Raw genomic sequence first — 45,873 nt, 5'->3', positions numbered from 1 at the left:
AAGCCGACCTTGATGTTCTCGCCCGAGTCGCCACCCTTGTCGTCGCCCTGGGCGGCCGGCGCCTTGGTCTCGTTGTCGCTGTCACCGCTGTCGCTGCTGCAGGCCGCGAGACCCAGCGCGAGGACAGCCACGGTCGCGGCCACGCCGCGGGCTCGGAACTTCTTGCTGACCATGCTTTCTCCTCCTCGAGAAACCAGTCGTGCCACGCACGCCTGTGGTGCTTCACCGACCGGCCGCTACGGTGCGACCTGTCCGATGTGAGCGTTCACTTGACGATGTTAACGCTCACAAGTCGCTGGGGCCAGCGTCTTCTCGTTCCGTTACGAACCTGTGACCCGGCTCACCCGCTCGGGCGACGTGGGGCACTGCTCCGATGGTGGTGGGCCGATCGGGGCAGATCAAGCACCGGGACGTCACCGTTCGGCAACGTCCTGAGCGGCGACCCGTGCGCGCCGCGCAGACCCCGGTCCGTGCGGTCCCGCAGCGTCGGGACCCCCTCACGACGCCGTCGCGACGACGCCGCCTGCGGCATGCACGACGAAGGGGTGCAGGCGCGGGTCGCGCACCTGCACCCCTTCGACCGGGGAGCGTCAGCCGGCTAGCTGATCCGCATCGCCCGCTTGGCGGTCGAGCTGCTCACCTTGGTGGTCGTCTGGAACGTCGCCCGGACCTCGTAGGAGCCCTTCGTGCGCACCGGCATGACGACCGAGTACTGACCCTTGCTCAGCTTGACGGTCTTCGTCGCGACCGTCTTGCCGTTCTTCAGGACCGCGACCTTGACCGAGCCGGTCACCGGGGACACGCCCGTGGCCTTGACCGTGCCGGTCACCTTGATGCCCGTGGCGACCTTCTTCGCCGACACGGTCGTCGTGGACAGCGCACGTCCGACCGTGAACTTCACGGTCGTCGACGAGGGCTCGACGGTCGTCGTGCCCAGGAAGTCCACCGTGAACCGGTACGACCCCGGCGTGAGCGTCGTCGGGAGCGAGACGACCGCCTTGCCGTTGGTCACCGTGCCGTACCGGACGTTGCCGCCCGCCACGTTCGCGATCCTGACCTTGCCCGCGACCGCCTTGGACCCGACCGGCGACGTCACCGTGACCGTCACCGTGCCGCCCGCGCCGTAGCGGACGGTCGAGACCGTGGTGCTCGGCTTCGACGTCGCACGCAGGACCTTGACCGTCAGCGTCGCCGAGGACGCCGCGACCTGCTCGGTACCCGCGTACTGCGCCGTGAACCGGTGCGAGCCCGGTGCGAGCAGCTTCGGCATCGTGAACGTCGCCTTGCCGCCACTCAGGGTGGCCTCGAGGACCTCGCCGCTGACCGAGTCGCTCAGCTCGACGGTGCCCGTGGCGCCCGGACCGGAGGCCACCTGCACCGTGACCTTGCCGCCCGACCCGTACCGCAGCTCGCCCGCGGTCAGGGTCGTCGTCGACGAGGCCTTGGCGACCGTGACGGTCCGTGCGGCCGTCGTCGCCGCCGCGGTGTCGACGTCACCCAGGTAGGCGACGACGAACGTGTGGCTGCCCGCGGCGAGCGTCGCCGGGAGCTCGACCTGCGCCGTGCCGGCCGCGTCGAGCGTCGCCGTCGCGACGACGGTGGCACCCTCGCGCACCTCGACGGTGCCGGTGGGCGTCGGGCCGCCGTCGGAGGCCACCGCGACCTGCACGGTGCCCGCCGTGCCGTACGTCAGCGTCGGCCACGTGGCCGTCACCGTCGACGGGTACGGCTCGTCGTCGAGCCGGTGAGCGCTGCGGTAGATCGTCAGGTTGTCCATCAGACCCGTGAAGTACTCACCGTTGACCCAGTTGGCCTTGCCGATCTGCAGCACGCCACCCGACTCGCCCAGGATGTCGCTGAGGAGCTTGCCCGAGGTGTTCTTCGCGACCAGCTCGCCGTTGACGTAGAGCTTGCCGGAGCTCCCCCGGATCACCAGGTCGACATGACGCCAGCCCGCGGACAGCCCGGGGGCCGAGAGGTTCCCGCTCGAGTCGCGCGCACCGACGTTGTCGTAGCGCTCGACCACGAGGCTCGTCGCCAGGTCGATGAAGCCGAGGTAGTGCTCGTTCGGGTACGTCTGGGTGGCCGTGCTGGGCGCCGCGTACAGCGACCAGCCCTTGTTGGCCGACCCCGTCGCCGGCTTCGAGTCGTACGAGATCGTCAGCTCGTCGAGACCGGCGAGCAGCGGCGTCCCGTCCTTCTTCGTCACGTCCAGCCAGTTGCCGGCCGACAGGCTCACGGCCTTGGTGCCGTCGTCGCCGTCGGCGAGCGTGAGCGTGCCCTTGACCGCCGCCCGCGCCTCGCCACCGACGAGACCCGTCTCCGCGTCGTCGAAGTCGAAGGACGCGAGCAGGTCACCGCCCGCACCCTCGATCACGAGCGCGGCACGAGCCGCCTCGAGAGCCGCGATCGCGTCGTCGACGGCCTCGTCCGACTCCGGGTCGGCGACGACGCCCTGCGCCGAGGCGAGGGCCGCCGCGAACGGCGCCCACGACGCGGCGGTGAAGTCCGCCTCGATGAGGCCGCTCGCCGAGGCGATCGCCTGCTCCAGGAGGTACGTCACCGGACGGTCCGGGTGCTCCGGGTCGAGCACCGGCAGCTCACCCGTCGTGCCGATCGTCGCCTTCTCGATCGCCGCGAGCTCGGCGGCCGTGATCGGCAGGATCGTGCCGTGCCGCTTCTTGAGCGAACCGAAGTCGATGTCGCTCCCGAGCGACCAGGCGTCGGTCGAGGTCGACGCGAGGTCGGTCGTGCGGAACGGCAGGTAGCCCTTGCCCTGCGCGTACTGGTCGGCCATCAGGCCGTACAGCGGCGTGAGGGGGTCGACCCGGTCGTCCTCGTTGTACTCGAAGAGCTCAGGGCCCTCGAGGTACGCGCCCGAGTACGCGCTGGTGCCGAGGATCCCGGCCAGCGTGCCCACGACCGACCAGTGGTCGTCGTCGACGTAGGCGGGCGCCGTGGCGGCCGTCGTCACCGCGTACAGGTCCTTCGAGCGCTCGATCGTGATCTGGCCGTCGGCGGAGGCACGGTAGTACCAGTCGCCGACCTTGATCATGGTCGTGTCGATGATCGAGTGCTGGCGGTCGATCCACTTCACCGGGTCGGTGAAGGTCACGAAGTCGCGCGTCGTCGAGTAGTACATGTTCGTGCGGTCGCCGAGGTCGTTCGAGACGTCCGAGCCCGTGGCCCAGAACACGACCCACTGCTGCTCGACGTCGTCCCAGATCGCCTCCGGGGCCCACGCCATGCCGGCGCCGGGGATGCCCGACGCGACGTCGACGAGCCGCGGCTCGGTCCACTGCACCAGGTCGTGGGACTCCCACACCACGAGCTTGAGCGACCCGGTGGTCGTGGCAGCGGCGCTGCCCCACCCCCCGCGGTAGTAGATGCTCAGGTCCGTGGCGATCAGGTAGAACGTGTCGCCCTGCGGCGAGCGCACCAGGTACGGGTCACGCACGCCCCTGTCGCCCGCGTTCCACTCCAGGACGGGGTTGCCGTTCGCGCGCGTGTCCGTCCACGTCTTGCCGTCGGGGCTCGTCGAGAAGTAGATCTGCTCGTCCGTGCGGCTGCCCTCGGAGCCCGTGAAGTACGCGAAGACGTAGTCGGTGGTCGCGGGCGCGGCGACGGCCTGGCGGACCTCCGCCGTGAAGTCGCGCGTGAGCGTGCCCGCGTGGGCCGTCAGCGTGACGGTCGTCGCCGCGGCGGGCCGCGTGACGACACCGGGGGCGACGGAACCGCCGCTCTCGGAGACGACCGCGGGGTGCGACGACGTCCACGTGATCGGGAGGTCGTACGCGCCCTCGGTCGGCAGCGTGAGGTTCGTGCGCACGTCCGAGAGCCCGACCAGGGAGATCTCCTCGAGCGTGCGCTGTGCGCGCTGCTCGATCGTGAGCGGTGCCGAGATGGTCGCCGTGACCGCCCGCGTCACGGTCATGCCCCGCAGCACGACGCCGGCCGTCAGCGCGGCCGTCGTCGCGGGAGCGCCCGGCTCGGGACGCGTCACGGTGGCCGTACGGCCGTCCGCGCCGACGACGACGTCGTCGGACGCCGAGGTCCACGTGACGAGCGGGCCACCGGGCAGGGTGTACGTGTCCTCGGTGACCGCCAGCGTCGCGGGGATCGCGGCGATCGCGGCCTGCGCGAGCTGCGCCTCGACCTGTGCGGCGCTCAGCGCCGCACCCCGGACCTGCAGGTTGTCCAGGAGCCCGGTGAAGTACTCGCCGTTGACCCAGTTGGCCTTGCCGACCTGCACCACGCCGCCGGACGCGCCGAGGATCGCGGACAGGAGCGGGCCCGCCTCGTTGCTCGCGACGAGCTGACCGTCGACGTACAGCGCGCCCTGCATGCCGTCGAGCACGAGGTCCACGTGCTTCCAGCCGGCCGTGACGGTGCCGGCCGGGGCGTTGAGGTTGCCGGTCGAGATGCGCGCGCCCGCGTTGTTGTAGCGCTCGACCCCGAGGCTCGTCGCCTTGTCCATGAAGCCGACGTAGTGCTCGTTCTGGTAGGTCTGCGTCGCGGTGCTGGGCGCCGCGAAGAACAGCCAGCCGACGTTGCCGGAGGCGTCCGGACGCGAGTCGTACGAGATCGTCACCGTGTCACGACCCGCCAGCAGCGGCGTCCCGTCGTCCTTCGTGAGGTTGAGCCAGCCGCCGCTGCTGAGGCGCACGGCCTGGGTCCCGTCGGCACCGTCCTCGAGCGTGAGCTCGCCGTTCACCGTGGCCTTCGCCCCGGCTCCGGTCAGGCCCGCGGTCGCGTCGTCGAACGACAGGTCCGCGACGAGCGAGGCGCCGGCGAGCGAGACGAGTGCGAGGTTCGCGTCGCGCAGCGCCTGCAGTGCCGCGTCGACCTGGGCCTGCGTCGCTGCCGCGTCGTCGGCGACGGTCTGCGCCGCCGTGACGGCGTCGGCGAACGGCGTCCAGGACTGCTCGGTGAAGTCGGCCGCGACCAGTGCGTCCGCGGCTGCGAGCGCCGCGTCCAGCGCCGTGGTGTCGGCCAGCGCCAGGACGGTCACGGGGAACGCGCGGGTCGCGGTGTGCGCGCCGACCGTGAGCGTGGCCGTGAGGGTGGCCGTGCCCGCGGTGGCGCCGCGGGTCACCGTGCCGTCGTCCCCGACGACGTCCGGGTCGGACGACGACCAGGTGACGGTCGCGCCGTGCGAGGCGGTGGACGGGAGCGTCAGGTCGGCCGCGACCGCGTCGGCGCCGGCGAGCGTGAGCGCCTTGGCGGCCGCCGTCACGGCGACCTCGTCGCTGCTCACGGCCCGGCTGCGGACCTGCAGGTTGTCGATCAGGCCCGCGAAGTACTCGCCGGCCTCCCAGTTGCCCTTGCCGATCTGGAAGACGCCGCCGGACGCACCGACCACCGCGCTCAGGAGCTTGCCCGTGGTGTTCGTCGCGACCGCGGTGCCGTCGACGAAGAGCGTGCCGGACGTGCCGTCGAGCACGAGGTCGACGTGGCGCCAGCCGGCGGCCACGGTCCCCGCGTTGAGGTTGCCGGTCGAGTCGCGTCCCGCCGTGTTGGCGTACCGCTCGACGACCAGGCTCGTGGCCTTGTCGATCACGCCGAGGTACTTCTCCGTGGCGTAGGTCTGCGTCGCGGCGTTCGGAGCCGCGAAGACGGTCCAGCCCTTGTTCGCCGAGCTGTTCGTCGGCAGCGAGTCGTACGAGATGGTGACGGTCTCGAGCCCGGCGAGCAGCGGCGAGCCGTCCTCCTTGGTCAGGCTCAGCCAGTTCCCGACGGACAGGCGCGCGGCCTTCCCGTCGACGCCGTCGTCGAGCGTCAGCGCGCCGTTGACGGTGGCGCGTGCGCCCGCGCCGGTCAGGCCCGTCGTCGCGTCGTCGAAGGTCAGGTTCGCGATGAGCGCGTCCGTCCCCTCGTCGGCCGACGCGACTGCGGGCAGCGCCGTCGGCACCGCCAGCGCGAGCGTGACGGCGGCGGCGACCGTCATTCCTCGGCGCGAGCGCGCCGTCCTGCCGTTCGTGCTCACCCTTGAGCTCATTCGTGGATCCCGTTCCTTCGTGAAGTCGGAACCTGCGTGAGGCGCGCGGGCACCGCGCTGCTGCGTCTGGTCGTCGAGCGTCCGACGGCGGTGTCGGAGGTCTCGGACGCGGTGCGTGTTAGCGCTCACATCTGGTGGCGCGACCATAGCCCAGGGCCCTCGGGGCTGGCAACGAAGTCACCCGACATGCGTACCGACGACACGATCGGGGCACGCCCGCGCAGGTCAGAGCCCTGCCTGCGGGCAAGACGAGGCCCCGACCGCTGACGGGAGCGGTCGGGGCCTCGCGACGACGGGGTCCGGGTGGGTCGGACTCAGAACCCCTGCGCCAGGCGGTGGTACGCCTGGTTCCAGCGCACCTGGTCGCGGAATCCGCGCCGGGTGGTGCTCTCGTCGATCACGAGCAGCTCGGTTCCCGAGAGCTCGGCGAAGATCTCGAACGCCTCGACCCCGGCGGCCGTCGACAGGACGGTGTGGTGCGCACCGCCCGCCGTGAGCCATGCCTCGGTGCTCGTCGTGAAGTCCGGACGCGGCTTCCACACGGCGCGTGCGACCGGCAGGTGCGGCAGCGACGCGCGCGGCGGGACGACGTCGACGACGTTCGCGGTCAGGCGGAACCGCTCGCGCATGTCCGCGAGCGAGACGACGACGCCGACGCCCGGGTCCGCGTCGAACACCATGCGGACCGGGTCCTCCTTGCCGCCGATGCCGAGCGGGTGGATCTCGACGCGCGGCGTCGTGGTCGTCAGCGACGGGCAGATCTCGAGCATGTGCGCGCCCAGGATCAGCTCGTCCCCCGGCGTCAGGTCGTAGGTGTAGTCCTCCATGAGCGACGCGCCACCGGGCAGGCCCTCGCCCATGACCTTCGCGGCACGCACGAGGACGGCGGTCTTCCAGTCGCCCTCCGCGCCGAACCCGTAGCCCTTGGACATCAGGCGCTGCACCGCGATGCCCGGGAGCTGACGCAGGTCGCCGAGGTCCTCGAAGTTCGTGGTGAACGCCTTGGCGCCCAGCGACGACAGCAGCGCCTCGAGCGCGACCTCCTGCTTGGCGGCGTAGCGCAGCGACTCGTGCCGCTCGCCGCCGGTGCGCAGCTCGGGCGCGACGTCGTAGAGCTCCTCGTACTCCTTGACGACGAGGTCGACGTCGGAGTCCGCGACCTGCGCGATGGCCGCGACGAGGTCGTTGACGCCCCACGTGTTGACCGAGACGCCGAACCGGACCTCGGCCTCGGTCTTGTCGCCCTCGGTCACCGCGACGTTGCGCATGTTGTCGCCGAACCGCGCGAGGCGCAGCGACTGCGTGGCGGCGCGGCCCGCGGCGGCTCGCACCCACGTACCGACACGGCGCGCGACGGCCGGGTTGCTGACGTGACCCGAGACCGTCGTCCGTGACACGCCCATGCGGGACGCGATGTACGCGTACTCACGGTCGCCGTGCGCGGCCTGGTTGAGGTTCATGAAGTCGAAGTCGATCGACTCCCACGGGAGCTCGACGTTCGCCTGCGTGTGCAGGTGCAGCAGCGGCTTGTCGAGCACCGACAGGCCGTGGATCCACATCTTGGCCGGGCTGAACGTGTGCATCCAGGTGATGACACCGAGCACACGGTCGTCGGAGTTGGCGTCGAGCATCGCGCGACGGATCGAGTCGGAGTCCTTGAGGACCGGCTTCCACACGATCGTCACGGGGACGTCGGCACTCGCGTCGAGCTCGCGCGCGACCTCCTGCGACTGCGCCGCCACCTGACGCAGGGTCTCCTCGCCGTACAGGTCCTGGCTCCCGGTGAAGAACCAGACCTCACGGTCGGCGTACGGCTTGCTCACGCGTGCTCCTCCTTGGTGGCCGCAGCGACGTTGCCTTGGCCGTAGACGTTCTGGTACCTCGCGTAGAGCGAGTCGACGTGGTGCTGCTCGATGGGCAGCGGCTCGCCGAGCTGGCGAGAGATGTGGACCGTGCGGGCGACCTCCTCGACCATGACGGCCGCCTTGACGGCCGCCTTGGCGTCCTTGCCGATCGTGAACGGTCCGTGGTTGCGCATGAGCACCGCCGGGCTGCGCGACTCCCGCAGCGTCTCGACGATCCCACGCCCGATCGAGTCGTCACCGATCAGGGCGAACGGACCGATCGGGATGTCGCCGCCGAACTCGTCGGCCATCATCGTCAGGCAGCAGGGCACGGGCTCGGCACGCGCGGCCCACGCGGTCGCGTACGTCGAGTGCGTGTGGACCACGCCGCCGATCTCGGGCATGTGCGTGTAGACGTACGCGTGCGCCGCGGTGTCCGACGAGGGCGAGCGGTCGCCGTCGACGAGCGCTCCGTCGAGGTCGCAGACGACCATCGCCTCGGGCGTGAGCTCGTCGTAGGTGACGCCCGACGGCTTGATGACCAGCAGGTCGCGCGTGCTCGGGCCGGCAGGGTCGACGACGACCCGCTGCGAGACGTTGCCTGCGGTCCACACCACGAGGCCCCAGCGCGGGAGCTCGGCATGCAGGCGCGCCACGACCTCGCGCGTGCGGGCGACCTGCTCCTGCACGCTCGCGGGGTAGTCGGCCAGGGTCGTCGTCATCGGTGGGGCTCCTGCTGTCGTGGGGTGGGTCTTCGTGGGTCTTCGTGGGTCGTCGTCGGTCGTCGTGCGGTGGGCGGCGGGCCCGTGCGGGACGCGGCTAGATCGCCTCGGCCGCGGCACGCTCGACGGCGAGGCCGGCCTCGTACCGGTCGAGCCACACGGCGAAGCCGCGCAGGTCCTGCGGGTCGGGCGCGACGACGCCGATCTCAGCGTCGCCGAAGACCTGCTTCGCGAGGAAGGTGCCCAGGTCCTGACCGTCGGCGTGCTGGAGGTAGGCCGCGAGCACCGCGATCCCCCACGCCCCGCCCTCGCCGGCCGCGCTGCCGACGGCCACCGGCGCGCCGACCGCGGCCGCGAGCAGGCGCTGCGCGACCCCTGCGGTCCGGAACAGGCCGCCGTGCGCGAACATCGCGTCGAGCTCGACGCCCTCGGCCGCGAGCACGCGCATGCCGAGGCTCAGCGTGCCGAACGCGCCGTACACCTGCGTGCGCATGAAGTTGGCGAGCGTCAGGCGGCTGTCCGGCGTGCGCACGAACAGCGGGCGCCCCTCGGACAGCCCGGTGATCGGCTCACCGGAGAGGTAGTTGTAGGCGAGCAGGCCGCCACCGTCGGCATCGCCCTCGAGCGCCTCGCGCAGCAGCGCGCCGAACACGTCGTCCGGGCTCGACGGGTGCCCGAGCGCGGTGGCGAACCGGCCGAACACGTCCGCCCACTCGGCGAGCTCGCTCGCGCCGTTGTTGCAGTGCACCATCGCGACGAGGTCGCCCGACGGCGTCGTGACGAGGTCGAGCTCGTCGTGCACCTGCGTCAGCGGCTTCTCGAGCACGACCATCGCGAAGATCGAGGTGCCCACGGAGATGTTGGCCGTGCGGGGCGCGACCGAGTTCGTCGCGACCATGCCCGTGCCGGCGTCACCCTCGGGCGGGCACAGCGGGACGCCCGCGGTCAGGGTCCCGGTCGGGTCGAGCAGCGCCGCGCCCTGCTCGGTGAGGCGCCCGGCCTCCTGGCCCGCGAGCCGGACGGCGGGCAGCAGGTCGAGCAGGTGCGTGCCGGGACGACGGTCGGCCACGAGCGTGTCGAACTGCTCGAGCATGCGCGCGTCGTAGTCGCGCGTCTGCGTGTCGATCGGGAACAGGCCCGAGGCGTCGCCGACGCCGAGCACCTTCTCGCCCGTGAGGCGCCAGTGCACGTAGCCGGCGAGCGTGGTGACGAAGTCGATCTGCGGGACGTGCGGCTCGTCGTCGAGCACGGCCTGGTAGAGGTGCGCGATCGTCCAGCGCAGCGGGATGTTGTGCCCGAACAGCGCCGAGAGCTCGGCCGCGGCCGGGCCCGTGCTGGTGTTGCGCCACGTGCGGAACGGGACGAGCAGCTCGTCGGACGCGTCGAACGCGAGGTAGCCGTGCATCATCGCCGAGACGCCGAGCGCGCCGTACGTCGTGGGGGTGACGCCGTAGCGCCCCTCGACGTCGGCGACGAGCGCGGCGTACGCGTCCTGCAGGCCGCTCCACACGGCGTCGAGCGAGTACGTCCACCGGCGGTCGACGAACTGGTTCTCCCACTCGTGCGCGCCGCTCGCGACGGGTGCGGCGTCAGGTCCGATGAGGCAGGCCTTGATGCGCGTCGAGCCGAGCTCGATGCCGAGCGCGGTGCGCCCCGCGAGGATGTCGTCCCGGACGCGTGCGACGGTGTCGCTCTCCGCCTGCTGGTCGACGCCGTCCGGCGTCCCGTTCCTGCTCATCGCGCCCCTTCGCACGTTGTGGTGTCTCGAGTCCCCCCATCGGGTCGACCCACTCAGATGTTAACGCTCACACAGGTCCAGGTACACCTCCTGCCCCGCGAAGATTCTCGAGCCTTTCGCCCATACTGGCGATACCTCGCGGTCGAGCGCAGCCCTGTCTCGGGCCGCAGTCGGCACCGTGCGGCACGACCGCGGGCCCGCTCGGCAGCGTCCGCGGGCCTCTCACCTGCGACGGAATATCTGGACGTCTGTCCAGGTCAGGGCGTCGACGCGCGCGCGACGGCGCCGTCGGATGCCCGGGTGAACCCGGCGCGCACGTCCTCGACCAGGCCGCGACTCGCCCAGGAGGGCGACGGGACCAGGTCCGTCATCGGCGTGTCGCAGCACGGCGCGCCGTTGCGGCCCGCCCGGCACGCGGCGGGTCGGCGCTAGACGCCCGAGCTGCGCCGGACGACGATCTCGGGCGGGACCAGTCGCGGCGCCTCACGCCCGGTGAGCCCACCCAGGGCCTGCCGCAGCACGTCGATCGCGAGCGAGCCCAGACGGACGAAGTCCTGCCGCACGGTCGTCAGCGGCGGCAGGTAGTGCGCCGCGCCGACCTCGTCGTCGAAGCCGACGATCGCGACGTCCTGGCCCACGCGCACACCCGCGTCCCAGAACGCGTGCTCGAGCCCGAGCGCGAGCTGGTCGTTCGCCGCGAAGATCGCCTCCGGCAGCTTGCCCGCGGCGAGCTTGCGGCCCACCTCGTAGCCGCTGTCCGCCGACCACCCGGCGACGACGGGCTTGGGGGCCGTGACACCTGCGGCCTCGCACTCCTCGCGCCAGCCGGCGAGCCGGTCCTGCGCGTCGAACCAGTCCTGCGGGCCTGCGACGTGCAGCACCCGGGTGTGGCCGCGCGCGAGCAGGTGGCGCGTCGCGAGTCGCGCGCCGAGCCGCTGGTCGACGCCGACCGACAGCACGCCCTCGCGCTCGCGCAGCTCGATCGCCGACGAGATGAGCACGACCGGCACGGGCACGTCGAGCCCCTGCACGGCCGAGGCGACCTCGCTCGTGGGGGCGATCACGACCAGCGCGTCGACGCCGTGGTCGAGGAAGTGCTCGACGGCGGCGCGCATCGAGTCCGCCGTGAACCGGCGCATGGTGGCGACCGAGACGTACCAGCCGGCCTCGCGGGCCGCCTCCTCGAACGCGACGAGCGTGCTCGTCGGCCCGTAGAGCGCGGACGCGGGCGTGACGACACCGAGCGTGTCGGAGCGGCGGGTGACGAGCGCACGAGCGGCGCTGTTGCGGCGGTAGCCCAGACGGGCGATCGCGTCCTGGACGCGCAGGCGCGTCTCGGGCCGCACGCTCGGGTGGCCGTTGAGCACACGCGAGACGGTCTGGTGCGACACCCCTGCGGCCAACGCCACGTCGCTCATCGCGGGCGGCCGCGCCCCCGTGTCAGTCGACACCCTTGCTCCCTCGGTGCGACGCGAGCGCCGCGATCAGCGGCGCCTGACGGTGCCGCGTGTCTCTCGTGGCCTACGGTACGGCCCCGGCGCCGTCCGCGGGGTGCGGACCGCGGCTGAACCCGCACGCGCGTCGGACCCGAACGCACCGAGCGCGGCCGTGGGACGACCGCGCTCGGTGCATTCTGGGCTGGTCAGGTCAGCGCGGGGACATCGTCCGCCACGCGGACGTCGCCGACGCCACGTTCGTCGAGTCCGTGGGCTTGAACGTCGCCCGGACCTTGACCTTCGTCGAGGACGTCGACGGCAGCGTCGCCTTGGCGACGCCCTTGGCGGACGCCTTCAGCGTGACCGAGGTGGTCTTGCTGCCGTACGTGACGACGACCTTGCCGGTCGGGTAGGCGCCGTTGTCGAGCTTGCCCACCTTCACGACCACCTGCGGGCGGGTGCCCTTGGGGAACGTCGTGCTGGTGACCGCGATCGACGTGACCTTCGCCTTGCGCACCGTGACCGTCACGGCCGACGACGAGCTCGTCGCGACCTTGGACGAACCGTTGTAGACGGCGGTGATGCGCTTGGTGCCGACGCCCTTGAGCGTGACCTTCACGCTCGTGGACCCGCTCGACAGGCTCGCGGTGGCCAGGCGCTTGCCGCCCGACCAGAACGAGACCGTGCCGGTCGGCGTGATCGCGCTCGTGACCTTCGCCCTGAGCGTGACCTTGCCGCCGTGCGGCACGGACGTCGTCGAGACCGTCAGGGTCGTGCGCGACGACGCCTTCTTGACGGTCACCGAGTACGTCGCCTTCACGGTGGTGCCCTGCGCCTGGTACGAGACCGTGACGGTGCGCGTGCCGGACGTCGTCGAGCTGAAGCCCGACGCCTTGACGTCGGACGCCCCGACGGTGCGGGTCGTGCCGTCGCTGAACGTCACCGTGCCGGTCAGGCCGGTCAGGCTCAGCGAGTCGCCGACCGTGTAGGACGTCTTCGGCAGCGTGGTCAGCTTCAGGGCCGTCGGGACGACCGTCGGGACCGCGACCGTCGCCGGCGTGCCCGCCTCGATCTCCGCCGTGCCCGCGAACGTGGCCGTGAGCGTGCCGGAGATGCCCGCCGGGACGACGACCGACGCGGTCGCGTCCGACGTGCGCGGCGTGAGCTGCACGGTCCTCGACCACGTGCCGGCCGTGAACGTGACCTTGCCGCCGACCTCGAAGCCGTCCGCCGCGGTCACCGTGGCCGTCGCGCGACGCGAGGTCGTGTCGAACGACACCGTCGTGGTCGAGTCGGTCGTCGTGACCTCCGCGCCCGTGAGCGACTGCCACTGCGCGAGCGTGATCGGCGCGACCGTGCCGTGCCGCGGCGAGCCGGGCAGGTTGCCCTGCGCGATCGTCCACGAGCCCGACGCGAGGTCGTTGGTACCGAGCGGGAAGTAGCCCGAGCCGCCGTAGTTGTCGAGGTACAGGTAGTAGTCGTAGGGCGAGGTGTCGCCCGGGTTGGCCCGGAAGATCGTCGGCCCCTCGACCGCCGCGTTGAAGCCGGCAGAGCGCGCGACGCACGCGGCGACCCGCTCCCAGCCGGTGTTCGCCTCGGCGCTCGCCTTCGTCGTGACCTGCGTCAGCGAGGTCGAGCGCTCCGCGATGATGTCGACGCAGCCGGTCTGGCCGCCCTCGTCCTTGGTGTACCGGTAGTAGTGGTCGCCGTCCTTGAGCACCGTGGTGTCGATGCGGGCGGCGCCCGTGTCCTGCCAGAGCTGCGCGGGCGAGAACGTCACGAAGTCCTTCGTCGTGGCGTACATCATGCGCGCGTAGCAGCCCGAGCCGCTCTCGGTCGTGATGCAGGTGGAGCGCGTGGCGTCGGTGTGCAGGCGCGAGGCCCAGAACACGACGTACTCACCCCGCTCGTCGTCCCAGTACGCCTCGGGCGCCCACGTCATGCCGGCCGTGTCGGGCGCGACCTTGACGTGCCGCTGCTGCGACCAGGTGACCAGGTCGGTGGACTCCCAGATCTCGATGTACTGGCTGCCCGAGGACTGCGCGCGGCCCCAGTCGCCGTTGCGGCCGATCGACAGGTCGGTCGCGATCAGGAAGAACTTGTCGCCCTCGTGCGAGCGGATGATGAACGGGTCACGCAGACCCTTCTCGCCGTACTCGGACGTGAGCACCCAGTTGCCGTTGTTGAGCGTGTTCCAGGACAGCGCGTTGTTGCCGTCCGAGGCCGCGAAGTAGATGTTCTCCCCCGCGACCGTGTTCGCCGTGAAGTACGCGAACGCGTAGCGCTCGTCGTCGACCGTCCGCGGCAGCGCCGGGACCGTGATCTCGAACGGGACGTCCAGGGACGCGCCGTCGATCGCGACCGTCGCCGTCAGGGTCGCCGTGCGGGCGTCGTGGCCGTAGGCCGCGCGCTGCGGGTCGGCGTAGACCGTCCCGTCGTCGGTGACGACCTCGACCGCGCTCGCGTCCGAGGTGCTCCACGTGACCGTCGAGCCGTGCACCGCGCCCACGCTCGCGAGCGTGGTGATGCTGCGCAGGTCGTCGCCGTGCAGGACCGAGAGCGCGTCGGCGTCCTCGGCGACCCGCGCGGTGGCGGACAGCGCGGCCGGGACGGTGACCTGGAACTCGTGCGTGAGCTCCGCACCCGCGCGGTCCGACGACACCGTGAGCGTGACGGTCGCGTCGTCCTCGCCCGGGGCGGGGCGCGTGACCTGACCGGATGCGGAGACGACCGCCGGCGCGGACGACGTCCACGTGATCGACGGACCCGTCGGCAGCGTGAGGTCCTTCGTCGTCACCTCGGGGAGGTCGACGCCGGCCACGAGCTGGTCGAACGCGAAGGCCGCGTTCTGGCGCGCGAGCGCACGCACGTTCTGCTCCGAGGGGGCCGCGGCGTACAGGCGCAGGTCGCGGAACTTGCTCGGCAGGTTGGTGTAGCTCCACGCCTCGCGGTTGAACCGCAGCACGGTCGAGCCGATCGTCGTGCCCGTGGCCCCCGCGGCCGACTCCTGCGCGGCCTGCTCACCGTCGATGAAGACGGTCAGCGTGTCCTGCGCGGTGTCGAGCGCGATCGTGACGTGCGTCCACACGTCGCGCGGGAACGCCTCGTCGAGCGTCGCGGTGACGACGACCGCGCTGCCGACGCGGATCACCGCGGCGGGCTTGCCGTCGGCGTAGAACGGGTGGAACGACAGGTTGTTCGTCGTCGCGTTGCTGCCGAGCGTGAACAGGGTGCTGCTCGCGCTGCCCGTCGCCGACTTCGGGAGGAAGGCGTCGAACGAGGCCGTGACCGAGCCCGTCAGGTTCAGCCCGGTGGCGTTGCTGTTGGCGATGTACCCGCCGCCCGTGAGGTCGACGTGCGTGGGGGTCCACACCGCCGAGACCTGCGCGCCGCCGCCGAGCGACGTCGTGCCGTGCGCGGGCGTGCCGGGGTAGGCGGAGCTCAGCGGGAAGTACGCCCGCAGGTCGGACGTCGCCGGCATCGGGTCCTCACCCGCGGCGAGCGCCTTGACCGTCAGCGCGAACGTGCGGGTGCTCTCGGCGCCGGCGACGCGCGCGGTCGCGGTGAGCGTCACCGTCGCGTCGTCCTCGCCTGCGGCCGGTCGCGTCACGACACCGCCGGCCGTCACGACCGACGCGTCGCTCGTGGCCCACGTGATGCCGCCGGTCGGCAGGCTCACGTCGGACGTCACCGCGGACGTGTCACCCAGGTCGACCGCGTCGAGCAGCTTGCCCGCGGCGTCGGCGCCGTCGTCGGCGACGACGTCGGCCACCTGGGCCGCCGTCAGCGCCGTGCCGTAGATGCGCGTCTCGCCGTACGAGCCCGGGAACGAGCGGTCACCGTCGTAGGCCGAGCCGCCGAGGCGGTTGCGCGTGTGGTCCGAGAGGGTCGCGGGCGACGTCGTGACGTTCGCGTTGGTGGCGACGAGCGCGCCGTCCACGTACAGCTTGAGCGTGGAGGTCGCGGCGCCCGCGTTCGGCTCGATCGTCGCGGTGACGTTCTGCCACGCGCCGACCGTGAGGTTGCGACCCGTCCACGTGGCGCTCTGCTCACCCGTCCAGTGGCTCGGGGTGAGGGTGGTGCGCAGCGCGTTGCGCGGACCGACGAACCAGGAGCCCGTGCCCGATCCGCCGCTCGAGGAGTAGCCGCCGAAGTTCCACATGAAGTTGTCGACGGTCGTCGCCAGGGCGTCGGCCTTGACCATCGTCGAGACGGTCGCGGCGGAACGGCCCTCGAGCAGGCCGTCGGGGAGGGCGACGTAGTTCGCGTTGGAGGTGCCGCCGGACAGCTGCAGGCCGGCACCGGTCCAGTGGGGCGTGCCGACGACGGTGCCGTCGTGGCCGTTGCCCGAGGAGTCCTCGACCGTGGTACCCGCGGTCTCGTCGAACTCGTAGTGAGCGATCAGGTCCTGCGTCGGAGCAGCGGCCGACGCGGCGGGGACGAACCCCACCACCGTCACCGCGCTCAGCGCGAGGGTTGTCAGTGCGGCTGTCGCCGCGCGAGGAATCGTCATCGACATCCTTCGGTTCCAGCCGGCGACACTGCCGGCGACGGGCCGAACCCGGGGGAATGGGTACGTCACCACGGAGCGTATGTGAGCGCTCACAATTTCTCCAGCGGTGTGACCGCTCTGTGACCTGGGCGCGACGACGGAACCACCCGAGCGGGGGACGACCCGGTCCGGGACGCCACCGACACACCCGCCTGCGGGCACCGCGCACCCGCGCAGAGCACCGCACCGCGCTCAGGCGTGGTCCGCCCGAGGCCCGGGTCGCGGTGCGACCGGGAGCGGGTCAGGAGCGGCCGAGCTCCTTCGAGCGCTCGTACGCGGCACGCGCCGCCGCGACGACGCCCGCACGCACGCCGTGCGCGTCGAGCGCGGCGACCCCCGCGACCGTCGTGCCGCCCGGCGACGAGACGCGCTCGCGCAGCACCACCGGGTGCTCGCCCTGGGCCGCGAGCGCACCCGCGCCCTCGACCGTCGCGACCGCGAGCCGCGTCGCCAGGTCACGCGTCAGCCCGAGCAGCACACCCGCCTCGGCCATCGCGTCGATCAGGTAGAACGCGTAGGCCGGGCCCGAGCCCGAGATGGCCGTCACCGCGTCGAGGTCCTTCTCCGCGACGCGCACGACGAGGCCCGTCGCGGCCAGGATGCGCTCGGTCAGGACGAGGTGCCCCTCTCCCGCATGCGCGCCGGGCGCGATCGCGCTCGCACCCTTGCCGACGACCGCCGGCGTGTTGGGCATGACGCGCACGACCGGGGTGCCCGTGGGCAGGTGCTGCTCGTACGTCGCGAGCGGGACACCGGCCGCGACGCTCACGACGAGCGTGCCGCCGCGCAGCTGCGGCGCGATCTGGGCGAGGACCGCCGGCACGACGTTCGGCTTGACCGCGAGGAGCACCACGTCGGCGCGCTGCGCCGCCTGCGCGTTCGAGTCACCCGTGCGCACGCCGTAGCGCTCGGCGAGCGCCGCGAGACGATCCGGCGACTGGTCCGTGACCTCGACCTGGTGCGCGGGCCAGCCGCCCGTCAGGAGCGCCGAGAGCAGCGCCTCGCCCATGACCCCGCCGCCGAGGACGGCGACGGCCGCGTTGGTGCCAGGCTGCTGCTCGGTCATCGTCGTGCCACCCCTCGTCGCCGGCGCACCGGCACTCGTCGCGCGCGTCGCTCGTCCGCTGCGCCCCTTCGTCGCCGTGGCGATGAGCGCCGCCGACCCGCGCGAGCCTACCGACCCGCGCGCGGCCCCCGCGCTCCGCCGCCTCAGCACTCGCCAGGTCGTCAGGTACAGGTGAGGTCGTCAGCCGTACCTGACGACCTCACCTGGTGCTGACGACCTCACACCGGTGGCTGGGCCGGCTCGTCCGACGCCGGCCGGTCAGCCGCCGGGAGGTGCCGGGAAGCCTCCGCCGGTGAAGCCGGCCGGGGGGCCGCCGGCCGGGCCTCGCTCCTGCGTCGAACCGCCCAGGCCGGACAGGCCCGCCGACGACTCGTCGTCCGTGACCAGCGTGCGCGACAGGTCGGCGAGGACCACCTCGTCGCCCACGGACAGGCCGTCGGTGATCTCCGTGCGCTCGGCGCCCACGGCTCCCGTGGTCACCTCGACGCTCGTCGGCGCGCCGTCCCGCAGCACGTCCACGGTGACCGTCCCGCCCTCGACGTGCACCGCGGACGTCGGGACCGTGAGCACCTCGTCGCCGCCCGCGACCGCGACCGTCACCTGGGCCGACGAGCCGTCGTACAGCCTGGCGCCGTCGGCCGGGGCGTCGATCGCGAGCTCGACCGCGTAGGACGGCGTGGTGCTCGACGACTCCGTGTTGAGCACGCCGATCCACGAGACCTGCGCGGTCAGCGGCTCGTCCGTGGTGCGGACCGTGACGCGCGCGCTCTGGCCGACGGCGAGCAGGTCGACCTGGCTCAGCGTCGCGGAGGTGCTGACCAGGTAGCCGTCACCGCCGATGATCGTGACGACCGCCGTCGTCGACGACGCGGTGACGCTGTCGCCCTCGGCGAGCGAGACGGCCGCGACCGTGCCGCCGATCGGCGCGGTCAGCGTCGCGAGGCGCAACGCGCTCTCCGCGACATCGAGCCGGGCCTGCGCGAGGTCGATCGCCGCACGGTCGGCCAGGATGTCGGCCGCGGTCGCGACCCTGTCGTCGGACTGCCCGCCCGGGGTCCCGCTCACGTCGCCCGGCGTCGACGGGTCGGTGGGCTGGGTCGGTGTCGTCGGCGCACCCGGCTGGGGCTGGGTCGGGTCGGTCGGCTGGGTCGGCTGGGTCGGCTGGGTCGGCTCCGTCGGCTGGGTCGGCTCGGTCGGATGCGTCGGATCGGTGGGATCGGTGGGGTCCGTGGGGTCCGTCGCGTCGCGGACCGCCTGCGTGAGCGCGTCGAGCGCGTCGTCGAGGGCGGTCGTCGCGTCGAGCAGCACGTGCTGCGCGTCGGCGACGTCCTGCTGGCCGCCCAGCACGCCCGTGATCGCGCCTTGGCATGCGACGAGCGCGTCCGGCAGCGGCGTGGCGTCGGCGGCGGTCACCGTCAGCGGCGTCGACGAGACGGTCCCCGACGGGCCGACGAGCGCGATCGCGTCCGCGCCCTCGGCACCCGCCGGGACCAGCACGGCGGCCGCGAACGACGAGTCCGTCGCCGTCAGCGTCGCGAGCACGGTGCCCGACGACGCGAGCACCAGCTGGTACTCGGTGCCCGCCGTCACACCGGTCACGTCGACCCGCAGCGCGGCGCCGGCCGCGACCGCGCCCGGCGTGAGCGTCAGGACGTCCCCCGTCGACGGCGCGCCCGTCGGCGCGTCGAGCAGCTCCTGGCACACGAGCTCGGCCGCGCTGATGCCGTCCTCGCTCGCCGCGAGCAGGCCGGACGCCTCGTCGTAGCGCGCCAGCAGGTCCTGCTGCGCCGCCGCGACGTCGTCGAGCGCGTCCTGGACCTCGGCGGGCAGGTCGTCCTCGGGGTCGGTGGGGGCGCCCGTGCCGGGAGGCGTCGGCGACGGCACCGGGCCCCCGGTCTTCCCGGTCGTGGCGGTCCCGGTGCTGGACGCGGTCGTGGTGGTCGCGATGCTGGACGCGGTCGTGGTGGTCGCGGTGCTGCCGCTCGAAGACGTGCTGGTCGAGGACGTGCTGGTCGAGGACGTGCTGGTCGAGGACGTGCTGCTGGTCTGGGACTCGAGGTCGTCCTCGAGTCCCTGCTGGGCGTCTGCGAGCCCGGCGGCCGCGTCGTCGACGTCCTGCTGCAGGTCCGCGTCGTCGATCGTCGCGAGCACGTCGCCGGGCTCCACCTCGTCGCCCACCCCGGCCTCGACCGAGCGCACGGTGCCCGCGACCGCGAACGCCACGTCGCGGCGCGTCGCCGACGCGACCGTGCCCGTCAGGGCGACCTCCTGCGCGACCGAGCCGAGCTCCGCGGTCGCCGTGCGGTACGGGGTCCCGTCGGAGCCCGTGAGCGCCAACGCGACACCGCCACCCGCGACGCAGAGCGCGGTCGCCCCGGCCACGACGCCGAGCACGCGCCGGCGACTCCTGCCGCGCCGGTCAGTCATCGCTGCCCTGCTCACCGGACTGCCCACCGGACTGCTGACCGGACTGCTGGCCGCCCTGTCCCGGCCACATCCCGCCCGGGCCGCGCCCGGCGAAGCCGGTCGCGCAGCCGTCGTCGCCCGGGCTCGAGACGACGACGCTGGTCGCCGCGACCTTGCCGCTGTCGTCGGCCGTGCCGCGCACGTCCGCGCACTGCCCGACGACGAACGCGCTCGCGGCGCCCGCGGTCGTCGTCGTGAACGTGGTCCCGTCGTCGACCGTGACGGTCGCGCTGCTCGTCGTGCCGTCCTGCGCGGTCGTCTCGACGGTGATCGTCGTGCCGCCGACCGCGGTCACCACGCCCGCCGTGACGCCGCCGAACCCGCCGCGGGGCATCCCGTCCGGAGCGCCCGTCGGCAGGTCGCCGGGCTCGCGCCCGCCGGGCCTGGGCATGTCGGTGGGCATGCCGTCGGGCAGGGGCAGGTCCGTCGGCAGGTCCGAGGGCAGGTCCCCGGGTACGCCGCCGCCGGGGCCGAACGCGCCTCCCGGTCCGGCAGGGCACGTGCCGTCCACGGGCTGGGAGATCGTCACGGTCGTGGCGGCCGGGTCCTCGTCGGTCGGCTGCGTCGCGACGTCGTCACCCGCGATCTCGTCGTCGTCGCTCGGCAGGCGCATGCCGCCCGTCATCGCGGTCACGCACGAGCCGACCGTGACGGCCGACTGGTCCACCGTGGTGGTGACCTGCACGGTCGTCTCGTCGGTCCAGGTCACGGAGGTCTGACCGTCGTCGTCGCGGACCTGCATGAGCTGGTCGCCGACCTGCACGATCTGACCGCTCACGCCGCCGCCCGACTCGCGGCCCTGCGGGCTGGGTGACTGCTGCGCCGCGTCCTGCGTCGCCGTGCTCGTCGGCGTCGTCGTCGCGCCGTCCGAGCTGCCGCCGCCTCCGCACGCCGCGAGGGTGAACGCGGTCGTCGTCGCCGTCAGCAGCGCGAGGAGCGGGCGGGTCGCGCGTCGGGGGTTCATCGGGGTCTCTCCTGTCGGGGTGGCGCTCGCGCGGGTCACGGTCACTGGGCGCGGAGCGCGTCGATGGGGGCGAGGCGTGCGGCACGGGTCGCCGGGTACACGCCGAAGACGAGGCCGATGCCGACGGCGATCGCGACCGAGCCGGCCACGGCCGCGCCGGACACGACGACCGACGTGTCGAGCACGTCGGGCAGCCAGGTGGCCCCCGCGATGCCGAGTGCCGCGCCGAGCACGCCGCCGCCGAGGCCGAGCACGGAGGCCTCGACCAGGAACTGGCGGCGGATCGCCCACGGCGGCGCACCGAGCGCCTTGCGCAGGCCGATCTCGCGCGTCCGCTCGGTGACGGAGACGAGCATGATGTTCATGACGCCGATCCCGCCGACCAGCAGCGACAGCGCCGCGATACCGGTCAGCAGCACGGTCAGCGTCCGGTAGACGGCGGTGGCCGTCGAGACCAGCGAGTCCTGCGACGCGACCGTGAAGTCTGCCGCGTCGCTCGACGTCGCGCCGTGCAGGTTGAGCAGGATCGTCGTGACCTCCTGCGACGCGGCCGACAGCTGGTCGGCGGACGCCGCCTGCACGTAGATCGTCGAGAGCGAGCTGCGCTGCCAGCCGCCCACGAGCGACTCGGCCATCGTCGACAGCGGCACGACCGCGAGGTCGTCGAGGTTCGCGTCGCCGCTCGCGCCCTGCTCCGCGAGCACGCCGACGACCGTGAAGTCCGTCCCGGACATCGTCACGGTCTGGCCGACGATGTTCGTGCGGCCGAACAGCTCGGTCGCGGTCTGCGACCCCAGCACGACGACCGCCGCGCGCTCGGCGTCGTCGTCCGCGGTCAGGAACTCCCCCGACGCCAGGCTCCGCGAGCGCACGTCGAGCCAGCTCTCGGTCGTGCCCGTGACGGTCGTCGTCCAGTTGGTGTCGTTCGCCTCGAGCGAGAGCGAGGTCTGCTTCTCCGGGGCGACGCCCGCGACGTCCGGCGCCGCCACCTCGGACGCGAGCGCGTCCGCGTCGGAGCGCGTCAGGGTCGCGGCCGAGCCGAACCCCCCGCGCAGGCCGTCGGTCGACGTGCTCGAACCGGGCGTGACGATGAGCAGGTTCGAGCCCAGCGCGCTGATCTGCGCGGACACGTCCTTCTGCGTGCCCAGGCCGAGGCCCACCGTGAGGATGACCGCCGCGATCCCGATGAGGATGCCCAGCACCGTCAGCGACGAGCGCAGGCCGTGGCTGCGGATCGCGGCCCAGCCGGTCCGCAGCGTCTCGGTCCAGGTCATGCCCGACCCTCCGCCGGTGAGGTGACCGCCGGCGAGTGCTCATCCTGCGCGAGCCCGTCGAGCACGTGCACCACGCGTTGCGCGCGCCGCGCGACGTCCGGCTCGTGCGTGATGAGCACGATCGTGCGGCCCTGCGCGTGCAGCTCGTCGAGGAGCGCGAGCACCTCGTGGGTCGACGTGGAGTCGAGGTTGCCCGTGGGCTCGTCGGCGAGCAGCAGGTCCGGGTCTCCGACGAGCGCGCGAGCCACGGCCACGCGCTGCTGCTGACCGCCGGACAGCTCGCCCGGGCGGTGGTGCAGGCGGTCACCGAGCCCGACGCGCTCGAGCGCCTCGGTCGCGCGCGCCCGCCGCTCGGCGGCCGCCACCCGCCGGTACTGGAGCGGTAGCTCGACGTTGCGCAGCGCCGACAGCGCCGGCAGCAGGTGGAACTGCTGGAACACGAAGCCGATCCGCCGGTTGCGGACCTGCGCGAGCTCGACCTCGTCGAGCTGTGCGACGTCCTCACCCGCGAGCCGGTACTCGCCCTGCGTGAGCGTGTCGAGGCACCCCAGGACGTTCATGAGCGTCGACTTCCCGGAACCCGACGGGCCGACGATCGCGACGTACTCGCCGCGCCCGATCCGCAGGTCCACGCCGCGCAGCGCCTCGAACTCGATCGAGCCCGTGCGGTACGTCTTGCGACCGGCGACGAGGTCGATGACGGGCGCGGGGTCGTCGTCGCGGTCCTCACGGCGGTCGTCACGGCGGTCGTCACCGCGGTCGTCGTGCAGGTCGTCGTCGAGCACGACGGACCCGAACAGGTCAGCCATTGCTCGGCCCCCCGCCACCGAACATGCCGCCGAGGTCACCGCTCGGTGGCATCGGCATCTGCCCACCACCGAAGTCGGGGAGCTCACCCGGCTGGCCGCCCAGGCCCGGGAACGTGCTGTCGCCACCATCGCGGTTGCCGCCGACCGAGAACGTCTGCAGGACGACCGAGTCACCCTCGCTCAGCCCCGACGTGATCTCGACCGTCGACCCCGACGTCTCGCCGGTCTCGACCGTCACGGTCTGCGTCGTGCCGTCGTCGGCGACCTTCGTGACCTGCGACGTGCCGTCGTCGGCGCGCGTCACCGCGAGCGCCGGGACCGTCAGCACGTCCGTGCGGCGCTCGTAGATGATCTCGACGTCGACGCTCACGCCGTCGTGCAGGGTCTGCGTAGGCAGCGTGACGTCGACCGTCACCGGGAACGACGCGACGCCCGTGCTGGTGCTCGAGACCAGACCGATCTCTCCGACGACGCCGAACAGCGTCTCGGTGAGGTCGTCGGAGGTCATCTCGACCTGGTCGCCGACCTCGATCAGCGCGACGTCCGACTCGTCGACGCTCGTGGTCACCTGCCACTCCTGCGTCCCGACGATGACGAGCTGCGCCGACGAGGCCGTCGAGCTGTCCGACGGTCCGCCGGAGGAACCGCCCGGGTCACCCGACGAGCCGCTGCCCGACACCACGTCGCCCACCTCGAGGTCGACGCTCGTGACCAGACCTGCGGCGGGCGCGACGAGCGTCGCGTCGCCCATCGCCTCGGACGCGTCGTCGTCACGCGCCTGCGCGACGTCGACCTGGGCCGCCGCGGCGTCGATCTGCGCCTGCGCGACCTCCGAGCCGTCGTCGTCGTCCTGGGCGTTCGCGAGCGTCGCCTGCGCCGAGACGAGCGAGGCCTTGGCGTCCAGCAGGTCCGCCTCGAGCTCGAGCGTGTCCACCGTCGCGAGCCGCTGCCCCTCGGTGACGGTGTCGCCGACGGCGACGTCGACCGAGGTCACCGTGCCCGAGACCGCGAACGACACGGACTCCTTCACGGTCGGCGTGAGCGTGCCCGTGCCGGAGACGGACTTCTCCATCGTGGTCAGGCTCGCCTGCACGGTCCGGGTCGTGGCCTCGTCGGCCTCCGCGGGTCCGGTGTCACGCCACCAGACCCACCACGCACCGCCCGCGAGCAGCGCCACTGCCGCGACGGCGGCGATCGACCTGCCTACCCACCGACGTCTCACCCGAGCCGTTCTGCGCACCGTTCCTCCTGACGTCCTGGCGCGAACGTAGGGGGAGGACCTGGGGCGGCGATGTGACGAACCTGTGAGCGACCTGGGAGCGCAACGCTCTGGCCTGCGCGAATGGGGCAGACGGTGCCCTTCAGACAGGCAGGAGGAGCCCGTCCTCGACGAGTCCCCGCACGGTCGGCAGCACGTCGGCCGCGACCGCGTCGGCGCCGGTCCCCAGCAGGGCGCCGAGCGCGCCGACGATCTGCCCGACCGCGAGCTCGCCGTCGCACGCGCCGACGAGGCCCGCCGTGGCGGTACCGACCTGCACGGCTCGCCCGAACCCGCCGCCCTGCCGCAGCAGGACGACCTGCGGGTCGACCGCGCCCGGCGTGAGGTAGCGCTCCTCGGTCACGTCGGGCGCGACGCGCAGGCGTTCGTGGGCCAGGGCGTCGTCGTCGCGCGCCGCCAGCCAGTCGTGCGCCGCGAGGGCCGCCGCGAGCACCGGCCCGAGCGGCTGCTGGACCGTGCCCGTCACCTCCTCGAGCCGGCGCAGCCGCGCGCGGGACTCGTCGTGCGGGCGGCGGAGCGTCACCACGCCGAACCCGACCGCCTCGACGTCACGGCTCGCGAAGTCGTCGAGCCATGCGCCGTACCGCTGCGCCCAGCCGTCGGGGTCGCGTTCGGGCGACGTCCCGCCGTCGCGGATCCACGTCTCGGCGTACTGCGCCGGGTCGAGCAGCTCGCGCTGCACCACCCAGCCGTCGAGCCCCGACGCGTCCAGCCACTCGCCGACGCGCGCGTCCCACGGCTCGCCGCGGCGCACCTCCCAGTTGCCGAGGAGCTGCGCGAGGCCCCCGGGCGCCAGCACGTCGCCGACGCCCGCGACGAGGTCGCGCACCAGGTCGTCGCCCGAGCGGCCGCCGTCGCGGTACTCGTACGCCGGGACGTCCGCGCGCCGCGGCGTGATGACGAACGGCGGGTTGCTCACGACGAGGTCGAACCGCTCACCCGCGACGGGCTCGAGCATCGAGCCCTCCCGCAGCGCGAGCCTGTCCTCGCCGATCCCCGCGAGCGCCGCGTTGAACCGCGCGAACGCGAGCGCCCGACGCGAGATGTCGGTGCCCGTGACGTGCGTGACGTGGCGCGACGCGTGCAGCGCCTGCACGCCGCAGCCCGTGCCGAGGTCGAGCGCGCGGGCACGCTCGTCGCGCACCGTGACCTGCGCGAGCGTCGTGGACGCGCCGCCGACGCCGAGCACGTGGTCGGTCCGCAGCGCACGTCCCGTGGCGAGCTCGCCCAGGTCGGACGCGAGCCACCACGTCGCCTCGCCGTGGCCGTCGACCGCCGCGTACGGGCGCAGGTCGACGAGCGCGCGCACCTCGTCGTCGGTGCCGTTCCCCGCGGCCGCGACGAGGCCGAGCCGCTGCGCACCGTCCGTGCCGACCCACGTGAGCGCCCGGTCGAGCCCGGTCCGCGGCACCGCGCAGCCGAGGACGAACAGCCGCGTGAGCGTCGCGAGCGCCTCGTCGTCGCCGCCCCGGGCCACCGCGGACGTCGTCGCACGCAGCGCCGGGACGACCTCCTCGCGGTGCAGCGCGCCCGCCGCGACCGGCCCGAGCAGCGCCTCGACGTGCTCGACGTCGAACGCGACACCTTCCAGGTCCGCGCGCAGCGCGTCGATCAGGTCCGGGACGTGTCGGGGAGCATCCACGCGACCATCTTCCCCGAGCGCGTGCGTGCGCACGTCCCCTCGCCGCGCGAGCGACGCTCGCTCAGACGTCCCCGTCGACGGCGTCGTCGGCGTCGTCGTCCGGGCTGTCCCTGCCGTCGAGGCCGAAGAACCGGGCCATCTCCGCCAGGTGGACCCCCAGGTCGTGCACGCCGCCCTCCAGGCTGTATGCCTCGACCGGCGCCTGGTCGTCGTCCGCGCCGTACCGCGTGCGCGTCCAGCCGCCGTCGAGCTCGTCGGTCGCGACCGGCTCGGTCGGGACGCCGAGCACGTCGGTCCACTGCTCGATCGCCTCGCCGAAGTTCGGGTAGAAGAGGATCGCGTCGTCCGTCCCGTGCCACAGCTGCACGCGCGGGCGCGGACCCATGTAGCCGGGATACGCGGCGCGCGCCAGGTCGCCCCACTCCTGCGGCGTGCGGTCGACCTGGCCGCGCCAGCACTCCGGGCTGCGCGCGGCCGGACGGGTCGGCCCGGGCGGCGGGTCGTCCGTCGCGGCGCAGCCTGCGGGCACGCCCGCGAACGCCGCGCCGGCCGCGAACACGTCGGGGTAGGTGGCCAGGAGGACCTCGGTCATCATCGCGCCCGAGGAGTACCCGAACGCGAACACCCGGTCCGTGGCGTACGCGTCCTGCACGTGCGCGACCATCTGCGCGATGCTCTGCGAGTCGCCCCCGCCGTCGCGCGTGAGGCTCTCGTGCGACGCGACGTCGAAGCAGTGGCCCGCGCGGTCCGCCTGCGGGTACACCACGAGGAACCCCTGCTCGTCGGCCAGGGCCTCGATCCCGGTCTCCCGGAAGGCGTCGGCCGAGCCCGAGCAGTAGTGGATCGCGACGACGACCGGCGCCGGGTCCGCGAGCTCGGCGGGCTCGTACTGGTACATGCTCAGGCCGCCGGGGTTCGTCCCGAAGTCCGGCACGGGCCCGTACGTCCCCGGCAGGTATGTCGGTCCGGGTGAGCCGTCGGTCGTCGGTCCGTCCGACGCGCGTGCGGCCGCGGTCGTGGGTGCGTCGTCCGCGTCAGACGAGCACGCCGCGAGCGCACCCGCGGCGACCGCGAGCGCCACGCCCAGGCCGACCACCCGCCTCGACCGCATGCCCGCTCCCCCGTCTCTCGTCGACCCGTTCGTCGTCAGCCCGTTCGTCGTCAGCCCGTTCGTCGTCAGTGCTGCAGGAGCCACGCGAGCTCGGCCGCCAGGAGCGCGCGGCGGGACGGGCTCGCGAACGCGGCGGCATCGTGCCCGAGCGCGTCGTACAGCACCTTCGTCGGGCCGGGGACCGTCCACACCACGGGGTGCTCCCCCGCGGTGCCGTCCTCGCCCGCCTCGTCGGGCGTGACGTCCGCGACGACGAGCACGTGCACGCCCTCGGACACCGTCAGGTCCGCGTAGCGCTCGTCGTCGGACGTGACCTCGCGCAGGCTCCACGTGACCGGGTGCTCGTCGTCGACGGCCCGGAACGTCGCCGGGCCGTACGGCGGGTGCCACGAGCGGCCGAGCACCCAGCGACCGCCGATCGTCGCCGCCCAGCGCGGGTCGTCCGCGAACGCGTACGCGGCCTCGTGCACGCCGAGCACGGCCGTACCGGCGTCGACGAGCGCCTGACGCGCGTCGTGGAACCGGCGCCAGCCGGCGTCGGTGGCGTCGGCGGACCCGCCCTCGTCGGGCCCGGCACCGGCGGCTGCGCCCTCGTCGGCGCGGGTCCCCGGCTCGTCGCCGGGCGGACGCGGCATGCCGCCCGCGACGACGACGAGGAGCTGCGGGCCCCACTCGAGCAGGCCCGGCTCGTCGAACGTCTCGGGCCGTGTGCTGCGCACCCTGACGTCGTGCCCGAGCGCGCGCGCCACCTGCGCGACCTCGTCGGCCTGCGCCACGGCGTCGTGCCACGGGTCGGTGTACCTCCCCGCACCCGCCAGCACCAGCACCGTCGCCACGACCCCACCCAACATGCGCACGACCCGGCCCCGCAACCCCCGATCCGGCGGCCGGGGTGCGCGGGCAGCGGTACCGAGGCCCGGACGACGAGAGCGCGGCCCCGGTGGTCGGGACCGCGCTCTCGTGCCAGGACGTCCGCGTCAGACGGCAGGGATCCGGTCGGGCTGCTCGAGTGCGTGCGCGAGCGCACCCTCGCGGTCCACCTTCGCCGCGCGCAGGCGGCTCGCGATGACCGCGCCGAACGCGATCGCCGCGGCCACGAGCGCGATCGCCAGGCGCAGCGCCGTGTTGGCGTCCGCGCCGAACGACACGACGACGATGGCCGGCGCGATGAGCACCGAGACCAGGTTCATCACCTTGATGAGCGGGTTGATCGCCGGGCCGGCGGTGTCCTTGAACGGGTCGCCGACGGTGTCACCGATGACGGCCGCCGCGTGCGCGGGCGAGTTCTTCCCGCCGTGGTGGCCGTCCTCGACGATCTTCTTCGCGTTGTCCCACGCGCCGCCGGAGTTCGCGAGGAACACCGCCATGAGCACGCCCGCGCCGATCGCTCCGGCGAGGAAGCCCGCGAGCGGGCCGATGCCGAGGCCGAACCCGACCGCGATCGGCGCGAACGCCGCGAGCAGACCCGGCGTGGCGAGCTCGCGCAGCGAGTCGCGCGTGCAGATGTCCACGACGCGGCCGTACTCGGGCCGCACCTCGTGCGTCATGATCCCCGGGTGCTCGCGGAACTGGCGCCGCACCTCGAGCACGATCGCGCCGGCCGCGCGGGTCACGGCGTCGATCGCCAGGCCCGAGAACAGGAACACGGTCGCGCCGCCCAGGATCACGCCGACGAGCGTGACGGGGCTGATGATCTCGTAGTTCATCATCGCGGCGACCAGGTCGTCGACGGGCGCGTTGCCGACCTCGGCGATCTTGGACGCGACCGCGTCCGCGTACGAGCCGAACAACGCGGTCGCCGCCAGCACGGCCGTCGCGATCGCGATGCCCTTCGTGACGGCCTTCGTCGTGTTCCCGACCGCGTCGAGGTCGGTGAGGATCTGCGCGCCCTCCTCGGTCACGTCGCCGGACATCTCGGCGATGCCCTGCGCGTTGTCCGAGACCGGCCCGAACGTGTCCATCGCGACGATCACGCCGACCGTGGTCAGCAGGCCGCAGCCCGCGAGCGCGATGAGGAACAGCGACAGCGCGACGTTGCCACCGGCCAGGAGGAACACGCCGCAGATCGCCGCCGCGATGATGCCCGCGGTGTAGACCGCGGACTCGAACCCGACGCCGATGCCCGAGAGCACGACCGTGGCCGGGCCCGTGCGGGTCGTCTCCGCGACGTGGAGCGTCGGCTTGCTCGTCGTGCCCGTGAAGTAGCCGGTGACCCACAGGATGACGCCCGCCAGCAGCACGCCGATCGCGACGGCCGCCGTGGCGATGAGCCGCGGGTCGCCGCCCTCACCCGCGAGGTCGGCCGTGCCGCCCGTGAAGTCCGCGAACGAGCCCGGCAGGTAGACGAACGCGGCGATGCCGGCGAGCACGACGCCGACGACGGCCGAGATGTAGAAACCGCGGTTGATCGCGGTCAGGCCGCTCTCCGAGCCGCGCACGCGCGTGATCGCCACGCCGAGGGCCGCGACCAGCGCGCCGACCGCCGTGACGATGAGCGGGAACACCAGGCCGTGCTCGCCGAACGCGGCCTTGCCCAGGATGAGCGCCGCGACGAGCGTCACCGCGTACGACTCGAACAGGTCGGCCGCCATGCCCGCGCAGTCACCGACGTTGTCGCCCACGTTGTCCGCGATGGTCGCGGCGTTGCGCGGGTCGTCCTCGGGGATGCCCTGCTCGACCTTGCCGACCAGGTCCGCACCGACGTCGGCGGCCTTGGTGAAGATGCCGCCGCCGACGCGCATGAACATCGCGAGGAGCGCGGCGCCGAAGCCGAAGCCCTCGAGCACCGCGGGCGCGTCGCCGCGGTACAGCAGCACGACCACCGCGGCGCCCAGCAGGCCGAGGCCCACCACGGACATCCCCACGACCCCGCCCGTGCGGAACGCGATGCGCGCACCCTCCGCGCGGCCACCCGGCAGCGACGCGGCCGCGGCCACACGCAGGTTCGCGCGCGTCGCGAGCCACATGCCCAGGAAGCCGATCGCCGCCGAGAAGGCGGCGCCCACCAGGAAGAACACCGAACGTCCGAGCTTCACGCCGCCGTCTCCCGGCAGCAGGAACAGCAGCGCACAGACGACGACCGCGAACAGCGCGAGCGTGCGGAACTGCCGGTTGAGGTACGCGGACGCGCCCTCCTGCACCGCCTTGGCGATGTCTTGCATCGACGTCGTGCCATCGCCTGCCGCCAGCACCTGACGCCGCAGCACCGCCGCGACGACGAGCGAGGCGACCGCCAGACCAGCGATGACCCCGACGATCGTCAGGCTCGTGGAACCGAGCTCGACCATGCACCCTCCTCGGACCCTCGGACGCACCCCCTGCACGTCCTCGCGCACGGCCTCGTTGCCGCGCGATCGGGGAAGTCTAGCCAGGCCCAAGGTCCCAGACGTGACCGGCGGGTAACCGGTGTCCGGACCTGGCGTGACGACCGGCCGGACAGCACCGCTGTGCGCTGCAACGATTCCGAGGTCGGCGGACGTCGAGAAGATGTCAGGACGACGAGCACGACGACTTGCACGACGAGGGAGCGCGGGTGCGCAACGACGACGCCGACCGGCTGCTGGCCGATCTCGTGCACCGGCGAGGTCCGGCGCTCGTCGGCTACGCCCACCTGCTGTGCGGCGACCACGTCGCCGCGCAGGACGTGGTGCAGGACGCGCTCGTGCGCGTGTTCGGGCGCCTGCGCCGCGGCTTCACGCCCGACTCCGCCGAGGCGTACGTGCGGCGCGCGGTGCTCACGGTGTTCCTCGACGAGCGGCGCTCGTCGGCGCGGTTCGACCGCGTGCGGCACGTCGTCGCCACGCCCGACGAGGCCGCCGGCGCGGGCGAGAGCGACGACCGGCTCGACCTGGGCCGCGCGCTCGACGGCCTCGGCCGGCAGCACCGCGCCGCCGTGGTGCTGCGCTACTACGACGACCTGACCGTCCCCGAGGTCGCGGCGCGCCTGGGCGTGGCCGTCGGCACCGCGAAGCGCTACCTGCACGACGCGCTGCGCCAGCTCGAGGACGAGCTCGGCCCGCTCGACGCCGACGACGAGGTGGCCCCGGTCGTCGCGCACCGCACGACTGCGGCAGGGCCGACGCCGGGCCTCGGCGGCGGTCCCCCCGCCGACCCGACCCCCGGTCCACCGACGAGGGCGCGGACCGGCCCTCGACCCGACTCTCGACCGAGCCCGTCCACGCGGCCCGACGGAGGTGCCCGATGACCGAGTTCCGCGACCGCCTGCACGACCTCGGCGACGACCCGCGCGCCCAGCGCCCGCTCGAGGACCTCGACGTCGTCCTGTCCCGCGTGCGCGGGCGTCGTCGGCGCCGCACGCTCGCGCTCAGCGGCGTCGCCGCGGTCGCGGCGGTGGGGATCTGGGTCGGCGGCTCGACGCTCGCCGTCGGCCTGCGCCAGCCCCAGGTGGTCCCCGGCCAGGTCACGCCGACCGCCACGGCCGGATCGTCGACGGACGGTGCGAGCACGCACGGCGCGAGCGCCGCACCGGTCGTCCTGCCGGCGCCGCGGAGCACCCCGCGCGCCCCCGGCGACCTGTGCGGCTACGACACGCAGCACCTCGTGGACCGCCTCAGCGCTCCCTCGGCGACCGTCAGCACCTCCCTCCTCGACGACGAGGTGCGCTCGGGGTCCGCGGCGCGCACGCTCACGTCGGTGCACCTCGACCTCGAGGGCGCCCGGCTGGACCGTCTGACGCTCGCGCTGGCGCGCGACGGCGTGGTCGTCGCGACCGCCGACGCCCCGGCGCTCGGCGACGCGAGCACCGCCACCCTCGTCGCCGCCTGGGCTCCCGCCGCGGTGTGCGACGACGGCGCGGGGTCGTCGGCCGGGGCCCCTCTGCCCGCCGGGACGTACGAGCTGTTCGTCTCCACGCGCGTCGGCGGCGAGGCCCGCGGCGAGACGCACACCGAGCTCGTCGGGCCGCTCGAGATCGTCGGGACCGCCGACGAGGTGACACCCCTGCCGGCTTCGACCGCCGACCCCGCGCTGCCGGCGCTCGGGTGGATGGAGACCGTGTGCGGGCAGAGCGCACCGCAGTGGCCCGAGGGCTCGCCCGTCGAGATCGACGCGACGCTGCCCGCAGACGGCGTCACGCCGTCGCCCGACGGCTGGCACCTGCCCGTGACCGTGACCTACACCGGCCCGGGCGTCCTGAGCGGCACCGCGCGCGCGTACGCGACGTACTGGCTGCTGCGCGACGGCGTCGTGGTCGCAGGCTCCGAGCTCGGCCCCGGCGACGCGGGCCTCGAGCACGTGGTGCTGCCGACGGGGCTGCCGGTCCCGATGGACGTGACCCTGGCGTCGCCCGGCGACGCGTCGGCCACGTGCGACGGCGAGCCGCTGCCTCCGGGCGACTACGAGCTGACCGTGCTGTACCTGGTCCTCGACCCGGCCCTGGTCCAGCCCGACGGCTCCCGGTTCACGGCCTCCTCCCAGGAGCGCGTCCTGCTGACCCGCAGCGCACCCCTGCCGATCACGCTCGCCGGCTGACCCACCCCGTGCCGGTGCGTCGCGCCGGTTCGTCGTCCCGGCGGCTGGCTTCGTCGGTCCGGCACCGGTTCGTCGGTGCGACCCGACGAACCGGTGCGGGAACGACGAAGCGGCTCGGCTCGTCGCGCTGATGGCGACGTCGACCGGGTGAGCCTTGCCATGCACTACAACGGTTCGCGAGGGTTCGTCGTCTGGGCTGGTGAGGACGGCGCACCGCCGGCCTCGTGACCGGATCGAGGGGGACGTGGGCGACGACGACGTGCTGGCGACGCTGGCCCGCGAACGCGGGCGGGCGCTGTTCGGCTACGCCTACCTGCTGACGGGTCAGGCGCACGCGGCCGAGGACCTCGTGCAGGAGGCGCTCGTGCGCACGTTCGCGCGGCGACGGGTCGGGTTCACGCCCGACTCCGCCGAGGCGTACGTGCGGCGCGCGATCCTGTCGACGTTCCTGGACGACGCGCGTCGGCGGCAGCGGTGGTCGGGCGTCCGGCACCTGCTGGGCCGGCACGACGAGCCCGCCCGCGACCCCGCACCCGCGGTGGGAGCCGTGCTCGACGTGCGCGCCGCCCTGGCGACGCTCGCGCCGCAGGAGCGCGCCGCCGCCGTCCTGCGTTGGTGCGAGGACCTCACCGTGCCGGAGGTCGCGGCCCGCATGGGCCTGGCCGTCGGCACCGTCAAGAGGTACCTGTCCACCGCCGGTCACAAGCTCGAGGCGCTGCTCGGTCCGCTCCCGGACGACGAGACGGTGCCACTCACCTCCGGGAGGACCCGGCCATGACCGAGCACCACGACCAGCCCCGCAACCCGCTGTCCGACGCGCTGTCGGCCGCCGAGCACTCTGCCGCGGCCCGCGCCTACGAGGTCCCCGTCGAGCTGGTGCGCACGCGCGCACGGCGTCGTCGGGCCGGTCGCACGGCCGCCGCGGCCGGTGCGCTCGCGCTCGTCGTCGCGGGCGTCGCGGTCGCCGTGCCGCGCCTCGCGGACGGCGACGGCGGACTGCGGCTCGCCGCGGACGCGGACGCGCCCGCGCAGTGCAGCGTGTCGCCGGCACAGATCCGTGCGGGCGACGGGGTCGTCGGTGCCGACGGTGGGGACGGCGGATGGGTCGTCGAGACCAGGGTCGTCCCCGGCACGCTCCAGCCCGCACGGCAGGGGCGGTGGGCCATGGCCGTGAGCACGTCCGCGGACATGCAGGCCGCCGACTACGTCGGCACCCCGCTGGGTGGCTCGATCGCGACGTCCGTCGTGCTGGTGCGCGACGGTGCGGTGGTCGCCGTGCTCGACGGCTCGTACGACATGTCGCTCGAGGAGGCCCGGAGCGTCGCCGTCGACATGCAGCCGCAGCCGTTCCCCCTGGACGTCGACCTGGCGGGCACCTTCGTCTCGTGCGAGACCGGCGAGGACGCCGTCCTCGACGCGGGCACGTACGAGCTGGTGGCGACCTCGACGATCCGCTTTGGCCTCGCGGCCCGCGGCTCCGACGTGCCGGGCGACTCGTACGACGCCCGTTCGACCAGCGAGCCGCTCCAGGTCGTCGTCCCCGCCGGGAGCAGCACGCCGCTCGCCGGCCCGACGACCTGCGGCGCCACCGACGACGAGCTGCGGGACCTCGCCGACCCGCAGACCAACCCGGCGCCGCTGCTGCTCAGCGCGAGGTCGGTGCCGCGCACCGCTGCGTCCGGCAAGAACCTGTCGTTGCAGCTCGCGGTCACCAACGACGGCCCCGCGCACATCGACGCCCGGACCGGCTACCCCGAGGTCGTCCTGGTGCGGGAGGGTGTCGTCGTCGGCGGCCCCGGCCCCATCGAGGCCATCGGCATCGACCTCTCGCTCGACCCGGGTGCGTCGACGCCGCTCGACGCCGGGACGCTCCTGCTGAGCTGCACCGACGACACCACGCCGCTCGAGCCGGGCGACTACGAGATCTGGGCGCTGTCGACGTTCACGCCGCTGGGTCCCGACGGCGCGCGGGAGACCGACGCCGACGACTGGTCCGCCGCGGCCGGGCCGTGGCCGCTGCAGGTCACCGGCGACGCGGTCGTCGACGACCAGATGCCGGGGCTGCTCGAGATGACGTGCGGCACCTCCGCCGACGAGCTCGCGCAGTGGGCCGCGATCACGCAGGAGTCGCCGCTGGCCGTCGAGGCGACCGCGGCGCCGGCCGACGGCGCGCTCTCCGTCACGGTGACGAACAGCGGGGACGTCCCGGTCACTCTCCTGCCCGATCATCTGAGTGCCGGGCTCTCGGACGGCGAGCAGGTGGTGGGCATGGGCCTGACCGCGATGTACGACGCGACCACGACGACGCTCCAGCCGGGCGAGTCCACGACGTTCAGCACCACCTACAGCGACCCTGAGGGGTGCGACGGGCCGCTGAGCACCGGGACCTACGACACCTGGGCGGCCCTGGGCGTGACCGTTGACGGCACCCCGAGCACTCTCGTCGCCGGCCCCGTCCCGGTGGAGCTCGCCACGCCCTGACCTCGTCGAAGGCGAACCCGCACTCCCACGTCGACCAGCCCTGCGCGGTCGGCGGCGGCGAGGTCGGCAGTCCTGCGCGAGGTCGGCACTCCGGACTGCCGATCTCGCGCCGGAGTGCCGCCCTCGCCGGTGCCCGCTCATGTCGAGCTCCCACCTCACGCTCACCCGCTGAGCCGCGTCGGCGTGAACGCAGGGTCAACGAACTCGGACCCGGGGTCCAGCCGGCGCCCAGTGTTCGCCCAGGTCAGGCTGGCTGAATCGAGGTCGTTCCCAGCCCCGACCTCTGGAGCACCACGTGTCGCCCTACGCCCTCTACGCGGCCGATCTCGTCGCGATCCTCGTCCTCACGTTCGCCGTCTACCTGCCCCGGCACCGGCGCCGCGACCTCGTCGTGGCGTTCCTCGCGGTGAACGTCGGGGTGCTCGCGGTGTCGGCGGCGCTCGCGCAGAGCACGATCGCTGCGGGGCTCGGGCTCGGGCTGTTCGGCGTGCTGTCGATCATCCGGCTGCGGTCCACCGAGCTCGCGCAGCACGAGGTCGCCTACTACTTCGCGGCGCTCGCGCTCGGGTTGATCGGCGGGCTCGGCACGACGTCGATCGGCCTCGGGGTCGGGCTCATGGCGGCGATCGTGGCGGTCGTCGCGTTCGCGGACAGCCCGCGCCTGCTGCACCGGCTGCGACAGCAGATCGTCGTGGTGGACCGCGCGATCGCCGACGAGACCGCGCTCGTCGCCCACCTCGAACGGCTGCTCGGCGGGCGGGTGCACTCCGCGACCGTGCAGCGGCTCGACCTGGTCAACGACACGACGACGGTCGACGTGCGCTACTCGGCGGGCACGCTGCCGTTCTCGTCGGACGAGCCCATGGGCGCGACGGGCGTCACCGGCTACCCGCACGCCGAGCCTCAGGGGGCGGGGTACCAAGCGGGGTACGAGCGGGCCGGCAGCGTGCAGCCGGAGCCGCTGCGGTGAGCGCGGCGGACCTCGAGCGGCGCCTCGCGACGCTCACCGCAGTCGGGCTCGCGGACCTCGACGAGGCCGGCGCAGGGCTCCTGACCCGCGTCGACCGCAAGTACGTGCTCCCCGCGGTCGCGCTGGCGACGCTCCCCCTGACCGACGGCGCACGGGTGCTCGAGATCGAGGGTCGCCGCACGTCGCAGTACGCGTCGGTGTACTTCGACACTCCCGCGCTCGCGAGCTACCTGGGCGCGGCGCACCGTCGGCGAGGCCGGTACAAGGTCCGCACCCGCACGTACGCGGACTCGGGCGACTGCTTCGTCGAGGTCAAGACCCGCGGCGCACGCGGCTCGACCGTCAAGCTCCGCCAGCCGCACGACGGCGCCGCGCACGAGCTCACCGACGACGCCCGGCGGTTCACGACGAGCACGCTCGGCCCGGCCCGGCCGCTCGACGGCCCGCTGCGCCCCACGCTCGCGAACCGCTACCGCCGCACCACGTTGCTCGTCGACGGCGGCCGACCCGGCGCGATCGCCCGCACGACGATCGACACCGACCTGGTGTGGGTCGACGTCGAGACCGGCGACGAACGCCCGCTCGGCCCGCTGGTCGTGATCGAGACCAAGACCGGCGCGTCGCCGTCGGTCACCGACCGGCTGTTGTGGCGCCACGGCCACCGGCCCGTCCGCATCTCCAAGTACGGGACGGGGATGGCCGTGCTGCACCCCGAGCTCCCGCTGACCCCCTGGCGCCGCGTGCTCGACCGGCACATCGAGCCGTACGAGCGCCTGACCGCTGGCGTCTGAGCCGGCCCCCGAACCCGCCCGAGCCCACGACCACGCCTGAGTCCGAGGAGGACCCCATGCGCACACCCCTGAAGCGAGCCGCGATCCGCGCGGCCGTCCCCGCGACCGTCGTCGCCCTGATCCTGGCCGGGTGCACGGCGCAGGACGACTCGTCGTCGACGTCCCCGACCTCGACCACCGCCGACACCGGCACCGGCACCGGCACGACCATCCCGGCGTCCACCGACGCGGACCTGACGGTCGAGTCCGCGATGGCCCAGAACACCGCACCGCACGAGGTCGACGCGTCCTACGACGAGTCCACGGCGGTCGACGTGACGCTCGCCGACGGATCGTCGTCGTCCTCGTCGGACGCCGTGAGCGTCGACGGTGACACCGTGACGATCTCCGCGGGCGGCACCTACCGGCTGTCCGGGACGCTGGCCGACGGGCAGGTCGTCGTCACGGCCCCCGACCAGGACGTGACGCTCGTCCTCGACGGCGTCGACCTGACGAGCTCGACCACCTCACCGCTGCAGGTGCTCGAGGCCGACGACGTGCACGTCGTGCTCGCCGACGGCAGCGACAACGGCCTGACCGACACCTCCGCCTACGCGGACGACGACGAGGCGAGCGGCGCGCTGTTCAGCGCGGGCGACCTGACGATCACCGGCGACGGCTCGCTGGACGTCACGGGGAACGGCAACGACGGGATCGTCGGGAAGGACGGCCTGGTCGTCGCGTCCGGCACGCTCACGGTCGACGCGGTCGACGACGGGATCCGCGGCAAGGACTACCTCGTCGTCGAGGGCGGCACGCTCACCGTCACGGCGGGCGGCGACGCGCTGAAGTCCGACGACGACGAGGACGCGACACTCGGGTACGTGCTGGTGAACGACGGCACGATCGACCTCACCGCGGGCGACGACGGCCTGACCGCGGCGACCGACGTGCTCGTCGCAGGCGGCACCCTGGACGTCACCACGGGCGGCGGCGCGGACGCGACCGTGGCCGACGACGCCTCCCCCCAGGGCCTCGTCGGCGACGCCGCGGTCGTCGTCGGCGGAGGCACGCTGGCGGTCGATGCGGCCGACGACGCGATCCACTCCGACGCGGTCGTCTCGATCACGGGCGGGGCGCTGACGCTCGCATCTGGTGACGACGCCGTGCACGGCGAGTACGCGCTGCAGGTCGCGGGCGGGACGCTCGACGTGACGCAGGCCGTCGAGGGGCTCGAGGCCCAGGAGATCACGATCCTGGACGGCACCATCACGCTCGTCACCAGCGACGACGGGCTCAACGGCTCGACCGCCGACGGCTCCGCCGACGAGACCGCGACCGGCGACCAGGCCCAGCAGGGCGGCGGCTTCGGCGGCGGCGGGGGCGGCATGGAGGCGGCCGACGAGAACGTGTCCGTCATCATCGCGGGCGGCACGCTCGTCGTCGACGCCCAGGGCGACGGCCTGGACTCCAACGGGAACCTGACCATGACCGGCGGGACGGTCGTCGTGTCCGGCCCGACGAACGACGGCAACGGCTCGCTCGACTACGCCGGGACGTTCGAGATCACGGGCGGCGAGCTCATCGCCGTCGGGTCCTCGGGCATGGCGCAGACGCCGTCGGGCGGCACGCAGTCGTTCGTCGGGATCACGCTGTCGCAGCAGGGCGCGGCCGGGGACGTCGTGCAGGTCGTCTCGTCCGACGGCGACGTCCTCGCCTCGTTCACCGCGGTCAAGCCGTTCTCGTCGGTCGTGTACTCGTCCCCCGACGTGGTCGACGGCGCGACGTACACCGCGGTCCTGAGCGGGACCGCAGGCGACGCGGTCGCCGGGCCCCTCAGCCGCGGCGGCACGGCCGGGACGACGACCGCCGGCACGGGCACCGCGGGCGAGGTCGCGGCAGGCATGGCCGGCCCCGGAGCTCCTGGCGGCGGCATGTCGAGCGGTGAGCGTCCCGGCGACGGCCAAGCGCCCGGGCGCCAGCCCGCTCCGCAGGCCACGTCCAGCGACGCTTGACCGGCCACCGCGCTCACGCCCGTGGCGAGGCCGCTCCGGGATCGGCTTCGGTCCGTCGCCGGGCGCGGCGCTACCCCTGCGCCGACGACGTCTCTCCGGTCCCCAGGCGCGGGAGGGCGGGTGCGTCGTCCGTACGCGGCACGGGCGAGCCGAGGAGCAGCACGTCGCCCGCGAAGTCTGCGCACGACGTCGGGAGCTCGACGCCGTCGGCCCGGAGCTGGCTCGCAGGCACGAGTGTGCCCGCGACGCGCAGGTCGTCGCCGATCCGGAACGGCTCGCTGCTCGAGCTGGCGATCCACGTCAGCGCACCCCGCAGCGCGTCCCACTGCCACATCGGCGGGTTCACGGCCACGAGCGTGTCCGGCGAGATCGCCAGGCACCCGTCGAGCACCCCGAGCCGTCCCACGACGACCGGCCCGTCCGCGACCGCGTCCCGGACGATGCTCACGGCCGAGACCGGTGCCGCACCCGGGTCCGGTCCGTCGTCGGTGAGCGGTCCGACGAGCAGTGCGGCCACACCGCCGACGACGGTCACGGCTACGGCGGCTGTCAGGGCGACAGCCCGCCCGTGCCGCCGGCGCCCGACGAGCCCGTCCGGCCCCGGCGTTGGCGCTGTGACGACCGTCAGGCGCCCTGACCGGCGCCGCGGGACCTCGTCGGCCGAGCGCGCTCGCGCCGGTGCGGGGTCCGCTCGCCCCGGCTCGGGGTTCGCCGCCGGCACGTGCTGCGGGCTCGTCCCGGCGGCGGCGCGCACGAGAAGGTCGTCGGCCTCCGCGTCGACCTGCGCACGGAACGCCGCCGCGAAGTCCTTCTCGGTGATCTTGACGCTCATCACGACCTCCTCGGGTCGGCGACGGACAGGCGGCGCAAGGCCTGGTGCGCGGTCACGCGCACGGTGCTGCGGGACATGCCCAGGACGCGGGCGATCTCGCGGTCGTCCAGGTCCTCGATGTAGCGGAGCGTGAGGACCGCGCGGGCGCGGGGCGGCAGGCCGGCGATCATCGAGACGGCCGCGTCGACCGACTCGACGTACGCGTACTCGTCGGGCGCGACCGGCTCGCGACCGCCCGAGGCGACCACTGCCGCCTCCCGGCCGCGCACCTGGTCGAGGTAGAGCCGCACGAGCACGGTGCGCGCGTAGGCGAACGGGACCCGCGCGGTGCGCACCTTGTCCCAGTGCACGAGCAGGCGCACCGCGGTGTCCTGCACCAGGTCCTCGGCTGCGGCGGCCTCGCGGCACATGCCGAGCGCCACGCGCAGCAGCGCACGCCGATGCTCACCGACGAACTGCGCCACCTCGTCGTGCGTCCCCCGCTCACCCGACGCATCCCCGACGTGCGTCCCCCGCTCACCCGACGCATCCCCGACGAGCTCGGCACTCGCGCGCGAGGTCGGCACCCCGGACTGCCGCGCTCGTACGAGACTGCCGAGCTCTCGGGCGTCGGCTGCATCGCGACGCGCGTCGCCCCGCCCGGCGCTCGTCGGCGCGTCTGTGCCCATACCCAGGAGACTGCCGCAACCCACCCAGGTGTTTACCCCCACCGGCGCGGGTCTCGTCGGACCGGGTGGGGGGGTCAGGAGGGGCGGCGGGTGGCGGCCAGGGCTTGCTGGTACTCCGTGGTGGTGCCGTCCGGGCGGACCTCCTGGAGGACGTGGTCCTCCACGCCGAGGTCGTGGAGCGTCGCGGTGAGGGCGCGGACGTCGTCGTCGGACAGCACGGTGGGGTCCACGGTGGTGCGGACCTGCACGTCGACGCCCGAGTCGAGGACCATGCGCAGGCTCGCGAACGCCTGGTCGGCGGCCGTGGTCTCGCCGCCGACGCGCGTGATCGCGCGGTACAGGTGCCGCGGGGCCTTGACGTCGAACCCGATCCAGTCGACGAGCGGCAGCAGCGCCTCGAGCTTGCGCGGGTACGCGCCGCCGGTGTGCAGACCGACGCCGAACCCGCGGTCACGGACCTCACGCATCGCGTCGACGAGCGCGGTCTGCCGCGTCGGCTCGCCGCCGGAGAACACGACCCCGTCGAGGAGCCCGGCACGACGAGTGAGGAGCTCGCGCACCTCGCGCCACGGGACCTGACCCGGCGCTCGCGGGTCGAGGATCGCGTGGTTGTGGCAGTACGTGCAGCGCCACGGGCAGCCCTGCAGGAAGACGGTCGCGACGAGCCGGCCCGGCCAGTCGCACGACGACATGCGCGTCAGCCCGGCGATCACCAGATCGCCCGCGCACGCCTCCGAGCGCCCGCCGAGCGTGAGCGCGGCCGCTGGGCCCACCCCCGGCACGAGCGGGCCGCCGACGCCGGGGCCACGGGCCGCCCGGCCCGCTGCCCCGGGCGCGGCGGTGGTGCCGCGTGCAGGGGGCAGCGCCCCCTCGTCGTCGGACGACGAGGGGCGCTGCCCCACCGACGCGACTGTCACGCGAGCGCCGCCACGGACTCGCGGAAGTGCGTGCGCTCCGCGTGCTCGCCCTTCTTGCCGACGTTGAACGACGAGACGGGGCGGTGGTAGCCCATGACGCGCGTCCAGACCTCGCACTCCTGCATGCGGCCGACCTCGGCGCACTTGGGGCACTCCTGGTGCTCGCCCGCGAGGTAGCCGTGGTTCGGGCAGATCGAGAACGTCGGCGTGACCGTCAGGTACGGCAGGCGGAAGCGGGACAGCGAACGGCGGACCAGCTCGCGCGCGGCGTCGGGCGTCGACAGCTTCTCCGACATGTACAGGTGCAGGACCGTGCCGCCCGTGTACTTCGTCTGCAGCTCGTCCTGCCGCTCGAGCGCCTCGAACGGGTCGTCGGTGAAGCCCACGGGGAGCTGCGACGAGTTGGTGTAGTACGGGTTGGCGTCCGTGCCGGCCTGCAGGATCTCGGGGAAGCGCGCGCGGTCCTCCTTGGCGAACCGGTACGTGGTCCCCTCCGCGGGCGTCGCCTCGAGGTTGTAGAGGTGGCCGGTCTCCTCCTGGAACTCGACCATCCGCGCGCGCACGTGGTCGAGCAGGCGCACGGCCATCTGGTGCCCGCGCGGGTCGGTGATGTCGTACTCGTCGCCGGTGAAGTTGCGGATCATCTCGTTGAGGCCGTTGACGCCGATCGTCGAGAAGTGGTTGTCGAGGTTGGCCAGGTAGCGCTTCGTGTACGGGAACAGGCCCTGCTCGATGAGGTTGCCGATCACGTCACGCTTGAGCTCGAGGCTCGTGCGCGCGAGCCCGAGCAGCTCGTCGAGACGGGCCAGCAGCGCCTGCTCGTCGCCCGCGTGCACGTACCCCAGGCGCGCGCAGTTGACCGTGACGACGCCGATCGAACCGGTCTGCTCGGCCGAGCCGAACAGCCCGTTGCCGCGCTTGAGCAGCTCGCGCAGGTCCAGCTGCAGGCGGCAGCACATCGAGCGGACGTCGCCGGGCTTCATCTCGGAGTTGATGAAGTTCTGGAAGTACGGCAGGCCGTACTTCGCGGTCATCGCGAACAGCGCGTCCGCGTTGGCGCTGTGCCAGTCGAAGTCCTGCGTGATGTTGTACGTCGGGATCGGGAACGTGAAGACGCGGCCCGTGGCGTCGCCCTCGGTCATGATCTCGATGTACGCGCGGTTGATGATGTCCATCTCCGGCTGCAGGTCGCCGTACGTGAAGTCGCACGGCTCGTCGCCGACCATCGGGACCTGGTCCTTGAGGTCGTCCGGGCAGACCCAGTCGAACGTGAGGTTCGTGAACGGCGTCTGCGTGCCCCACCGGCTCGGCACGTTGAGGTTGTAGACGAGCTCCTGGATGCCCTGCTTGACCTGCTCGTACGTCAGGGCGTCCGTACGCACGTACGGCGCCATGTACGTGTCGAAGCTGCTGAACGCCTGCGCACCGGCCCACTCGTTCTGCATGGTGCCGAGGAAGTTGACGATCTGGCCGATCGCCGCGGAGAAGTGCTTGGCCGGACGCGCGTCGACCTTGCCCGGGATCCCGCCGAGGCCCTCCTGCAGCAGCGTGCGCAGGCTCCAGCCGGCGCAGTAGCCGGACAGCATGTCGAGGTCGTGGATGTGCATGTCGCCCTGGCGGTGCGCCTCGCCCACCGCCGCCGGGTAGACCTGCGAGAGCCAGTAGTTCGCGACGACCTTGCCCGCCGTGTTGAGGATCAGGCCACCCAGCGAGTAGCCCTGGTTCGCGTTGGCGTTGACGCGCCAGTCGCTGCGGTCCAGGTACTCGTCGATCGACGACGCGACGTCAACGGTGACGGGCGCGGTCGGGCTCGTGGTGGGGGCCTGCGCGGCGGGCTCGGACATGGCGGGTGCGCTCCTTCGACGTCGGATCCAGGGTCTCACCGCGACCCCCACATGTAGTGGTCGGCGTCGCGGACGCTCACAAGATGTGGGAATTTCTATGCCCGTCGGTGGACCCGGCTCGGGACCAAGGTCCCGCCGGGACGGGCGCACGCAGGTGGCGCGCGCGCACTCGTCGCGAAGACACGGCGTGTCGCTCCACGAGGTTCACCCGGACGCCACGGCGTGTCGCTACCGGGCCCCATCGCGACGGCCGCGCCGCGGGGTCAGCGCACCCGCGGGAGCGCGAGTGCGAGGCGCACCACGTCGCCCGGGCGGACCTGTGCGAGCAGGTCCAGGTCCGACGACCGCACGACCGCGAGCACCGGGTAGCCACCCGTCACCGGGTGGTCCACGCCGAACACCACCGGGCGGCCGTCGGGCGGGACCTGCACCGCGCCCGGCACCAGCCCGATCGGGGCGAGCTCGCGTCCCTGCGCCCGGGGCGTCCGCAGGATCGGGGGTCCCTCCAGGCGTACCGCGACCCGGTCCGACGAGGGTGCGACGACGAACCCCTCGGGCGCGCACAGCACGCCGGGCCACCGCGGCTCGAACCAGTGCGCGTGCGGACCGGGTTCGACGCGCAGCACCGCGTCGTCGAGTGCCGGGTCGTCCGGCGGTGAGCCGTCGGGGAGCCGGTCGCCGCGAGGCGCGTGGGCGTCGCCGACCAGGAGCACGTCGCCCGCCGCGAGCGGGGCCGGACCGATCCCGCCGAGCCGGTCACCGGCACGCGACCCGAGCACGGGCGGCACGTCGATCCCGCCGCGCACGGCGACGTACGTCCGCAGGCCGCGCTCGGGCCGGCCGAGCACGAGCACGTTCCCGACACTCAGGCGCAGGGTCGTCGCGGCGCCCGTCTGGCGCGCTGCCCCGGGGCTCGGCTCGGCGCCGTCGACCGTGACGGCGACGCGCGCACCCGCGACGGCGACCTCCACCTCGGCGAGCGCCCGCAGCCGCAGCCCGCCCATCAGCACCTCGAGCGCGGCGGCGTCCTCGTCGTTCCCCACCGCCCGGTTCGCGGCACGCCACGCCCCGACGTCCGCCGCCCCCGAGCGCCCGACACCCACGTGCGCCCATCCGGGCCGTCCGGCGTCCTGGACGAGCGTGGTCAGCCCCGGGTCGAGCACCTCGACCGCGCGCGAAGACCCCGTCATCGCGCCACCTCGAACCGCACCCTCGTGCCGGGCGTCAGCAGCGCCGGCTCGTCGCGCGACACGTCGAACAGCCGGGTCGGGCACGTCCCGAGCAGCCGCCAGCCGCCCGGCGTCGAGGCCGGGTACACCGCTGTGAAGCGGTCCGCGACGGCGACCGACCCCGCGGGAACGCGCGGCCGCGGGGTCGCCAGGCGGGGGACGACGAGCGCCGGGTCGAGCCCGACGAGGTACGCGAAGCCCGGCATGAAGCCGCCGAACGCCACCGTGTAGGTGGCACCCACGTGGCGCGCGACCACCTCCTCGACGCTCAGCCCGGTGAGGGCCGCGACCTCGCGGAGGTCCGGTCCGTCGTAGGTCACGGGCAGCACGACGAGCGGGCGTTCGACCGCGGGCTCGTCGGCCGCGCCCGACGCGCGCTGCGCCACCTCCCGGACCCGGCGGGCCAGCGCGCGCAGGTCCGTCCCGGGCCGCACCCGCAGCAGCACCGTCTCGGCGGCCGGCACCTGGTCCTCGACCACCGACCAGAGCACACGTCCGTCGGCGGCGGCATCGCGCGTCACGCGCTCGTCGTCCTGCGCCCGCCGGGTCGGCGGCGCGCCCTCGTGCTCGGCCCGACGGGCCGCCGCCCGGGCGGCGCGCAGCGCGTCGTCGACACGGCGCACCGCCGCGAGGTCATCGAGCTCGACGAGCAGCGCCGCGTCGCCGAACCGCACGACCCGGACCCCCACCCGTGCCGGCTCACGGCCCGCGCGCTCCACGGCGGGTGCCGAGCGCTCGTCGTCGTGATGTGGCGTCACGCGTGCCGTCCCGTGTCCCGTCACGCGTCTGCGACGACACCGGACGCGAACGGCGCGAGCGGCACGCCGGCCCGCTCGAGCGCGGCGCGCACGTCCCGCGCGAGCAGCACCGCGCCCGGGGTGTCCGAGTGGACGCACATCGTCTCGACGTCGAGCCGGACGTCGCTGCCGTCGACCGCGCGCACCACGCCGTGCGTGGCGACGCGCACCACCCGAGCGGCGACCTCGGCGGGGTCCGTGACCAGCGCGCCGTCCTGCCCGCGCGGCACGAGCGTGCCGTCGGCGAGGTAGCCGCGGTCGGCGAACGCCTCGGCGACACCCCGCACGCCACGCCGCCGCGCCGCGTCGAGCACCGCCGACCCCGGCAGCCCCACCACGGGCAGGTCCCCCGTCGCGTCGAGCACCGCCGCCGCGTGCTGCTCGTGGTGCACCAGCGCGTTGTAGAGCGCGCCGTGCGGCTTCACGTACGACACCCGCGTACCGTGGGCGACCGCCGCGGCGACGACGAGCGCGAGCTGCGCGGCGACCTGCGCGCGCAGCTCGTCGGGCGGGACGTCGAGGAACCGGCGGCCGAAGTGCTCACGGTCCACGTACGACACGTGCGCCCCGAGCGCCACGCGCCGGTCGGCGGCGACCCGGGCGACCGCAGCCATCGTCCGCTCGTCGCCCGCGTGGCCACCGCACGCCAGGTTCGCGCTCGTCACCACCCCGAGCAGCGCCTCGTCGATGCCCACGACGCCCGGCTCCCACGCGTCGTAGCCTTCGCCCAGGTCGCAGTTCAGGTCCACGGCACCACCCTGCCACCGGGACCCTCGCCCCGGCCCACCGCACGGTCGCCGGGCACGGTCGCCGGGCACGGTCGCCGGGCACACCGGAGGGAGCACCATGCCGCACGAGAGCAGCACCGCGCAGATCCGGGACGCCGTCGCGCCAGACGTCGCCGGGATCTGCGCGTTCGGCGAGGCGCACGTGCGCGCGCACTACGCGCCCCTCATCGG

Annotated in this window: 31 protein-coding genes (1 of these 31 cut by a window edge); 8 read left to right on the top strand and 23 right to left on the bottom strand. The window is 73.7% G+C overall.

The features are described 5' to 3' along the window. Window positions 1–598 precede the first annotated feature (598 nt). From CPE01_RS06000 to CPE01_RS05925, 16 genes are all read right to left on the bottom strand, one after another. Window positions 599–5,986: a LamG-like jellyroll fold domain-containing protein gene (locus tag CPE01_RS06000; protein ID WP_186811424.1), complete on the bottom strand. Its 5,388-nt coding sequence runs from the start codon at window positions 5,984–5,986 to the stop codon at window positions 599–601. Window positions 5,987–6,312: 326 nt separating this feature from the next. Continuing rightward, on the bottom strand, window positions 6,313–7,821 hold the full coding sequence (araA, locus tag CPE01_RS05995; protein WP_146805722.1) for an L-arabinose isomerase: 1,509 nt from the start codon (window positions 7,819–7,821) through the stop codon (window positions 6,313–6,315). After that, window positions 7,818–8,564, bottom strand: coding sequence for an L-ribulose-5-phosphate 4-epimerase (locus tag CPE01_RS05990; protein ID WP_146805721.1), 747 nt, complete (start codon window positions 8,562–8,564; stop codon window positions 7,818–7,820). The genes araA and CPE01_RS05990 overlap by 4 nt, the downstream gene beginning before the upstream one ends. Before the next feature lie 97 nt (window positions 8,565–8,661). After that, entirely contained in the window at window positions 8,662–10,302 is a 1,641-nt protein-coding gene (locus CPE01_RS05985; protein ID WP_146805720.1) for a xylulokinase, read from the bottom strand. Window positions 10,303–10,730: 428 nt separating this feature from the next. Continuing rightward, the gene (locus tag CPE01_RS05980; RefSeq protein WP_146805719.1) at window positions 10,731–11,753 is read right to left on the bottom strand and encodes a LacI family DNA-binding transcriptional regulator; all 1,023 of its coding nucleotides are present in this window, start codon (window positions 11,751–11,753) and stop codon (window positions 10,731–10,733) included. A 196-nt stretch (window positions 11,754–11,949) separates the two neighbouring features. Continuing rightward, complete coding sequence (locus CPE01_RS05975) at window positions 11,950–16,251, bottom strand: immunoglobulin-like domain-containing protein (RefSeq protein ID WP_186811423.1); 4,302 nt, start codon at window positions 16,249–16,251, stop codon at window positions 11,950–11,952. A 280-nt stretch (window positions 16,252–16,531) separates the two neighbouring features. Then, entirely contained in the window at window positions 16,532–17,356 is an 825-nt protein-coding gene (proC, locus tag CPE01_RS05970) for a pyrroline-5-carboxylate reductase (RefSeq protein ID WP_146805717.1), read from the bottom strand. 258 nt (window positions 17,357–17,614) lie between these two features. Then, window positions 17,615–19,783: an efflux RND transporter periplasmic adaptor subunit gene (locus CPE01_RS05965; protein WP_146805716.1), complete on the bottom strand. Its 2,169-nt coding sequence runs from the start codon at window positions 19,781–19,783 to the stop codon at window positions 17,615–17,617. Beyond that, window positions 19,776–20,786 carry a hypothetical protein gene (locus CPE01_RS05960; protein WP_146805715.1) on the bottom strand — a complete coding sequence of 337 codons (1,011 nt, stop codon included), beginning with the start codon at window positions 20,784–20,786 and terminating at the stop codon, window positions 19,776–19,778. Before CPE01_RS05960 ends, CPE01_RS05965 begins: the two co-directional genes overlap by 8 nt. Before the next feature lie 41 nt (window positions 20,787–20,827). Further along, window positions 20,828–22,060, bottom strand: a complete 1,233-nt coding sequence (locus CPE01_RS05955; RefSeq protein ID WP_146805714.1) for an ABC transporter permease — start codon at window positions 22,058–22,060, stop codon at window positions 20,828–20,830. Beyond that, a complete protein-coding gene (locus tag CPE01_RS05950) occupies window positions 22,057–22,869 on the bottom strand; it encodes an ABC transporter ATP-binding protein (RefSeq protein ID WP_146805713.1) in 813 nt (270 codons plus the stop codon). Before CPE01_RS05950 ends, CPE01_RS05955 begins: the two co-directional genes overlap by 4 nt. Continuing rightward, complete coding sequence (locus CPE01_RS05945) at window positions 22,862–24,091, bottom strand: efflux RND transporter periplasmic adaptor subunit (protein ID WP_146805712.1); 1,230 nt, start codon at window positions 24,089–24,091, stop codon at window positions 22,862–22,864. Before CPE01_RS05945 ends, CPE01_RS05950 begins: the two co-directional genes overlap by 8 nt. A 139-nt stretch (window positions 24,092–24,230) precedes the next feature. Continuing rightward, window positions 24,231–25,790, bottom strand: coding sequence for a DUF7059 domain-containing protein (locus CPE01_RS05940; RefSeq protein WP_146805711.1), 1,560 nt, complete (start codon window positions 25,788–25,790; stop codon window positions 24,231–24,233). 61 nt (window positions 25,791–25,851) lie between these two features. Further along, a complete protein-coding gene (locus CPE01_RS05935; RefSeq protein ID WP_222592874.1) occupies window positions 25,852–26,985 on the bottom strand; it encodes an extracellular catalytic domain type 1 short-chain-length polyhydroxyalkanoate depolymerase in 1,134 nt (377 codons plus the stop codon). Beyond that, window positions 26,967–27,737 carry a ThuA domain-containing protein gene (locus tag CPE01_RS05930; protein ID WP_146805710.1) on the bottom strand — a complete coding sequence of 257 codons (771 nt, stop codon included), beginning with the start codon at window positions 27,735–27,737 and terminating at the stop codon, window positions 26,967–26,969. The genes CPE01_RS05935 and CPE01_RS05930 overlap by 19 nt, the downstream gene beginning before the upstream one ends. Window positions 27,738–27,878: 141 nt before the next feature. After that, window positions 27,879–30,188 carry a sodium-translocating pyrophosphatase gene (locus tag CPE01_RS05925; RefSeq protein WP_146805709.1) on the bottom strand — a complete coding sequence of 770 codons (2,310 nt, stop codon included), beginning with the start codon at window positions 30,186–30,188 and terminating at the stop codon, window positions 27,879–27,881. A 245-nt stretch (window positions 30,189–30,433) separates the two neighbouring features. Between CPE01_RS05925 and CPE01_RS05920 the strand changes: the two genes are divergently transcribed. The 7 genes from CPE01_RS05920 to CPE01_RS05890 all read left to right on the top strand — a co-directional run bounded on the left by CPE01_RS05920 (window position 30,434) and on the right by CPE01_RS05890 (window position 38,627). Continuing rightward, window positions 30,434–31,105 (top strand): RNA polymerase sigma factor, encoded by a 672-nt coding sequence (locus CPE01_RS05920; protein ID WP_222592873.1) that lies wholly within the window; start codon window positions 30,434–30,436, stop codon window positions 31,103–31,105. Next, entirely contained in the window at window positions 31,102–32,391 is a 1,290-nt protein-coding gene (locus tag CPE01_RS05915; protein WP_146805707.1) for a hypothetical protein, read from the top strand. The genes CPE01_RS05920 and CPE01_RS05915 overlap by 4 nt, the downstream gene beginning before the upstream one ends. 244 nt (window positions 32,392–32,635) lie before the next feature. After that, a complete protein-coding gene (locus CPE01_RS05910; RefSeq protein WP_146805706.1) occupies window positions 32,636–33,169 on the top strand; it encodes a sigma-70 family RNA polymerase sigma factor in 534 nt (177 codons plus the stop codon). After that, window positions 33,166–34,872 (top strand): hypothetical protein, encoded by a 1,707-nt coding sequence (locus CPE01_RS05905; protein WP_146805705.1) that lies wholly within the window; start codon window positions 33,166–33,168, stop codon window positions 34,870–34,872. The genes CPE01_RS05910 and CPE01_RS05905 overlap by 4 nt, the downstream gene beginning before the upstream one ends. 295 nt (window positions 34,873–35,167) lie before the next feature. After that, the gene (locus tag CPE01_RS05900; RefSeq protein ID WP_246783768.1) at window positions 35,168–35,842 is read left to right on the top strand and encodes a DUF4956 domain-containing protein; all 675 of its coding nucleotides are present in this window, start codon (window positions 35,168–35,170) and stop codon (window positions 35,840–35,842) included. Then, entirely contained in the window at window positions 35,839–36,633 is a 795-nt protein-coding gene (locus tag CPE01_RS05895; RefSeq protein ID WP_146805704.1) for a polyphosphate polymerase domain-containing protein, read from the top strand. Before CPE01_RS05900 ends, CPE01_RS05895 begins: the two co-directional genes overlap by 4 nt. Window positions 36,634–36,689: 56 nt before the next feature. Next, the gene (locus CPE01_RS05890; protein WP_146805703.1) at window positions 36,690–38,627 is read left to right on the top strand and encodes a carbohydrate-binding domain-containing protein; all 1,938 of its coding nucleotides are present in this window, start codon (window positions 36,690–36,692) and stop codon (window positions 38,625–38,627) included. 70 nt (window positions 38,628–38,697) lie between these two features. Here CPE01_RS05890 and CPE01_RS05885 read toward each other — a convergent pair whose 3' ends face one another. The 7 genes from CPE01_RS05885 to CPE01_RS05855 form a co-directional block, all read right to left on the bottom strand. Next, on the bottom strand, window positions 38,698–39,459 hold the full coding sequence (locus CPE01_RS05885; protein ID WP_146805702.1) for a hypothetical protein: 762 nt from the start codon (window positions 39,457–39,459) through the stop codon (window positions 38,698–38,700). Further along, complete coding sequence (locus tag CPE01_RS05880) at window positions 39,459–40,025, bottom strand: RNA polymerase sigma factor (protein WP_186811422.1); 567 nt, start codon at window positions 40,023–40,025, stop codon at window positions 39,459–39,461. The genes CPE01_RS05885 and CPE01_RS05880 overlap by 1 nt, the downstream gene beginning before the upstream one ends. Before the next feature lie 176 nt (window positions 40,026–40,201). Then, entirely contained in the window at window positions 40,202–41,029 is an 828-nt protein-coding gene (locus CPE01_RS05875) for an anaerobic ribonucleoside-triphosphate reductase activating protein (protein ID WP_371861984.1), read from the bottom strand. 11 nt (window positions 41,030–41,040) lie between these two features. Further along, complete coding sequence (locus CPE01_RS05870) at window positions 41,041–42,888, bottom strand: ribonucleoside triphosphate reductase (RefSeq protein WP_146805699.1); 1,848 nt, start codon at window positions 42,886–42,888, stop codon at window positions 41,041–41,043. Window positions 42,889–43,151: 263 nt separating this feature from the next. Beyond that, window positions 43,152–44,078 (bottom strand): 5-oxoprolinase subunit C family protein, encoded by a 927-nt coding sequence (locus CPE01_RS05865; RefSeq protein WP_146805698.1) that lies wholly within the window; start codon window positions 44,076–44,078, stop codon window positions 43,152–43,154. Continuing rightward, window positions 44,075–44,875: a 5-oxoprolinase subunit B family protein gene (locus CPE01_RS05860; RefSeq protein ID WP_246783767.1), complete on the bottom strand. Its 801-nt coding sequence runs from the start codon at window positions 44,873–44,875 to the stop codon at window positions 44,075–44,077. Before CPE01_RS05860 ends, CPE01_RS05865 begins: the two co-directional genes overlap by 4 nt. 20 nt (window positions 44,876–44,895) lie before the next feature. Next, window positions 44,896–45,663 (bottom strand): LamB/YcsF family protein, encoded by a 768-nt coding sequence (locus tag CPE01_RS05855; RefSeq protein ID WP_246783766.1) that lies wholly within the window; start codon window positions 45,661–45,663, stop codon window positions 44,896–44,898. A gap of 97 nt (window positions 45,664–45,760) precedes the next feature. On the opposite strand from CPE01_RS05855, the gene CPE01_RS05850 reads away from it, so the two are divergent. Further along, window positions 45,761–45,873 carry the 5' end (the start) of a GNAT family N-acetyltransferase gene (locus tag CPE01_RS05850; protein WP_146805696.1) on the top strand. The gene runs 391 nt beyond the window's last position, so 113 of the gene's 504 nt are visible here — the first part of the coding sequence; its start codon is at window positions 45,761–45,763; the stop codon falls past the right edge of the window.

It is taken from the genome of Cellulomonas persica (assembly GCF_007989825.1).
GTDB lineage: Bacteria > Actinomycetota > Actinomycetes > Actinomycetales > Cellulomonadaceae > Cellulomonas > Cellulomonas persica.
The sequence above is the reverse complement of the archived record's forward strand: the minus strand, read 5'-3'. Positions and strand labels throughout refer to the sequence as shown.

Coding starts and splice junctions, on each gene's coding strand:
- CPE01_RS05960 (WP_146805715.1), bottom strand. CDS start 20,786: ATGAACCCCCGACGCGCGACCCGCCCGCTCCTCGCGCTGCTGACGGCG.
- CPE01_RS05915 (WP_146805707.1), top strand. CDS start 31,102: ATGACCGAGTTCCGCGACCGCCTGCACGACCTCGGCGACGACCCGCGC.
- CPE01_RS05865 (WP_146805698.1), bottom strand. CDS start 44,078: ATGACGGGGTCTTCGCGCGCGGTCGAGGTGCTCGACCCGGGGCTGACC.
- CPE01_RS05905 (WP_146805705.1), top strand. CDS start 33,166: ATGACCGAGCACCACGACCAGCCCCGCAACCCGCTGTCCGACGCGCTG.
- CPE01_RS05950 (WP_146805713.1), bottom strand. CDS start 22,869: ATGGCTGACCTGTTCGGGTCCGTCGTGCTCGACGACGACCTGCACGAC.
- proC (WP_146805717.1), bottom strand. CDS start 17,356: ATGACCGAGCAGCAGCCTGGCACCAACGCGGCCGTCGCCGTCCTCGGC.
- CPE01_RS05885 (WP_146805702.1), bottom strand. CDS start 39,459: ATGAGCGTCAAGATCACCGAGAAGGACTTCGCGGCGGCGTTCCGTGCG.
- CPE01_RS05990 (WP_146805721.1), bottom strand. CDS start 8,564: ATGACGACGACCCTGGCCGACTACCCCGCGAGCGTGCAGGAGCAGGTC.
- CPE01_RS05870 (WP_146805699.1), bottom strand. CDS start 42,888: ATGTCCGAGCCCGCCGCGCAGGCCCCCACCACGAGCCCGACCGCGCCC.
- CPE01_RS05890 (WP_146805703.1), top strand. CDS start 36,690: ATGCGCACACCCCTGAAGCGAGCCGCGATCCGCGCGGCCGTCCCCGCG.
- CPE01_RS05985 (WP_146805720.1), bottom strand. CDS start 10,302: ATGAGCAGGAACGGGACGCCGGACGGCGTCGACCAGCAGGCGGAGAGC.
- CPE01_RS05975 (WP_186811423.1), bottom strand. CDS start 16,251: ATGACGATTCCTCGCGCGGCGACAGCCGCACTGACAACCCTCGCGCTG.
- CPE01_RS05955 (WP_146805714.1), bottom strand. CDS start 22,060: ATGACCTGGACCGAGACGCTGCGGACCGGCTGGGCCGCGATCCGCAGC.
- CPE01_RS05965 (WP_146805716.1), bottom strand. CDS start 19,783: ATGACTGACCGGCGCGGCAGGAGTCGCCGGCGCGTGCTCGGCGTCGTG.
- CPE01_RS05925 (WP_146805709.1), bottom strand. CDS start 30,188: ATGGTCGAGCTCGGTTCCACGAGCCTGACGATCGTCGGGGTCATCGCT.